Source organism: uncultured Thiodictyon sp. (genome assembly GCA_903837595.1).
Lineage (GTDB): Bacteria > Pseudomonadota > Gammaproteobacteria > Chromatiales > Chromatiaceae > Thiodictyon.
On record CAILVI010000095.1, the window covers coordinates 1 to 55381 of the forward strand.

Annotated in this window: 54 protein-coding genes, 1 other RNA gene and 1 pseudogene; 26 read left to right on the forward strand and 30 right to left on the reverse strand. The window is 64.8% G+C overall.

The window, feature by feature from the left end; translation table 11 throughout:
* Positions 1-202 precede the first annotated feature (202 nt).
* Entirely contained in the window at positions 203-1063 is an 861-nt protein-coding gene (locus QZY44_RS05105; protein WP_295443148.1) for a transglutaminase family protein, read from the forward strand.
* 54 nt (positions 1064-1117) lie between these two features.
* Positions 1118-2035: a DUF1186 domain-containing protein gene (locus QZY44_RS05110; protein ID WP_295443151.1), complete on the forward strand. Its 918-nt coding sequence runs from the start codon at positions 1118-1120 to the stop codon at positions 2033-2035.
* A gap of 728 nt (positions 2036-2763) precedes the next feature.
* Here QZY44_RS05110 and QZY44_RS05115 read toward each other — a convergent pair.
* The 4 genes from QZY44_RS05115 to QZY44_RS05130 all read right to left on the reverse strand — a co-directional run bounded on the left by QZY44_RS05115 (position 2764) and on the right by QZY44_RS05130 (position 8805).
* Positions 2764-3021 carry a hypothetical protein gene (locus QZY44_RS05115; RefSeq protein WP_295443153.1) on the reverse strand — a complete coding sequence of 86 codons (258 nt, stop codon included), beginning with the start codon at positions 3019-3021 and terminating at the stop codon, positions 2764-2766.
* Between the two features lie 3 nt (positions 3022-3024).
* Positions 3025-5550 carry an N-6 DNA methylase gene (locus tag QZY44_RS05120; RefSeq protein WP_295443156.1) on the reverse strand — a complete coding sequence of 842 codons (2526 nt, stop codon included), beginning with the start codon at positions 5548-5550 and terminating at the stop codon, positions 3025-3027.
* A gap of 167 nt (positions 5551-5717) precedes the next feature.
* Entirely contained in the window at positions 5718-8252 is a 2535-nt protein-coding gene (locus tag QZY44_RS05125; RefSeq protein ID WP_295443159.1) for a DEAD/DEAH box helicase family protein, read from the reverse strand.
* Positions 8253-8664: 412 nt separating this feature from the next.
* Positions 8665-8805: a hypothetical protein gene (locus tag QZY44_RS05130; RefSeq protein WP_295443162.1), complete on the reverse strand. Its 141-nt coding sequence runs from the start codon at positions 8803-8805 to the stop codon at positions 8665-8667.
* 51 nt (positions 8806-8856) lie between these two features.
* Here QZY44_RS05130 and QZY44_RS05135 point away from each other — a divergent pair, with 51 nt between their 5' ends.
* Positions 8857-9429 carry a Uma2 family endonuclease gene (locus tag QZY44_RS05135; protein ID WP_295443165.1) on the forward strand — a complete coding sequence of 191 codons (573 nt, stop codon included), beginning with the start codon at positions 8857-8859 and terminating at the stop codon, positions 9427-9429.
* Between the two features lie 78 nt (positions 9430-9507).
* Here QZY44_RS05135 and QZY44_RS05140 read toward each other — a convergent pair whose 3' ends face one another.
* Positions 9508-10179, reverse strand: coding sequence for a PspA/IM30 family protein (locus QZY44_RS05140; RefSeq protein ID WP_295443168.1), 672 nt, complete (start codon positions 10177-10179; stop codon positions 9508-9510).
* Between the two features lie 216 nt (positions 10180-10395).
* On the opposite strand from QZY44_RS05140, the gene QZY44_RS05145 reads away from it, so the two are divergent.
* From QZY44_RS05145 to QZY44_RS05160, 4 genes are all read left to right on the forward strand, one after another.
* On the forward strand, positions 10396-11622 hold the full coding sequence (locus QZY44_RS05145) for a pyridoxal phosphate-dependent aminotransferase (RefSeq protein ID WP_295443171.1): 1227 nt from the start codon (positions 10396-10398) through the stop codon (positions 11620-11622).
* Positions 11623-11684: 62 nt separating this feature from the next.
* The gene (locus QZY44_RS05150) at positions 11685-13202 is read left to right on the forward strand and encodes an AAA family ATPase (protein ID WP_295443174.1); all 1518 of its coding nucleotides are present in this window, start codon (positions 11685-11687) and stop codon (positions 13200-13202) included.
* Between the two features lie 230 nt (positions 13203-13432).
* Positions 13433-14368 (forward strand): DnaJ C-terminal domain-containing protein, encoded by a 936-nt coding sequence (locus QZY44_RS05155; RefSeq protein ID WP_295443177.1) that lies wholly within the window; start codon positions 13433-13435, stop codon positions 14366-14368.
* Positions 14369-14372: 4 nt separating this feature from the next.
* Positions 14373-14705 (forward strand): chaperone modulator CbpM, encoded by a 333-nt coding sequence (locus QZY44_RS05160; RefSeq protein ID WP_295443179.1) that lies wholly within the window; start codon positions 14373-14375, stop codon positions 14703-14705.
* 252 nt (positions 14706-14957) lie between these two features.
* On the opposite strand, the gene egtD is transcribed toward QZY44_RS05160, so the two are convergent.
* Together egtD and egtB are read right to left on the reverse strand one after the other, a co-directional pair.
* The gene (egtD, locus tag QZY44_RS05165) at positions 14958-15917 is read right to left on the reverse strand and encodes an L-histidine N(alpha)-methyltransferase (RefSeq protein ID WP_295443182.1); all 960 of its coding nucleotides are present in this window, start codon (positions 15915-15917) and stop codon (positions 14958-14960) included.
* A 15-nt stretch (positions 15918-15932) separates the two neighbouring features.
* A complete protein-coding gene (gene egtB / locus QZY44_RS05170) occupies positions 15933-17195 on the reverse strand; it encodes an ergothioneine biosynthesis protein EgtB (RefSeq protein WP_295443185.1) in 1263 nt (420 codons plus the stop codon).
* Positions 17196-17716: 521 nt separating this feature from the next.
* Here egtB and QZY44_RS05175 point away from each other — a divergent pair.
* From QZY44_RS05175 to QZY44_RS05185, 3 genes are all read left to right on the forward strand, one after another.
* On the forward strand, positions 17717-18118 hold the full coding sequence (locus QZY44_RS05175) for a hypothetical protein (RefSeq protein ID WP_295443188.1): 402 nt from the start codon (positions 17717-17719) through the stop codon (positions 18116-18118).
* Entirely contained in the window at positions 18094-18333 is a 240-nt protein-coding gene (locus QZY44_RS05180; RefSeq protein WP_295443191.1) for a hypothetical protein, read from the forward strand. The genes QZY44_RS05175 and QZY44_RS05180 overlap by 25 nt, the downstream gene beginning before the upstream one ends.
* Positions 18334-18400: 67 nt before the next feature.
* Complete coding sequence (locus QZY44_RS05185) at positions 18401-18826, forward strand: hypothetical protein (RefSeq protein WP_295443194.1); 426 nt, start codon at positions 18401-18403, stop codon at positions 18824-18826.
* Between the two features lie 49 nt (positions 18827-18875).
* Here the strand turns inward: QZY44_RS05185 and QZY44_RS05190 are convergent, their stop codons facing one another.
* Together QZY44_RS05190 and QZY44_RS05195 are read right to left on the reverse strand one after the other, a co-directional pair.
* Positions 18876-19577 (reverse strand): response regulator, encoded by a 702-nt coding sequence (locus tag QZY44_RS05190; RefSeq protein WP_295443197.1) that lies wholly within the window; start codon positions 19575-19577, stop codon positions 18876-18878.
* A gap of 9 nt (positions 19578-19586) precedes the next feature.
* A complete protein-coding gene (locus QZY44_RS05195) occupies positions 19587-21080 on the reverse strand; it encodes an ATP-binding protein (protein ID WP_295443200.1) in 1494 nt (497 codons plus the stop codon).
* Positions 21081-21349: 269 nt separating this feature from the next.
* Here QZY44_RS05195 and QZY44_RS05200 point away from each other — a divergent pair, with 269 nt between their 5' ends.
* Positions 21350-22435 (forward strand): cytochrome-c peroxidase, encoded by a 1086-nt coding sequence (locus QZY44_RS05200; RefSeq protein WP_295443203.1) that lies wholly within the window; start codon positions 21350-21352, stop codon positions 22433-22435.
* A gap of 108 nt (positions 22436-22543) precedes the next feature.
* Here the strand turns inward: QZY44_RS05200 and QZY44_RS05205 are convergent, their stop codons facing one another.
* Genes QZY44_RS05205 through QZY44_RS05220 form a run of 4 tightly spaced genes read right to left on the reverse strand, consistent with a single transcriptional unit; the run spans position 22544 to position 27263 of the window.
* Complete coding sequence (locus QZY44_RS05205; RefSeq protein ID WP_295443206.1) at positions 22544-24355, reverse strand: HD domain-containing phosphohydrolase; 1812 nt, start codon at positions 24353-24355, stop codon at positions 22544-22546.
* Positions 24352-24810, reverse strand: coding sequence for a response regulator (locus QZY44_RS05210; protein ID WP_295443208.1), 459 nt, complete (start codon positions 24808-24810; stop codon positions 24352-24354). Before QZY44_RS05210 ends, QZY44_RS05205 begins: the two co-directional genes overlap by 4 nt.
* Positions 24800-26254: an ATP-binding protein gene (locus QZY44_RS05215; RefSeq protein WP_295443211.1), complete on the reverse strand. Its 1455-nt coding sequence runs from the start codon at positions 26252-26254 to the stop codon at positions 24800-24802. Before QZY44_RS05215 ends, QZY44_RS05210 begins: the two co-directional genes overlap by 11 nt.
* A 10-nt stretch (positions 26255-26264) precedes the next feature.
* The gene (locus tag QZY44_RS05220; RefSeq protein ID WP_295443213.1) at positions 26265-27263 is read right to left on the reverse strand and encodes an NrtA/SsuA/CpmA family ABC transporter substrate-binding protein; all 999 of its coding nucleotides are present in this window, start codon (positions 27261-27263) and stop codon (positions 26265-26267) included.
* 34 nt (positions 27264-27297) lie between these two features.
* On the opposite strand from QZY44_RS05220, the gene QZY44_RS05225 reads away from it, so the two are divergent.
* From QZY44_RS05225 to QZY44_RS05235, 3 genes are read left to right on the forward strand one after another with little or no spacing between them, the layout of a single operon-like run.
* A complete protein-coding gene (locus tag QZY44_RS05225) occupies positions 27298-28188 on the forward strand; it encodes a porin PorA family protein (RefSeq protein WP_295443216.1) in 891 nt (296 codons plus the stop codon).
* Positions 28185-28925 (forward strand): hypothetical protein, encoded by a 741-nt coding sequence (locus tag QZY44_RS05230; RefSeq protein WP_295443219.1) that lies wholly within the window; start codon positions 28185-28187, stop codon positions 28923-28925. The genes QZY44_RS05225 and QZY44_RS05230 overlap by 4 nt, the downstream gene beginning before the upstream one ends.
* On the forward strand, positions 28882-30420 hold the full coding sequence (locus QZY44_RS05235; RefSeq protein ID WP_295443294.1) for a diguanylate cyclase: 1539 nt from the start codon (positions 28882-28884) through the stop codon (positions 30418-30420). The genes QZY44_RS05230 and QZY44_RS05235 overlap by 44 nt, the downstream gene beginning before the upstream one ends.
* Positions 30421-30524: 104 nt before the next feature.
* On the opposite strand, the gene QZY44_RS05240 is transcribed toward QZY44_RS05235, so the two are convergent.
* On the reverse strand, positions 30525-30755 hold the full coding sequence (locus tag QZY44_RS05240; protein WP_295443221.1) for a cysteine-rich CWC family protein: 231 nt from the start codon (positions 30753-30755) through the stop codon (positions 30525-30527).
* Between the two features lie 50 nt (positions 30756-30805).
* Positions 30806-32302 (reverse strand): phosphomannomutase, encoded by a 1497-nt coding sequence (locus tag QZY44_RS05245; RefSeq protein ID WP_295443224.1) that lies wholly within the window; start codon positions 32300-32302, stop codon positions 30806-30808.
* A gap of 264 nt (positions 32303-32566) precedes the next feature.
* Between QZY44_RS05245 and QZY44_RS05250 the strand changes: the two genes are divergently transcribed.
* The 3 genes from QZY44_RS05250 (at position 32567) to QZY44_RS05260 (ending at position 34045) form a co-directional block, all read left to right on the forward strand.
* Positions 32567-33220 (forward strand): hypothetical protein, encoded by a 654-nt coding sequence (locus QZY44_RS05250; RefSeq protein ID WP_295443227.1) that lies wholly within the window; start codon positions 32567-32569, stop codon positions 33218-33220.
* Positions 33221-33477: 257 nt separating this feature from the next.
* Positions 33478-33618, forward strand: coding sequence for a hypothetical protein (locus QZY44_RS05255; protein WP_295443230.1), 141 nt, complete (start codon positions 33478-33480; stop codon positions 33616-33618).
* Positions 33619-33706: 88 nt separating this feature from the next.
* Positions 33707-34045, forward strand: a complete 339-nt coding sequence (locus QZY44_RS05260) for a hypothetical protein (RefSeq protein WP_295443231.1) — start codon at positions 33707-33709, stop codon at positions 34043-34045.
* 95 nt (positions 34046-34140) lie between these two features.
* On the opposite strand, the gene QZY44_RS05265 is transcribed toward QZY44_RS05260, so the two are convergent.
* From QZY44_RS05265 to QZY44_RS05280, 4 genes are all read right to left on the reverse strand, one after another.
* Complete coding sequence (locus QZY44_RS05265) at positions 34141-35235, reverse strand: PA0069 family radical SAM protein (protein WP_295443233.1); 1095 nt, start codon at positions 35233-35235, stop codon at positions 34141-34143.
* 175 nt (positions 35236-35410) lie between these two features.
* Positions 35411-36487 carry a hypothetical protein gene (locus QZY44_RS05270; RefSeq protein ID WP_295443236.1) on the reverse strand — a complete coding sequence of 359 codons (1077 nt, stop codon included), beginning with the start codon at positions 36485-36487 and terminating at the stop codon, positions 35411-35413.
* Positions 36488-36497: 10 nt separating this feature from the next.
* Positions 36498-37538: a site-specific DNA-methyltransferase gene (locus QZY44_RS05275; RefSeq protein ID WP_295443239.1), complete on the reverse strand. Its 1041-nt coding sequence runs from the start codon at positions 37536-37538 to the stop codon at positions 36498-36500.
* Between the two features lie 511 nt (positions 37539-38049).
* Positions 38050-38331: an XRE family transcriptional regulator gene (locus QZY44_RS05280; protein ID WP_295443243.1), complete on the reverse strand. Its 282-nt coding sequence runs from the start codon at positions 38329-38331 to the stop codon at positions 38050-38052.
* Between the two features lie 491 nt (positions 38332-38822).
* On the opposite strand from QZY44_RS05280, the gene QZY44_RS05285 reads away from it, so the two are divergent.
* Genes QZY44_RS05285 through QZY44_RS05295 form a run of 3 tightly spaced genes read left to right on the forward strand, consistent with a single transcriptional unit; the run spans position 38823 to position 40850 of the window.
* Positions 38823-39446: a LemA family protein gene (locus tag QZY44_RS05285; RefSeq protein ID WP_295443246.1), complete on the forward strand. Its 624-nt coding sequence runs from the start codon at positions 38823-38825 to the stop codon at positions 39444-39446.
* A 2-nt stretch (positions 39447-39448) separates the two neighbouring features.
* Complete coding sequence (locus tag QZY44_RS05290; protein WP_295443249.1) at positions 39449-40345, forward strand: TPM domain-containing protein; 897 nt, start codon at positions 39449-39451, stop codon at positions 40343-40345.
* A gap of 7 nt (positions 40346-40352) precedes the next feature.
* Entirely contained in the window at positions 40353-40850 is a 498-nt protein-coding gene (locus tag QZY44_RS05295) for a TPM domain-containing protein (RefSeq protein ID WP_295443252.1), read from the forward strand.
* Between the two features lie 294 nt (positions 40851-41144).
* Here QZY44_RS05295 and yihA read toward each other — a convergent pair whose 3' ends face one another.
* The 11 genes and pseudogenes from yihA to QZY44_RS05350 all read right to left on the reverse strand — a co-directional run bounded on the left by yihA (position 41145) and on the right by QZY44_RS05350 (position 52656).
* Positions 41145-41777, reverse strand: coding sequence for a ribosome biogenesis GTP-binding protein YihA/YsxC (yihA, locus tag QZY44_RS05300; protein WP_295443255.1), 633 nt, complete (start codon positions 41775-41777; stop codon positions 41145-41147).
* Between the two features lie 33 nt (positions 41778-41810).
* Entirely contained in the window at positions 41811-42275 is a 465-nt protein-coding gene (locus tag QZY44_RS05305) for a bacteriohemerythrin (protein ID WP_295443258.1), read from the reverse strand.
* 164 nt (positions 42276-42439) lie between these two features.
* Entirely contained in the window at positions 42440-42904 is a 465-nt protein-coding gene (locus QZY44_RS05310) for a bacteriohemerythrin (RefSeq protein ID WP_295443261.1), read from the reverse strand.
* A 58-nt stretch (positions 42905-42962) separates the two neighbouring features.
* Positions 42963-43472 carry a cyclic pyranopterin monophosphate synthase MoaC gene (gene moaC, locus QZY44_RS05315; protein WP_295443264.1) on the reverse strand — a complete coding sequence of 170 codons (510 nt, stop codon included), beginning with the start codon at positions 43470-43472 and terminating at the stop codon, positions 42963-42965.
* Positions 43472-44020: an inorganic diphosphatase gene (ppa, locus tag QZY44_RS05320; protein ID WP_295443267.1), complete on the reverse strand. Its 549-nt coding sequence runs from the start codon at positions 44018-44020 to the stop codon at positions 43472-43474. The genes moaC and ppa overlap by 1 nt, the downstream gene beginning before the upstream one ends.
* 151 nt (positions 44021-44171) lie before the next feature.
* Complete coding sequence (locus QZY44_RS05325; RefSeq protein WP_295443270.1) at positions 44172-46181, reverse strand: sodium-translocating pyrophosphatase; 2010 nt, start codon at positions 46179-46181, stop codon at positions 44172-44174.
* Positions 46182-46513: 332 nt separating this feature from the next.
* Positions 46514-47767, reverse strand: a complete 1254-nt coding sequence (locus QZY44_RS05330) for a 6-phosphofructokinase (protein WP_295443272.1) — start codon at positions 47765-47767, stop codon at positions 46514-46516.
* Between the two features lie 370 nt (positions 47768-48137).
* The gene (locus QZY44_RS05335; protein WP_295443297.1) at positions 48138-49328 is read right to left on the reverse strand and encodes a UbiH/UbiF/VisC/COQ6 family ubiquinone biosynthesis hydroxylase; all 1191 of its coding nucleotides are present in this window, start codon (positions 49326-49328) and stop codon (positions 48138-48140) included.
* Positions 49329-49469: 141 nt separating this feature from the next.
* Positions 49470-50684 (reverse strand): annotated as a pseudogene (ubiH, locus tag QZY44_RS05340) (2-octaprenyl-6-methoxyphenyl hydroxylase); the annotation flags it as partial.
* Positions 50685-50743: 59 nt separating this feature from the next.
* Positions 50744-52051 carry an aminopeptidase P N-terminal domain-containing protein gene (locus QZY44_RS05345; protein ID WP_295443276.1) on the reverse strand — a complete coding sequence of 436 codons (1308 nt, stop codon included), beginning with the start codon at positions 52049-52051 and terminating at the stop codon, positions 50744-50746.
* Entirely contained in the window at positions 52048-52656 is a 609-nt protein-coding gene (locus tag QZY44_RS05350; RefSeq protein WP_295443279.1) for a UPF0149 family protein, read from the reverse strand. The genes QZY44_RS05345 and QZY44_RS05350 overlap by 4 nt, the downstream gene beginning before the upstream one ends.
* Before the next feature lie 96 nt (positions 52657-52752).
* On the opposite strand from QZY44_RS05350, the gene QZY44_RS05355 reads away from it, so the two are divergent.
* From QZY44_RS05355 to QZY44_RS05380, 6 genes are all read left to right on the forward strand, one after another.
* Positions 52753-52962 (forward strand): TIGR02449 family protein, encoded by a 210-nt coding sequence (locus tag QZY44_RS05355; RefSeq protein ID WP_295443281.1) that lies wholly within the window; start codon positions 52753-52755, stop codon positions 52960-52962.
* Entirely contained in the window at positions 52959-53288 is a 330-nt protein-coding gene (locus QZY44_RS05360) for a cell division protein ZapA (RefSeq protein ID WP_295443284.1), read from the forward strand. The genes QZY44_RS05355 and QZY44_RS05360 overlap by 4 nt, the downstream gene beginning before the upstream one ends.
* 13 nt (positions 53289-53301) lie before the next feature.
* A non-coding RNA gene (ssrS, locus tag QZY44_RS05365) (6S RNA) lies at positions 53302-53485 on the forward strand.
* Between the two features lie 76 nt (positions 53486-53561).
* The gene (locus QZY44_RS05370; RefSeq protein WP_295443287.1) at positions 53562-54206 is read left to right on the forward strand and encodes a 5-formyltetrahydrofolate cyclo-ligase; all 645 of its coding nucleotides are present in this window, start codon (positions 53562-53564) and stop codon (positions 54204-54206) included.
* A 160-nt stretch (positions 54207-54366) separates the two neighbouring features.
* Positions 54367-54579, forward strand: coding sequence for a type II toxin-antitoxin system HicA family toxin (locus tag QZY44_RS05375; protein WP_295443290.1), 213 nt, complete (start codon positions 54367-54369; stop codon positions 54577-54579).
* 12 nt (positions 54580-54591) lie between these two features.
* Positions 54592-55023: a type II toxin-antitoxin system HicB family antitoxin gene (locus tag QZY44_RS05380; protein WP_295443292.1), complete on the forward strand. Its 432-nt coding sequence runs from the start codon at positions 54592-54594 to the stop codon at positions 55021-55023.
* Positions 55024-55381: the final 358 nt, after the last annotated feature.

A 55381-nucleotide genomic window follows, 5' to 3' on the forward strand; every position in this document is an offset into this window, starting at 1 on the left:
AACAACAGGGCACAACCGGTCCCTCCAGTGTAGGCGAACGTCGCCGCGTTGTCGGCTCGGCATCCGCCTCGCCCGGCTGCGGAATTCGCCACCAGTGTCAGGAACGAACCCCAACGCAATGGCGCGGGCGTCGCATTGTTGGGGTTCGTTCCTCGCCCCAACCTACGGGTTTGCGTTTGATTCAACTGAAGAGCGATTCCCCATGCGGCGTATCAATATCAGCCACGTCACCGAGTACCGGTTCCCCACCCCGGTCTCGCTGCTACCCCATCGGTTGCTGTTGCGCCCGCGGGAGAACCACAACGTCAGGATTGAATCCTCACTCCTGGAGATCGTTCCAGCCCATACCGTGCAATGGAAACGCGACGTGTTGGACAATTCGGTGGCGCTGGTCAGTTTCACCGAGCCGGCCGATCGGCTGCACATCGCGAGCCGCGTGGTGATCCAGCACTACGAGGACAACCCCTTCGATTTCCTGCTGGACGACTCTGCCGTCACCCTCCCCTTTGACTATGCGCAGGAGGATGGGATCGAACTCGCACCCTTCCGGCAGGTGGTCTACCCGAGCGACCAGCCGGCCGTAGAGGACTGGCTGGACGGCCTGGGCCTGCGGGAGCCCATGGAGACCTTCGCGCTGTTGGACCAGATGAACCGCGCCATTGCCGGCGGGTTCCAGTATCAGATGCGGGAGGAGCCTGGCGTCCAGTCACCAGCACAGACGCTGGAGTACAACAGCGGTTCTTGTCGCGACTTTGCGGCCCTCTTCATGGAGGCATGCCGCCATCTGGGGCTGGCCAGCCGCTTCGTCAGCGGCTATCTGCACACCCCGGACAGCGACGCCGGCAACGCCGCCACCCATGCCTGGGGCGAGGTCTACCTGCCCGGGGCCGGGTGGAAGGGCTTCGACCCCACCAGCGGCGAGGTCGCCGGCAATCACCACATTGCGGCAGCCGTGGCACGCCACCCGGAGGCGGTGCCGCCGGTCGCGGGCAGCTACCTGGGCCGGCCCGATCAGCACCCAACGCTGAGCGTGGCGGTATGTGTCAGTGCGCTCCCGGCCTGAGTTTCAGTATCGCGACGACCGGCAGGACAACCGCTTCAACCCTCAGGAACCCACATGACCCCCAACGAGATTTTCGAGGCACTCGCCACCGCCGGCCCCGGCCGGTTCCCCCGGACGGCACTGATCGCGGCCGTTGAGCAGCGCGAGACGGTCACGCCCTTGTTGCTCGACGAACTGCGCCGGCAGCTCGACGCCGAGTTCGAGCCGGCCTTCGCGACCAAGGACTATTGGCGTCACATCTTCGCGCTCTACCTGCTGGCCTATTTCCGCGAGCCGGCGGCCTATCCGCTGTTCGTGCAGATGGGTACCTTGCCCGGCGAGACCTTGTTCGACGCCATCGGCGACACGGTGACCGAGGGCTACAAGGGCCAATTGGCTGCCGTGTGCCACGGCGACACGCGCGGCCTCGAGCGCCTGATCGAAGACCCCACGCTCAACGAGTACGTCCGAACCGCGGCCATCGGTGCGCTGGAGGTCCTCTTTGCCATCGGGGAGCTTGATCGCGACGCGCTGCAGGATCGCCTGGGCCGATTTGCGCGGCGCTGGCTGGACGAAGCGGAGGCCGGGGAAGCGCCCACAGACGCGACCGCTTGGGTCTGGGCTACCCTAGTCTGGCTCGCCGCCGCCATCGACGCGCAAGCGCTGGTCCCACTGGTCCGCCGAGCGTTCGAGCTCGAGCTGGTAGACACCTGGTTTGCCGGGGGTGCGGAGCGATTCGAGCAGGTCATGGCGGAGCACCGGAACCACCCACAACCTTACGAGCCATCGCACGGAGCCAGGCTGCCCGGACACCCGGCGGACGAGTTGGCGCGCTGGTACTGTTTTCAGACCCCGGTGGAGCCTAAGCCTACGAATCCCGACCGGCACCCGGTTGTCCGTCAGGTGCCGTTGCGGGCAGCCACGAAGGTGGGCCGCAACGACCCTTGTCCTTGCGGCAGTGGCAAGAAGTACAAGAAATGCTGCGGGGGCTGAGCGGCGCGAAATAGCCCCAGCCGCCAGCGCCAGCGTGGCGGATCGCCCTGCGGGCATCTGCCCGCCGGTCCTCTCGACAGATCAGGCCCGGTCGATGGCTTCGGAAAGCGAAATTCTATCGCGCCGTCGGTCTTGTCGGTGCCGCTCAGGATGGGCTTGGCCGTGGCCGGGTCGAAGCCTCATCGTTCGCGGTTAAACGGATGGTCGTCGCGGGGTGGAACCGGGCGCCGCGGTCGAGGCAATGGACTTGGCATGGTGTCCATCGAGACAGTCCCCGACACCCCTGCGCAACTCAATGATAGTCCGGGGATGCCGGCGCACTACCCCGGAATCTCCGCGAGTTCCCCGGGGCTGCTCCTGGATTCCCCTGGGACTCAACTTTGAAACCCTGGATAGTTCCGTGACTCCCCCGAGGGCGTCGCGGAGTCCCCCGAGGTATCGACGGACTCCCCTGGGGTCGGGGTTCGCCGAAGGATGATGCAAAATATTGTTTTATATTATTTTTCATGCTCTTCCGCGAGTCGTCCGCGGACTCCCCCGAGGACTCCGTCCCCTCCCTGCCAGACTCCGCGGAGTCCCCCGAGCATCAGCCGGCCACGGACCCGCGCTTCCCGGAGTCCCCGGAGGACGGCGGCAACTCCCCCGCCGGCGTCACTGAGTCCCCTGCGGCCTCTGCGGAAGGCCTATCCGACGCCGCCCGTGCCCTGCTCGCCTTCAAACAGAGTCGGCTACGCGACTGGTGGACATCCGAACATGGTTCCAAGCCCCGCAAACGTCCAATGTGGGCCGGTGGTGTAACCCACCAGCAATAACCCGCCGTACCCAGCCGCAGGCGGTTCCGTCATGTGTGATAGTGGCAATGGCGAGTACCTGCCGTGGGTGTAGTTGGTCTCGAAGGCGCCCCACAGGAACGCCATATATTGCTGCTCCTTCGGGCTCTTGAAGGAGAGTGGCAGATAGGCGCCCAGTTCCATGGCTTCTTCCATGGCTCACGCTTCCGTCGGGGCCGGCTCATCCTCCCCCCAGAGGCGGGCCAGCGTGGCCTGAATCTTCTTCTCGAAGCGGGTGATCAACTCGCGGTTGGCGTCGACCAGCGCCTGCTCGGCCTCGATCTCGGCCACGATGGCTTGCTGGACCGCAAGGGCTGGAAGCGGAAACTTTCGCACCTCCATTCCGCCCTTGGTCGCATGCATCATCGCAATTCCATTACCTTCAGACTTGATCGTCTCGGAATCCGCCGCCAGAAGGTGAAAAAGGAATCGCTTCTCGATTGCTTCGGTCGTTTCGATCTTCCAAATGTGATAGTGGTAAATGGCGCGTGGGCCTTCCCAGATCCGAGGCCCAAATGAAGCTGACCAAGCATATAGAAGGTCGCCTGCGTTGCAGTACTTGTCCGCCTCTAACTCCAAATCGGAGTAGTACCAGTTTCGGTTTGAAAAGAAGTTTCCAACACGCAGGACCGGAGTCGGTCCCTCGCTGAGAAGCTCGTCTTGTTTATAGGCACGGCCGTTTATGAGTCGCGCGACAGTGCGGAGCTCCACGAATGGCCAGTCGGGGCGGATCTGGATGTGGGGGCGGTAGTTGTCGAGAACGGCGCGGGCTCCGTCGATGACTTTCTGGTAGCACTCAATCTCCGCCACGATCTCCTTCTGCACCTCCAGCGGCGGCAGGGGGATCTGGAGCGACTCAACGTCTGTCTGATTGATACTCGGGTAGGCTCCCTTCCCAGCCATTCCAACCATCTGATCGACCGACCTGTCGTCACGCAACACAATGATGAGAAAGCCCGGAAGCAATCGATCAGGTTTGGCTCGCAGCACGGCGAAACCAGTTGACGCAACAGCCCTCTCGGGAACGTCGGTCAGCAGGGCGAAGGCTTTCAGATTTGGACGAACCGTAGACATCAGGACGTCGCCCTGTTTCACCGACCTGCGGGCGCGGCTTGGCGCTTCATCTGTCGCAGTCTTGTTCGGGCCGAGGAACTTGCCCGACTTGTTTTCAACGCAAGAGATGTCAATGTAGTTGAAGTGAGCGTTGGGATATAGCTCCGCAGGACTCGCGGTTTCAGGATTGATTTCGCAGACTTCGTTCAGCGTAACGTGAGGAAATTCAGACAGCGTCGCCGCCCCATCCCGATACCTCTCCCCGCTGAGGTTATAGTCACCATTCGCAGCGATCTTCTCTTTGGAGACGATCAGCCCGAGCCCCTCTGCGATCAAACTATTTAACATGGATGAAGAGGATGTACAGGATGAATCTTTCTTATCCTCTTCATCCTGTCCATCGATGTTAAACCACTCCTTTAGCGCCACTGCCACCCGCGGCAGATCGTTCTGGTCGATGGCACGGCGTTGGGCGCCGAGGCCGAAGCCGTCATTAGCTACCTTGAAGAAGGCAATGTGATGGGCGCGCCTCGCCAGCGACCGATCAAGGATCAGGATCGATGTCTTGACGCCGGAATAGGGATTGAACACCCCCGCCGGCAGTGAGACGACGGCGACCAGGAAGTTCTCTACCAGCATCTTGCGCAGTTGGATGTAGGCCGTCTGGCTCTGGAAGATGATGCCCTCCGGCACGATGATGCCGGCGCGGCCTTGGGGCGTCAGGTGCTCGGCCATGTAGTCCACGAACAGCACCTCGCTGCGCTTGCTCTGCACCGAGAAGCGTTTGTGCGGCTTGATACCGCCCTTCGGCGACATGAAGGGGGGGTTGGCGAGAATGACGTCGGCGTAATCGTTCCAGCGTTCCTGGCTGGTCAGGGTGTCGTATTCGAAGATGTGCGGGTCGGTGAAACCGTGCAGGTAAAGGTTGACCAGCGACAGACGCACCATATCGGGCGAGATGTCATAGCCCTTGAAGTTCTGCGCGAGCCGCCCGCGTTCGTCGGGAGTGAGGGTGCTGTTACCGTCCGCGTCGGTGTTCGCCTTGAGAATGTGCTTCCACGACGAGATCAGGAATCCGGCGGTGCCGCATGCGGGATCGAGTACGGTCTCGTTCTTCTTCGGGTCGAGGACGTCGACGATAAAATCGATGACGTGGCGCGGGGTGCGGAACTGCCCGGCGTCGCCCTGGCTGCCCAGCACCGAAAGCAGATATTCGAAGGCGTCGCCCAGGCGCTCGCTGTGGTCGTACTCGAATTCGTCGATGATCTTCAGGAACGCCCGCAGGGTCTCCGGGTCGCGATAGGGCAGGTAGGCGTTCTTGAAGATCTCGCGGAAGAGCGGCGGGATACCAGGGTTCTCCGGCATCTTGGCGATGGCCTCGGCGTAGAGATTCAGGGTCTCGTGGCCACCCAAACCGGAGCGCATGAGTTTGGCCCATCCGTAGCGGGCAAAATCACCAGCGAAGAACTTGCGGCGGCCACCCAGCTCCTCGGCCTCGGCGTCCATGTCGTCCATGAACTTGTAGATCAGCGCGATGGTGATCTGCTCGACCTGGCTCTTGGGGTCGGGCACCTTGCCCACGAGGATGTCGCGAGCGGTGTCGATGCGGCGTTTGGTATCGGTGTCAAGCATGGGGATCTTACATACATGGATGAAGAGGATGGACAGGATAAACTCTTTTCATCTTCATCCTGTTTATCCTGTGCATCCATGTTCAAAATCCTTACTTCGCGTGAAACGCCTGTACTCCAGCTTTGGGTTACCGAAGTTGATCAACAAACCGTTATCCATGTCGATTCTCACGCGGCAAACTGGTTCAAGGAGACGTAGTCCTTGATGTAATCGGGGATGAGCGCACGGTATTTGGGCGGCACGGCCTTGAAGTCGCGGGTCGAGAACATCGGGTTGGTCGCCAGGTCGGTGAATTGGCGGCTGTCGATGATGTCGCGGACACGGCCGCTGGTGGCATAGGCCTTGAAGAAGGTCTTGATGGCCGGAATGGCCGCTGCCTCATCGGGCTTGCGGTCGGCGACGAACTTGGCGAACTCCTCCTCCAGCAGTTCGTCCCTGGACTTGAAGCGGGGGATGAGACCAAAGACCTTCTCCAAGATCTCCCGCAGGGTCAGGCGGCGGTCGACGGCGGCGGCCTTACGCAGTTTGTCGAGGGTGTAGTATTCCTCTGGCTTGTCGAAGACCTCGCGGTTCACGTAGTCAATGACTTGGTCCCACTGGCCCGCTTCGACGGCGGCCACGATCGCGGGGTTCTCGCGGATGTTGTCCTCGAATTTCTCGAAGAACATGCGGTCGATCTTCATGCCCTCGGCGGTGATCTGCTCGACCCGGAGCGAGGCGATGATGTCACCGCCCAGGTGCTCATAGGTGCCGCCGACAGCGACTGGGCCAGTGCCGCCTTCACACCCCATGCCTTGGGGACGCGGGAGTTTCAGCACCTCGTCGTAATTGAACTCGGTCTCGAAATACTCGCAGTTGGCAAAGAAGTCAAAGAGCTTGAAGGCGGTCTTCTCGGGTTGCAACACGCCGTCTTTGACGCTCTCGTCGAAGAGTTGATCGAGAAAATTGTGCTTGCGCGTGCCGCGTCCCTTGATCTGAATGAAGTCAGTGGGCGAGAAGATGGGGCGGAACAGGCCGAGATTGAGGATGTCGGGACAATCGTAGCCCGTGGTCATCATACCGACGGTCACGCACACCCGTGCCTTACTGGATTTGTAAGCAGGTACGAAGTTACCCGAGCCAAGCAGGCTGTTGTTCGTGAAATTGATGGTGAACTGCTGGGCATCAGGAATCTGCGAAGTCACTTGGACGGCAAAGTCCGACTGGTACTTGCCGGGAAATAGGCGGTCTGCCATCTGATTGAGGATCTGGGTCAATTTGGCAGCGTGGTTCTGGCTGACCGCAAAGATGATCGACTTGCCGATTTCGCGACTGACCGGATCGCGCAAGGCATTCTCCAAGAAGGTCTTGCAGAAAAGCTGGTTGGTGGCGTCGGAGAAGAAGCGCTTTTCGAACTGACGCTGCTTATATGACTCTTGCTGGTCATCGCCCGTGTCGTCCGTAACGGAGACCACAAAGCCTTCTTCGGAAAGCAGCTCGGTGGTTATGTCGGTGCGGGCATCGACCACCGTCGGGTTGACCAGAAAGCCTTCTTTCACGCCGTCGAGCAGGGAGTAGCGATACGTCGGTTGGCTGTTTTCGCAGCCAAAGGTCCGATAGGTATCGAGCAGCAGGCGGCGCTCGGCTTCGCGCGGGTCGCGTGTGGTCGGATTGGTGCTGTCGAACCGTTTGAGGTAGTCGCGGGGGGTGGCGGTCAGGCCCAGTTTGTAGCCGATGAAATAGTCGAAGACGGCGCGGGCATTCCCCCCGATGGAGCGGTGCGCTTCGTCGGAGATCACCAGGTCGAAGTCGGTCGGCGAGAAGAGCCGCTGGTACTTGTTGTTGAAGAGGAGCGACTGTACCGTGGTGACAACGATCTCTGCGCGCCGCCAGTCGTCGCGGCTGTCCTTGTAGATGACGGTGTGAAAGTCGGCGGATAGCAGTGCCGAGAATGCCTTCTTGGCTTGATCCTCCAGTTCGAGCCGATCCACCAGAAAAAGTACCCGTTGGGCGTTGCCGGTGCGCAAGAAGAGCTTGATCACCGCGGCGGCAGTCAGCGTCTTGCCGGTGCCGGTCGCCATCTCGAACAGAAAGCGATCCAGGCCCTCGCTGACGGCTCGTTGCAGAACATGGACCGCTTTGAGCTGGTACAGCCGCAGGAAGCGGAGCTTATTGACTTTGATGTAGTCGGAGCGCTCCGACTCGTTGAGCCAGGCTGCCTCGGACCGATAGGTCGGGCGCTGCGTCAGCACGATGTAGTCCTCAGCCACCGGTTCATCAATGAGGCGCTGCGGGTTGGGCCTTACCTTCTGGTAACCAATGACAGAGTCGGGGGTGGGGAAGGACGTAATGACGTAAGGGTTGCCCCGTTCGAGGTCCCAAAAATAGTGCAGGTTGCCGTTGGAGAGGATGACAAACCGGCAGTTCAGAGACTTGGCGTATTTGCGGGTTTGCTCCTTGGCGCTCAGGGGATTCTTGTCCTCGGCCTTGGCCTCCAGAACGATCAGCGGGAACCCCAAGGGATTCAGCAGCAGAAAGTCGATAAAACCCTTGGTGGCCTTTTCGAAGTTGTCGCCAAGGGCGTCCAGGTCGGACGCCTTGATCGTCACGCAGGGTTCAAGGCGAATGTTGGCGGGCCGGCCACCTTCCGCAAAGAAGCGCCAGCCGGCGGCTTCAAGCAGCTTGTTGATTTTGATGCGCGCTGTTGCTTCCTTGGGGGGCACTGCGGTCCGTCTCCTTTGGTGGTTGTCGATGGGTGTGCTAGCCGAGGCGCGTCGGCGTTGAAACCACTCGCCTTGGGTGTGAGTCTCACCTGATCATAGACCTGTTGCAAGCCTTGCTGCCCAGCCTGGGGGACATAGTAATTTAAATCAGTGACATACCACGAAAGTAGCTCGTTGTTAGCTCCCCCGCACCCGATGGCCCAGCCCCGCTCAGGCCGATCCGCCAAAAACCTGCTTGGGAAGATAGTGGGAAAGTAGGGGACGTACCACGAAAAAAGCTCGCCATCTTCTCGTTCCCACGCTCCAGCGTGGGAATGCCATGCGGACGCTCCGCGTCCGCCTATGGCACTGCGGAAAGGCACTGCCAGATCTTTGCGGCAGGGGCAATCGGACTACGCTTCCTCCCCCATTCCTAGACCGTCTGCCCAACGTCCGCCAACTCCCGCTCGGCTTGCTTGCGCTCCTCACCGGCGGGCCCGACGCTTTCATGAACCCGCCGCTCGGCGATCTGAAAAGCGCACCGGCAGATGCTACCGGTCAAGTAGGTTGACATTGCCGCCCATCAGGGGCTAGCGTTCCAATGCAAACACATGAGGAGCCGACCATGAGTGCGTGTCCACAACCGCGGCCGACCTTGTACGAACAGCTTGAGGCCCTGCCCGAAGGACTCACCGGGGAGATCCTCAACGGCCAACTCTATGCCCAGCCGCGCCCCAGCGGCCCGCATGGTTTCACCGCGTCATCGCTGGGATATGACCTGATCGGGCCCTTCCAGCGGGGCCGGGACGGTCCCGGGGGCTGGTGGATCATCGACGAGCCGGAACTTCACTTCATCCACAACGCCGAGGTCGATGTCCCCGACCTGGCGGGCTGGCGCTGTAGCCGATTGCCGCTGATTCCCACTGATCATCGCTTTACCGTGGTGCCGGATTGGGTCTGTGAGGTCCTGTCGCCGTCCACGGAGAGTAAGGATCGCGACGTCAAGATGCCCATCTACGCCCAGTTCGGGGTCGCCTACGCCTGGCTGATCGATCCGCGTGCGCACACCCTGGAAGCCTACGCGCTGGATGGTGGGGCATGGCGCGAAATCGGGCGCTTCGCGGGCGGCGCGCGGGTCGCGGTCCCACCCTTCGAGGCGGCAACGATCAGTCTGGATGACCTCTGGGCACCGACTTAGCATCAAATGTAGGTGCGACTGAAGTCGCACCTACATCCTATTCGACGATGACGGGTATCAGGCTTGCCGGAAGTCGCCCTAGACCTTGACCTCCTGTCGCAACGCCGCCAATTCCGCCTCCACCTCGGCGTCCACCTCCATCTTAAGAAACTCCCGCTCACTCTCGCTGTACTCGCCGGAGAGTTCAGCGCGTGCCTCCATCCGCGCCTCCATCTCGCCGACCTTGTCCGCCATACGACCGAAGGTGTGATCGAGATCCAGTCCGACCTGGAACCGGTCGCGGACCTGATCCATCTGATCGAGCGCCTGCGAGGCCCGTTGCCGGGCGACCAGACTGCCCTTCTTGAGCCACGCCTCGGCGAGCTTCGCCTCCAGAGCGCGCAGTTGGGTCTTGATCCGCTCGCTGGTCCCCCGGGCCGACTCCCAGGATCGTTGCAGGTTGGCGACGATCCCGTCGTGCTCCTTCTTGCGCAGCAGGGCCTCGCGCGCCAGGGCCTCGTTGCCGGCGGCCAGCGCGCGGCGGGCGCGTTCATGGCATTCGCCGGCCTGGCGACGCTGGCTCTCGAGTTCCTTGGCCAATAGCTTCTCACTGGCGAGGGCATCGATCGCGCCCTCCCGGGCGCTGTTGATGTTCTCCTCCATCTCCCGGATGAGTTGCTTGATCATGCGTTCCGGGTCCTCGACCCGGTCCACCAGATCGTTGAGATTCGCGGCAATGACATCGCTGATACGCTTGAACATACTGGCCATGGAGCACCTCGAACGAGTGGGAACAGACAGGAAATGTCGAGACATTGACTTTAGTTCAGACGCATGGCCGCTGCCAACAGGCACCGGACGGGGCAGCCGCGACGCTCACGCGGGATTTGCAGGGCCGGGGCGGGATCGGGTACCTTGATCGGCTTACCACGCGCCCCAGGAGGCGGTCCGCCGGGCCGCCTCCCCACCAACAGAGAAGTACCTGCCATGCAACCCGTCCTGAAGTCCGCCAAACTGGCCAATGTCTGCTACGACATCCGCGGCCCGGTGATGGCCCGCGCCAGCCAGATGGAGGAGGAGGGCCACCATATCATCAAGCTGAACATCGGCAACCCGGCCGCCTTCGGCTTCGAGGCGCCGGACGAGATCGTGCGGGACGTCATCCACAACCTGCCCAACGCCTGCGGCTATGCCGAATCCAAGGGGGTCTTCGCCGCGCGCAAAGCAGTGATGCACTACACCCAGGAAAAGCAGATCCGCGGCGTCCAGGTGGGTGATATCTATATCGGCAACGGGGTCTCCGAGCTGATCGTGATGACCATGCAGGCGCTGCTCGACACCGGCGACGAGGTGCTGGTACCGGCGCCGGACTACCCACTGTGGACCGCCGCCGTGTCGCTGGCCGGCGGTGCCCCCTGCCACTATCTGTGTGACGAGGGTGCGGGCTGGCTGCCGGATCTGGACGACATCCGCGCCAAGATCACCCCGGCCACCCGCGCCATCGTGATCATCAACCCGAACAATCCGACCGGCGCACTCTACCCGGTGGACTTCCTGCTGGAGATCGTGGAGATCGCCCGCACCCACCAGTTGATCATCTACGCGGACGAGATCTACGACAAGGTCCTCTACGACGGCGCCACCCATACCTCCATCGCCTCGCTGGCGGACGACGTGCTGTTCGTGACCTTCAACGGGCTGTCCAAGAACTACCGCGCCTGCGGCTACCGCGCCGGTTGGGCGATCGTGTCCGGCGAGAAGCGCCACGCCCGCGACTATATCGAGGGGCTGGACATCCTCTCCTCCATGCGGCTGTGTGCCAACGTGCCGGCCCAATACGCCATCCAGACCGCGTTGGGCGGTTATCAGAGCATCGACGATCTGGTGGCGCCCCATGGACGCCTGTGTAAGCAGCGCGATCTGGCCTGGGAGATGCTGACCGCCATCCCCGGCGTTACCTGCCACAAGCCCCAGGCGGCCCTGTACCTGTTCCCCCGGCTGGACCCCAAGGTCTACCCCATCCTCAATGACCAGCAGTTCATCCTGGAACTGCTGTTGGATGCAAAGGTCCTGCTGGTGCAGGGCAGCGGCTTCAACTGGCCCCACCCGGACCATCTGCGCGTCGTCTTCCTGCCCAATACCGACGACCTGCAAGAGGCCATGGGACGGATCACCCGCTTCCTCGATGGTTACCGCAAGCGGCACGGCGGCTGATGCTGCCCCAAGGTCGAGCGGAGTTAGAATCGACCCACCCCAGACCGCGCGACCCATCGCCCATGCCCGACCTGCACGACCTCGAACTGCTGCTGCGCTCCGCGGCCCCGATCATCCTGATCGAGTCGGTCGAGGAGCCGCGGGTGGTGACACTGTTTGCGCAGCTCGCGCTGCGCCTGGCGCAGCCGGCCTATCGCTGGTCGGTCACCGATGGTCTGCGGCGCATCGAGTTCGACCCAGAGCCCGAGCAGCGCCTCACCGACCCCACCCAAGCCCTACGCTATCTGCGCGCCGGGGCGCAGACCGGGGTCTATCTGCTGCTCGACTTCCATCCGTATCTGGACAATCCGCTGCATGTGCGACTGCTCAAGGAGATCGCCCAGGGGTATGAGGAACACCAGCGGACCCTGGTCCTCGTGAGTTATGCGCTCGCCGTCCCGCCGGAGTTGCGGCACCTGTGCGTGCGGTGCAACCTGCACCTGCCGGATCGCAACCGCATCCTGGCACTGATCCGCGAGGAGGCCCACGCCTGGAAGCAGAGCGGCGCCGGCAGCGTGCATGCCGTGCGGGAGGCGATCGACCAGCTCGCCCAGAACCTGCTCGGTATCACCGAGTCCGACGCCCGCCGGCTGATCCGCAACGCCATCCGCAACGACGGGGCCATCACCGTGGAGGACGTGGCGGAGGTGAAGCGGGCCAAGTACGAGCTGTTGAGCCCCGGGGGCACGATCAGCTTCGAGTACGACACCCGCTCCTTTGCCGACGTGGCCGGGCTCGCCAACCTCAAGGCGTGGGTGGAACGGCGCCGCAAGCCCTTCCTCGACCCTGCCAGGACCAAAGATTACCCGCGCGGCATCCTGCTCTTGGGCGTGCAGGGCGGCGGCAAGAGCCTGGCCGCCAAGGCGGTGGCCGGGTGTTTTGGGGTGCCGCTCCTGCGCCTGGACTGCGGCGCGCTCTACGACAAATACATCGGTGAGACCGAGAAAAACCTGCGCCAGGCGCTGGCCAGCGCCGACCAGATGGCTCCCTGCTGCCTGTGGATCGACGAGATCGAAAAGGGCATCGCGATTGGCCCGGAGGACGAGGGGGTGGGGCGGCGGGTTCTGGGCACGCTGCTGACCTGGATGGCGGAGCGCAACACCCGGGTCTTTCTGGTGGCCACCGCCAATGACATCACCCGGCTGCCGCCTGAACTGGTCCGCAAGGGGCGGATCGACGAGCTATTCTTTGTCGACCTGCCGGACGCCGACGTCCGCGCCGAGGTCTTCGCGATCCACCTGCGCAACCGCGGGCTGGACCCGGCCGGCTTCGACCTCCCGCGCCTGGCGCAGGCAAGCGAGGGCTTCACCGGGGCCGGAATCGAGCAGGCAGTGGTCTCCGCCCTGTATGCAGTGGACGCAAGCGCCCAACCGTCCGGCCGGGCCACCCCGGACACCAACGCACTGCTCACCGAACTCGCGCGGACCCAGCCGCTGTCAGTGGTCATGGCCGAGCAGATCGAGGCACTGCGTGACTGGGCGCGGGAGCGCTGCGTGCCGGCCCACGGGCCCATGGCGTCGGCAGCGGCCGCGTTACCGTGAAAGTCGCGCCGGGAGCGCGCTCCACTTCCCCTCCCCTATTGGGGGAGGGGGAACGGCCAAGGCGCCCGCCACTTTCATCGTTCGGGGTGGTGCGGGCGCCATGGCCGTTAGCGGCGTATCATTGGGAGACGGGGGCGGGCCGGTGGAACCTGGACCTTGAATCCCCATATTGAACAACGATTCGAGCCCTGCTGTCGCTACCCCAGATATCCTGCTCCGAGACGCCGCCTATGGAATACAAGGACTACTACAAGACCCTGGGCCTGGCCCGGGATGCTACCCCGGACGACATCAAGCGCGCCTACCGCAAGCTGGCCCGCAAATTCCACCCGGACGTGAGCAAAGAACCGAACGCCGAGGCCCGCTTCAAGGAGATCAACGAGGCCCAGGAGGTCCTCAAGGACCCGGAGAAGCGCGCCGCCTATGACGCGCTCGGCAACAACTGGCGGGCCGGTCAGGACTTCCGCCCGCCCCCGGGCGGCCCGGGTGGGGCGCGTCAGGGGTTCAACTTCAGCCCGGACGAGGCGGCCGATTTCAGCGATTTCTTCTCAAGCCTGTTCAACCGTGGCGGCGGGGCCGGGGGCGGCGCGCCGCGCAAGCGCCGCGGCCAAGACCAGACGGTGCGTATCCAGATCGACCTGGAGGACGCCTTCCATGGCGCCACCCGCCAGCTGCGCCTGGAGGTCCCGGAGATGGGCGCGGACGGGCGCGCCATCAGTCACGAGCGCACCCTCAACGTGCGCATCCCGGCGGGGGTGACCCAGGGCCGACAGATCCGCTTGAGCGGCCAGGGCGGACCGGGTATACACGGCGGACCGGCCGGCGACCTGTATCTTGAGGTCGATCTCAAGCCCCACCGGCACTTCACCGCAGACGGGCGCGATGTACAGTTGCGACTGCCGATCGCCCCCTGGGAGGCCGCCCTGGGGGCGACCATCCCGGTGCCGACCCTGGGCGGGGCGGTGAATCTCAAGATCCCGGCCGGGTCTCAGACCGGCAAAAAGATGCGCCTGAAGGGGCGCGGGCTCCCGGGAGAGCCGGCGGGCGACGAGATGGTGGTCCTGGAGATCGTGGTACCGCCCGCCAAGACCGAGGAGGCGCGGCGGGTCTTTGAACACATGGCGGAGCAGTTACACTTCAACCCGCGAGCGGACCTGGGGGTCTGAGACCATGCTACAGAGCGAGACACGCATCGAAGGGATCGTCCTGGACGAAGGCCTGGTCGTTACCCTCGCGGAACTGACCCAACTGTGCGGCTCGAGCGGCCGCACCCTGCAACTCATGGTGGGCGAGGGCCTGCTGCGACCGCAGGCCGGGGCCGCGCCGGGGGAGTGGCGCTTCGACGGGGTGGCGGTGCAACGCGCCCGCCGGGCGCTAAGACTGCGCCACGACCTGGAACTCAACCTGTCCGGCACCGCCCTGGCGCTGGACCTGCTCGATGAGCTGGAGGCCCTGCGCAGACGCATCCACGCCCTGGAGCACCAGCTTGGGGGGCTGAGCTAGTACCCGGTTCCACCCGATGTTGCTTGTCGACCCCAACGGGGTCGAACATACCAGCCCAGGGCAACGCCCTGGGTATGAAGGTATATTTGAGGGAGCCTAGCCCTGAAAGGGCGTGACATAACGACGCAGGGCCGTATGTCACGCCCTTTCAGGGCTAGGCTGAACACGATGCTATCCCAGGGCGTTGCCCTGGGCTGATATGTCGTGCCCCTTCGGGGCTTGGCTGGTCGCAAGACACGATCGAACGCCCTACTAACCCTTGCGCGCTTTCAGCAGATGGACGCTGAAATAGTGCAGCGGATCGAGCCAGACCTTGTCGCTGTCCCAACCGGCTTCCCAGGCCAGCTCCTGGAACTCCTGCGGCGAATACTTATAGGAGTTTTCGGTGTGGATGGACTCCCCCGCCTTGAACTCGAATCGGCGGTCAGCGACTCGCACACACTGGTCGCGGCGGCTGACCAGGTGCATCTCGATACGCCCGCGTGGCTCGTTATAGAACGCATGGTGGCTGAAGCCGTCCAGCTGCACTTCAGCCGCGAGCTCTTGCCGAATCCGGCGCAGCAGGTTCAGATTGAACGCGGCCGTCACCCCGGCCGCGTCGTTATACGCGCGATTGAGTACCTCCACCGACTTCTTGGTATCGATACCGATCAGCAAACGTCCCTGGGCACCGGCCTTGTTGCGCAGGTCCGAGAGAAACCCGATCGCCTCCACCGGGGAGAAGTTGCCGAGGCTGGAGCCGGGATAAAAGAAGATGCGGCCAGCAACCGGTATCTCGTCCGGCAGCGTGAAAGGCTGGGTGTGATCGACGCAGACCGCGTGGATCGGCAGATGAGGATAATCGGCTGCCAGGCGCTGCGCCGAACTGCGCAGATGCTCAGCGGAGATGTCCATCGGCACATACATCGCGGCAGATGCACGATCGAGCAGAAACCGCACCTTACGGCCGCAGCCCGCCCCGGGTTCGATCAGGGTGCGGCCGTCGAGCGCCAGACTGCGCATGATGTCCGCGGCATGGGTTTCAAAGATGCTGCGCTCAACCGCCGGGACATAGTATTCAGGCTGCTCGCAGATCTGCGCAAATAACCGCGACCCCTCCTCGTCGTAGAAGAACTTCGGCGGCAGCTGTTTGGGTGACCCGGCGAACCCCGTCATGACACACTGGCGCAGGTCATCGGATTGCGGATGGTAGTCGTGAAATTGCAGGTTCATCATGCGACTCCCGGGTCACAGGTCCGCGGCCAGACGGATACCGCAGAAGGGCCAGCGCTCATGGGGATAGAAGAAATTGCGATAGCTGGCCCGCATATGATTCTGTGAAGTCGCACAGCTGCCGCCGCGCAGCACCATCTGATTGCACATGAACTTGCCGTTATATTCCCCGGCAGACCCCGCCAGCGGCCGGAAACCCGGATATGGCAGATAGGCCGATCCGGTCCAGGTCCACAGGTCGCCAAACCACTGCCCGTCGGGGGCGGCCGGCTGCGGGTGCAGGAATCCCTGATCGAAGAAATTGCCGCACAACGGCTTCTGCGCGAGCACGACCTCCAGTTCTGCCTCAGTGGGCAGACGCTGTCCGGCCCAGCGGGCGAAGGCCTCGGCCTCATAGTAGCTGACGTGACAGACCGGCGCGTGCAAGTCGAGCGCACGCCAACCGCCCAGCGTCATCTCCAGCCAGCCGTCCGCCTCGTCACGCTCCCAATACAGTGGGTGTCGCCAGTCATGGCGACGGCTGTGTGCCCAGCCATCGGACAGCCACAGACCCGCCTGGCCATAACCGCCGGCGGCGATGAATTCAAGGTATTCGGCATTGGTCACCAGACGATTGGCGACACGGTACGGCGGCAGATAGACGCGATGACGGGGGCACTCGTTGTCGTAGCCAAAGCCCGGGCCGGCATGACCGATCTCGTACAGATCGCCCGCCTGCTCATGCCATTGCACCGGGGCCGTCGCGGCGACCTGGCGGCGCGGCAGGTCGCCGCGATACACCGGCTTGAGCGGGTTGACCGAGAAATTGGCCTTGATGTCCATGCACAGCAACTCCTGATGCTGCTGCTCATGGTGGATGCCCAGTTCGATGAATGACAATACGTGGTCATCCGGGGTGCGCTCAAGCCGGTCGCACAGCGCCTCCATCGCGTGATCCACCGCGCGGCGGTAGCGATACACCTCCTCCACCGCCGGCCGCGCCAGATGACCACGCTGCTCTCTGGGATGGAATTTGCCGATCGACTCGTAATACGAATTGAACAGTCTGTCAAAACCAGGAAATTGCGTGCAATAGCCGTCGTGGTACGGTTTGAGCAGAAAGGTCTCGAAGAACCAGGTCACATGGGCCAGATGCCATTTCGGTGGACTGGCCTCGGGGCAGGACTGGGTCTGGTAGTCCTCGATCAGCAAGGGCGAGCACAGTGACTCGCTCACCTGCCGCGTGGCCAGATACCTCTGGCGTAGCGACCATTCAGCAGTTAGCGGGGTAGCAGCCATCGGACCTCTCGCTGATGATGGTGAAAAACACACCCAATCGTTCGCCAGAGTATCCGCCCCCACCAACCGTCAGTCAACGGGCTGAGCAAGCGAGACCGCGCCGAGATTTCGCCATGGCCCTCATGCCTCCTAATAGCTGACATGACAGACCGGGCGTGCAGACGGAAGGCCGCTCAGCGCCAGGATCAGGGGGGCGGACAGGCCGCGCGGGCGGTCGGGCATACCGCTTGCCAAGCGCAGGTATTATCGCCTATATTCACTATTTAAATACCCCCTCACCACCCCTGCGGAGCCGCTCAGATGCCCGGTTTACGCCTCATCGACCACGGCCCGTTCCCCGCCGCACCCACCAGCGGTCGTCCACCGTCCCCTCCATGGGGAAACAATCCCCTCGCGAGAGCGTAACCTGCCACGCGGATGATCCTGGCCCGGCCCGACCGGCCAATCCCGCGTAGACAGACCGCGCCCTTGAGTTCCCCCGCGTGTGCCTTCCCCACACGAATAGAATGAGGAGCGTCCCAATGAAGTCGGTTACCCTGTCCCGGTTGCGGTCGTTGACCCTGCTGGCCCTCGTGGCGTGGTGCGGCATCGCCCTCGCGGCGGATGCCCACGTCGGTGCGGCGGAGGCCGCGACGGCCGCCCCCATCCCCCTGGCGGAGCTCGGCCAGCGCGCCGATGCCCAGCAGCCCGCGCCGGCGCCGGTCCTGACCGGCGACCAGGCGACCCTCGCCGCCCCCCTCCAGGCCCTGCGGGGCGAGCTCGACCCGGCGGGCCTGACCGTTGAATCGACCTCGGCCAGCGAGGGCGGGGGCCGCTTCCGGCTGACGCCCACGCACCTCGGCAAAGGGGGGCGCCCGTGTCCCTGCCTGCCGGCACCGTCAGCCTGCGCGGGCCGGCCGTGGTCCTCGAGCGCGGGCCGCTGACGGAGATCCTGACCGCCTCCGGCGATGGACTGCGCCAGGACTTCGTGGTGGAGCAGGCACCCGCCGGGAAGGAGCCGCTGACCCTCACGCTGGCCCTGGAGGGCGCGACCGCCAGTGCCGCACCCGCGGGGGTCGCACTGACCCTGCCGGGCGGGCGCCAACTGAGCTACCACCGGCTACACATCACCGACGCCGCTGGCCAAGTGGGACGGTAGCGCCTGGTCGGCCCTCGGCAGCGGCCTGGGTAACGGCTCCGGGGCTCATTATGTCAACGCCCTGGCGGTGTCCGGCAGCGACCTCTATGTCGGCGGCTGGATCACCAGCGCCGGCGGCAACGCGGCCAACCGGATCGCCAAATGGAGCGGCAGCGCCTGGTCGGCCCTCGGCAGCGGCCTGGATAGCACTGTGAACGCGCTGGCGGTATCCGGCAGCGACCTCTATGTCGGTGGCAACTTCACCACCGCCGGCGGCAGCCCGGCCAATGACATCGCCAAATGGGACGGCAGCGCCTGGTCGGCCCTCGGCAGCGGCGTGAACAACGGGGTCAGCGCTCTGGCGGTGTTCGGCAGCCACCTCTATGTCGGCGGCGGCTTCATCACCGCCGGCGGCAAATTCTCCCCCTATGCCGCCGCTGTCAACCTCATCCCCAACAATTTGGACCTGTTACTGCCTAGTCGCGGAGGTTGGCGGGCGATTCTTGGGCAGTGATTCAATCCCAACACTGGATAAGCGAGCGCGCGCGGGGACCGCGCGCTCGCTAGCGATCCTCGTAGCGATAGCCGACCCCATAGACCGAATGCACCAGCTCCTGCTGCGGCAGCAGCTCTTGCAGCCGACGGCGCAGCTTCTTCACATGGCTGTCGATGGTGCGGTCTGAGACCACCCGGTGGTCCCGATAAATCCGCTCCATCAGCCGCTCGCGCGAGAAGATCCGACCCGGGGCCTGGTGCAGGGTCGCCAGCAGGGCGAATTCAACCGCGGTCAGCTCGATCTCCCGACCCGCGGCGCGCACCCGCAGGCGGTCCGGGTCCAGGGTCAGGGGGTCCGCGGCGACCGGGTCAGACGTGGTCCCGGCGCCGGGCGCCGCCCCGGAACTGCGTCGCAACACCGCCTTGACCCGCGCCACCAACTCCCGCGGACTGTAGGGCTTGCACACATAGTCATCGGCGCCCAGCCCCAACCCGAGCAGGCGATCGATCTCCTCCACCCGGGCGGTGGTCATGATGATCGGGACCTGACTCTCGGCACGGATCTCACTGCACAGGGTGAGCCCGTCCTTGCCGGGCAGCATCAGGTCCAGAATGATCAGGTCCGGCGCCTGGGCACGCACCCAGTCCAGAACCCCCAGCCCCTCAAAGCACAGGTGGACGGCGAAGCCCGCGGCCTTGAGATAGTCCGCCACCAGGGTGGCCAGACGCTCCTCGTCCTCGACGATCAGGATCAGCTGTGGGCTATTCATGGGCATCACTCAGGTAGGCAGCTCAATATGGATCCACAGTCCGCCGGCGGGGGCGGCGGCGGCACGGATAGCCCCCCCGTGGGCCTCGATCACGTTCTTGACGATGGCCAGCCCCAGGCCCGCCCCGCCGGTTTGGCGACTGCGCGACCCCTCCACCCGGTAGAGCCGATCGAAGAGCCGCGGCAGTGATTCGGGCGGGCAGCCGGGGGCGGTGTCCTGGAAATCGAGCGTGACCTGACCGGGCGCAGCGTCCAAACGGACGGTCAGCCCCCCGCCGGCATCGGTATATTTTAGGCTATTTCCCAGGAGGTTGCGGATGGCCTGGGAGAGGCGATCGAGGTCGGCGCTGAGGATCACCGGCCCCGGTGCCCGGTCGTCCAGTTCCAGGCGCAGTCCGGCGGCCACGAAACGGGGGCGGAAGGCGTCCAGGTCAGCCGCCAGCAGCTCGCGCAGATCGGTCTCGACCATGCGGTAGCTCAGTGCCCCCAGGTCGGTGACTGACAACTCGTGCAGGTCCCCCACCAGACGGCCCAGGCGCAGCACATCGGCGTGCAGCGCGTCCACACCGGCCCGGTTCAATGGCCGCACCCCGTCCTGCATGGCCTCCAGTTCCGCCCGCAGGAGTGAGATGGGGGTGCGCAACTCGTGGGCGATGTCAGCCACCCACCGGCGGCGCGCCTGTTCGTTACCCTCCAGGGTCGCGGCCAGTGCATTGAGGTTGCGCCCCAGGCGGGCGAGCTCGTCGCGGCCCTGCACCGTCACCCGGGCACTGAAGTCACCGGCGGCGAGCCGCCGCGTCGCCTCCTGGATGCGGCGCACCGGCCGTACCAACCAGCGCGACAGGGGGGAGGCCAGGGCGGCGGAGACCAGCAACATACCGAGCGCGATGATCCACAGCCGGCTGCCCTGGCGAGACTGGAACTCAATCTCCGGCAGGTCGGTCAGGGGCGGGCCGGGCAGGATGGCGAGGCTGCCGATCGGGTGCCCATCCAATTCCAGAGGGCGGCGCCTGGCCCCGGCCAGCCGATCCGACTGGCCATAGATGACGACCCCGGCGGCATCGAGCAGCATGAGGCGCAGCTCAATCGGGGGCGGCCGCTCGCGCTCGCGCAGGTGATCCAGGGCAGAGCGGGGCGGCCAGACCCCGGGCTCTGCCAGGGCGTGGCGCACCCAGGGCGGCGGGCGGTTGCGGCGGGGACCTTCGGCCGCCCCGCCAGGTCCCGGCTCGCGACCCAACACCGCGTCGCGCCCGAGCTCGTGCCCGATGAGGATCGCGACCCAGCGACGCGGGTCGGTGCGCAGCGCCTCCCAGCCGCCGTCCTGGGCATAGACCATGGTCAGCCGCTCAGCGATCTCCGCGATGCGTTCGCCCTCGCGGGCGTCCGCCAGCTCGATGAGCCCCTGTTGCAGCGACCAGCGCACGAAGGCATGGGTGCCGATCACCACCAGCAGGCAGGCCAGCAGCAGGGTCAGGAAGAGTTTGGCGCGGATGGACAGGGCCATGGGTCTGGCGGGCAGCCGCCGGGGTCAGTGTCAGGCGTGAACGGGTACCACAGAGGATGCACCCGTCGGGTGCAACAAAAATGGAAGGAACGGTCGACGGCGCCGCGTCCAGCCGCCGGCACCAACCCACTTCCCCCACGCAGGTATTGGCATTTACCTTTTCCCGACAAAGGACTAACCTGTGTGCGCCGACTTCGGCGACACCAAGCACCATCCCATCAACCATCACACGCCTCTTCGCATCACCTACTACCCTTTCGGGAGTCACCATGAAGCTGCGCCTCATCGCAATCGCTTGCTCCGCCATTCTGGTCAGTGGCCTCACCGCCGGCCCGGTCCTTGCCGCTGGTCCGGCCGCCGCGCCGGCCCCGACCGACGATGCCGCCCTGCGCGACAAGGCCAAGTCTGCCGGGCTTCAGGCCCTGCCCTACGGCGCCGGCAAGGTCACCAATAACCCGATGACCCACGAGAAGATCGACCTGGGTGCCATGCTGTTCTTCGAACCACGCCTGTCGGCCAGCGGCCTGATCAGCTGCGCCACCTGTCACAACTTGAGTATAGGCGGCGACGACAACCAATCGACCTCGGTCGGTCATGGCTGGCAGAAGGGCCCACGCAACGCCCCGACCGTCTTGAACGCCGTCTACAACACCGCCCAATTCTGGGACGGCCGTGCCGCGGACCTCAAGGCCCAGGCGAAGGGTCCGATCCAGGCCGGCCCGGAGATGAACAACAAGCCCGAGGCCGTGGTGGCGACCCTAAAGAGCATGCCGGAGTATGTGGAGCGCTTCCGTCGCGCCTTCCCCGGCGAGACCGATCCGGTCACCTTCGACAACATGGCCAAGGCGATCGAGGCCTTCGAGGCGACCCTGGTCACCCCGTCCGCGCCCTTCGACACCTGGCTGGAGGGCGACGACGCGGCCATGACCAGCGAGCAGAAGGAGGGATTGGCGCTCTTTATCGGCAAGGGCTGTACTGCCTGTCACACCGGGGTGAACGTCGGCGGCCAGGCCTATTTCCCCTTCGGTCTGATCAAGAAGCCGGGCGCCGACATCCTGCCCCTCGGCGACAAGGGCCGTTTTGCCGTGACCAAGACCGCGACCGATGAGTACGTCTTCCGCGCCGGCCCGCTGCGCAACATCGCACTGACCGCCCCCTACTTCCATTCCGGTCAGGTCTGGGACCTGGAGGAGGCGGTGGGCATCATGTCCAATGCCCAACTCGGCAAAGAGCTGTCGGGCCATGACGCCAAGCAGATCGCCATCTTCCTGACCGCGCTCACTGGCCAGCAGCCGCAGGTGATGGTTCCAATCCTGCCGGTCGAGACCAAGGACACACCCAAGCCCAAGCCCTGAGCGTTGCGCCGCCGTTTGTCGGGACTTTAGGTGTTGCCCGTCGCGGCCGGGGGGCCGCTCCTACCCGGGTAGGAGCGGCCCCCCGGCCGCGACGCATGTCACCAAAGCTCACCCCGGAAAGGCCGCCGGCTCGGGAAGCTGCATCCCGCTGACGCGGATCACCTGGACGCAGGCGTCAACAACCTGCTGGTCATACTGGGTGCCCTTGCCCCGCTCGATCTCCGCCAAGGCCACCTCCATACCCAAGGCGGCGCGGTAGGGCCGGTGCGAGGACATCGCCTCGACCACGTCGGCGACGGCCAGGATGCGCGACTCCAGCAGCATCGCCTCACCGCGCAGCCCATGGGGATAGCCCGAGCCGTCGATCCGCTCGTGGTGCTGGACGATCATCTCGGCCAGGGGCCAAGGGAATTCGATCCCGGCGACGATCTGGCCGCCGGTCAGTGCATGTTGCTGGATCAACTGATACTCAATGGGGGTCAGGCGGCTGGGCTTGGTCAGGATCTCCGCCGGCACCGCGATCTTGCCAATATCGTGGATCAGGCCCCCGAGATAAAGCCCTTCGATCATTGACTCGGACAGCCCCATGGCCCGGGCGATGGCCACCGCCAGGGTCGCCACCCGCAATTGATGACCGGAGGTATAGGGGTCACGGATCTCCACGGTCCGCGCGAGCGCGGCGACCGTACCCCGCATCGCCTGGCCCAACTGACTGAGGTAGCGATTGCGCTCCAGCGCGGTGCGCATGACATCGATACCGTGCCCCAGGTCCGCGGCTAGTTCCTGTAGGAGCGTCATCTCCTCGCCATCGAACCCGTCGAGGCTCGCCGCGACGACCGTCAGCGACCCCAGCATCTCGTGATCGTGAACCAGGGGGAGTTGAACCGCGGTCTGGGCGCTATCCCGCCCCCTTTCGCACCGGTCACGAAAGGCCGCCTCGTCCCCCCACCAGGCGACGGTGCGCTGCCCCGCGGGGCCGGCCGGGTCCGGATAGGCGATCCAGACCACCAGATAGTTACCCACCTCGACCAAGTCGTGGCAGATCGCCTGGAGCAACTCATCCTCGGCGCGTGCCCGCACCATGACCTGATTGCAGACCGAGATGGTCCGCAGGGTCCGATTCAGCCGACGGATGCGCGCCTCCCGCTCCACCCGCTCGGTGACGTCATCATAGACCGCCACCACCTCACCGCTGCCCAACCGATAAACGGCGTTCTCACGCCAGCCGCTGATTCGCTCATCCTGATAGCGCGCCGGCGCCAGCCGCTCGGCCACACCGGTGCGGGCGACCCGCTGCAGCGCATCAAGTAGACCGATGGCAGCGACCCCGGGAAAGACTGTCGCGACGTCGCGCCCCAGCAAATCCTGACGGGACACACCCTCAATGCGCTCCACCGCCCGGTTCAACGATTGGATGGTGAAGGTTGCGCCCGCTGCATCGGGCCGATAGATGACCACCCCGCTGCCGATGGTCTCGAACAACTGATGATAGCGATCCTCGCTCTCATGCAACGCGCCCTGCGCCCGCTCATGCTCAGTGATGGCCCGCCGCTCATCCAATGCGCGATTGACCGCCGCGGGCAAGCGCGCCAGGCGGTCTTTCAGGATGTAATCGGTGGCACCCGCCTTCATGCTCGCCACCGCCAGTTCCTCACCCATGGTACCGGAGACGAAGATGAAGGGAATGGTGGGCGCACGCTCGCGACAGATCGCTAGTGCCCGCATGCCGTCGAATCCGGGCAGGTGATAGTCGGCCAGGATCAGGTCCGGCCGGAACTCATCCAGGGCCGCGATCAGGGTGGGTTCCTTATCCACGCGCCGTGCAATGAAGACCAGGCCCGCCTTATGCAGTTCCCGTTCGTTCAGTTCCGCATCGGTGAGCGAATCCTCCAGCAACAGGAGGCGCAAGGGCTCAGTCATGATGGGGTCCCGATCCCTGGCGGAACCCGGTTGATCAGCATCCAGTACAGGCCGAGGTCCGCCACGGTCCGGGCAAACTCGTCGAAGGCCACCGGCTTGGACACAAAGCTGTTGACGCCGAACTGATAGGTGGCGACCAGGTCGCGTTCCTCCTTAGACGAGGTAAGTACAACGACCGGCAAGGCGCGCGTGGCCTCGCAGGCGCGGATCTGTTGCAGGACCTCGATGCCGTCCACCTTGGGCAGCCGCAAATCCAACAGGACGAGGCGGGGAACGCCATTGCCGCGTCCGGCCCAGGCGCCGCGATGAAAGAGAAAATCCAGCGCTGCGGCACCGTCCTTGATCCACTCCACCCGGTTGGCCAGATTGTGCTTACTCAGTGCGCGCAATGCCAGCTCGGCATCATTTGGATTGTCTTCCACCAACAGGATATCCACCGGCAAATCATTCGTCATTGGGGCCTCCCGGCAGGCTGAAGCAGAAGGTGGCGCCGGCACCCAGGCGCCCCTCCCCCGTCACCCGCCCACCGTGTTTTTCGATATAGCGTTTGACGATGGCCAGCCCCACCCCGGTGCCCTCGAATTCATCCATCCCGTGGAGGCGCTGGAACAGACCAAACAGTTTGCCGGCATAGGCCGGGTCGAAACCGGCGCCGTTGTCGGCGACACGATAGAAGATCGTCCCGGGGACTGTCTCACCCGCCTCCGGTCGCCCGCTAACCTCGATCACCGCGGGTTGGCGGTCCCGGCTGAATTTCAGCGCATTGCCCAGCAGGTTCTGCCAGACCTGACGCACCGCACCCGGGTCGCCCCAGGCGGGCGGCAACTCGGCCAGGTGCAGGTCCACCGCCCGTCCGGTCCGCTGCGGCTCCAACCCCTGCCAGACCTCCTGCACCAGCGCGTTCATATCGAGCTCAATCAGCCGCAAGGTCTGGCGACCGGCGCGCGACAGCGCCAGGATATCGTCGATCAGTTGCGCCATCCGGCGGGCATTGTCGCTGACTACGCCCAGCAGTCGCACCCCTTCCGCATCCAGCCGGGGGGCATAATCCTCGCGCAGGATCGCCGCGAAACCGTCGATCGCGCGCAACGGGGCGCGCAGGTCGTGCGACACCGAATAACTGAAGGCCTCCAGGTCCGCGTTGGCGGTCTCCAACTCGGCGGTGCGCCGGCTGAGTGCCGCGGTGCGTTCTTCCACCAGTGTCTTGGAGTCACGTAAGCGGCCGGTCATGGCGTTGAAGGCCGCGGCCAGCCGGCCGAGTTCGTCCCCGCTCTCGACCGTCACCTGATAGGCGAGGTTGCCGCCCTCCACCCGGTGCATCGCGGCCCCCAGCCGCTCCAGCCCGTGGATCAGGCGCCGACTGAGCCAGGTCAACAGGGTGACGCTGAGCAAGGTCAAGACCGTGAGCGCGACCAGCACCAGGTTATCGATCCGCCGCTGGATCTGTACCACCTCCAAGTGCTCGCGGCTGGCGAGCTGACGCGCCTTGAAACGCAGGTCCTGGACCTTGACCAGCAAGGCGCCCGCGAGCTGATCGCGGCTGACGGCCGTCCCTTGAAGCAAGAGTCTGAGTAGTCGCCCAAGGTCGCCCTGGCCTTGCCGGATGGATTCCAATAATGCCCGTTGTTCGGGGGCGGTGAACCGCGCAGCGGCCAGGCTCGCGGCCAGAATCGCCTGCTGTTTAGCCAATTGGCCGGCGACACGGGACCCGCCGTAGAGCAGGAACTCCTGAGTCAAGGCGTTCAACTCAGAGATAGTGCGGACGCTCAACTCGGCCTGCTCCGCCCGCGCCCGCGCCCGGTCCACACCCTGCCAGGACACCCAGAGTCCCGCGCCGATGACGAGCCCAAAGAGTGCGGGCAACCAGGCAGCAACGCGCAATTGCGTCTTGATGGACATGTTACAGGTCCTAATCGACGATCGAGACGGCCTGCGGCCTGACCGCCCGCAGGTCTTTGAGATCGATCAGCTGCATGAAGTCCGGCAGCGGGGGCCGCTCGGGCGCCGGCAGTAGACCGATCTGCCAGCGTGCCGCATTCTCCAGGATGAAGGGCAGCGGCTGGTCGAGCCTGACGCCGAACTCGTGCAGCGAGCGGACAAACTTGAAGTTCTCGGCCGGTTCCTCATAGACAGGCGCCAGCAGCCGCGCAGCCTCGTCCGGTGCCGCGGCCATCGACTGTTCCGCCCGGATAAGTGCGCGCAGGACCGCTTGGACCGGGCTGGCCGCCTGCTCAACCACGTCTTGGCGTGCCAACAACAGAAATGGGCTGACCACCAGACCGGGGAAGCTGAAGACCTGGGCACGCTCACCCAACGCTTTGGCCAGGTTGCGGATGTTTGGCTCCCAATGGGCGGCGGCATCGACCGAGCCAGCCAGCAGGGCCGGGCCGATCTCCTGGGGCTGCAGATAGACCTCGGTGACATCGCCGGCGGTCAGCCCCTGGGAGGCCAGGAACATATCCAGAAAATAGTGTGCCGAGGTCGCCCGCGCCACCGCGATCCGTCGGCCGCGCAGGTCCGCCGGGGCCGCAATGCCGCGGTCCCGGTAGGCGACGATGCCTTCGAATTGGCCGGAGGATGAGAGCGCCGCCAGGATGCGGAAGTCGGCGCGGTGCAGTGCCTGGAATACCACCGGGGGGACGGCGGCGGTCGACAGGGCACAGTCGCCGGCCAGCATCGCCGCCAGCGCCTGAAAGCCGCTCGGGAAGTGCCGCGTCTGCACCTCCAGACCTTCGACCTGATAGAAACCCTGGAGCTTCGCCAGCGGCACTAGGGCCGCGGCCTCGCTCCCGTGGCAGATCGTGATCGGGTCCACGCCTGCCGCCAGGCCTGGCGCCGCACTGATGGCCACGGCAAGCACCGCGCCCAAGGCCGTACGCATCGATCGCAGTAAAAACGCTATACTCATCGTGCTTGCCCTGTCGGGTCGGAAACCACTATTGATGATACACCAAAGCTTACTGATTGTCGGCAGCCTGCTGATCCTGCTGGCCGCCGGCTGGGAATTGGCACTGGCGCCGCGGTGGACCCAGCGTCTGCCGCCGGATTGGACTTGGCAGGCCAATTATATCGGCATCACCGCTGCACCGGACCCGGCCACCGGGCGGTTCCCGGCCGATAATCGCATTTCGACCTACCAGCGCTCCGTCGCTATCGCCTCCGCTACCGAGCGTCCACGCGTCGTCAAGATCAGGGATAGCTACATCATCCGTGACGTCGAGACGGGCGCCGTCGCCTATGAATACATCATAGATGCGATGGTCGACCCGGCGACCGGCGCCTATACGGCGCCGGCGCTGCAGGGCCAGGTACTGGTTTTCCCACGGCATGCCGAAAAGAAGACTTACCGGCTGCGCGCCAGCTATCTCAAAGGGGTCCCACTCGACTATCAGGGCGAAGAGAATATCGGCGGCCTGACGACCTATGTCTACGGTTACCAAGGCCGCGGAGAGTATACGCAATCCTATGCCGGCACAGAGCGCTATCCCGGCGCCCCACTCGCGGCCGGGCAGGAGGTGAAATGCGCCGGCGATCAATTCTACTTAAAGGTTTGGGTAGAGCCCCTGACCGGCGAAACGCTCAAGCTCGATGAGGGGTGCCCGTCAGGCGATTATGTTTATGACATCGCCACTGGCCGGCAACTCGCCCCGGTCGTGCGCTGGGCCGGAACCACGGCCGGTGACGACATATTGATCCGCGCCGACCAGATCCGCGCCGACCGTCGCCGACTGCTGTGGTTCGATCGCTATCTGCCGGCCGGCGCCGCCCTGATCGGACTGTTGGTGCTCGGTTGGGCCGGCGTCAGGCGCGCGGTGGTCGGAGCCCGCGGATGAAACGTCCCACGCGCTCGCTCACCGCCCGCATCCTATTCGGGCAGGCCATCGGTTTTATCATCGCCGTCGGTTTGGGCCTCATCATCCTCTATTTTGGCATCCGCGCGCAGATGTATAACGGCATTCGGACCTATGGTCTGGCGCCCTTGGAAATGCTGGTCCATTTGCTCAAGGAGGACACACACCTACTCAAGGAAGACCCGGCGCTCCTACGGTCGGGTGCGCCCGCCAGGGGCAAGGGTCTCAACCGCTCCATCGCCGAATTCGCCGCGAGCTTTCCCGATATCGCCCGTTTGAGCGTCGTGGATTATCGGCTGCGCGTCTTGGCCGATAGCAGCGGCGTGCCGCCGGGCAGTACCACCGATCAAAACGCATTGATAGAACTCATGCGCGGCAGGGATCGGGAGGCGACCTATTCTCTTTCTTATACATCCTTTGGTCAGCATTATCTCCGACTCTCCCAGGCCATTCATGGCGCCTATGATCCAGTGCGCGCATCGGACGTGATCGGCGCGGCATCCATCGACTTGTCGCTGTCAGCGGCAGAGCGGCACATCGACTCAAGCTTTATGCAGGCGGCCGGAGTACTCATCTTCCTTTTCATGTTGCAGATCGGCATGCAATATCTGCTCCTGCGCCGGCTCGCCTTGATCCCGATCCGCGCCCTCATGATGACGGTCCAACAGCTTGAGCGTGGCCGGCTCGATGCCCGCGCCGCAGGCGATGCCCCCCGGTGAACCCGGCGAACTGGGGCGGGCGTTCAATCGCATGGCGGACGAGATCGAGCGGACCAGCAAGGCGCTACGCGAGCACAGCCTGAAATTCGAGACGATCATTCAGTCCTCACCCTTGGCGATGATCCAACTGGACAGCCACAAGCAGGTCACGATCTGGAATCGCGCGGCCGAGCGCCTATTCGGTTGGAGCGAGGCCGAGGCCCTGGCGCACCCATTGCAAACCGTTCCACCGGAAAAACAGGCTGAACATTCGGCCATTCTGGTCGCGCTCGCACGGGGCGAAACGCTATCGAACCTGGCGACTCAGCGCTTGCGCAAAGACGGCAGCCTGGTGCATGTCAGTGCATCCATGTCGCCGATACGCGACATCACCGGCGCGATCACCGGATACACTGCCTTCATCGCCGATAATTCGCACATTAAGAAGGCCGAGGATGAACTCTTGGCGGCCAATGACAGGCTCTCGCTGTCAGTGGCAACGCTTGAACAAAGGACCGGCGAACTCACCCTCTTGGGTGAAATGGGCAATCTGCTGCAGGCCTGCACCACGCCGCCGGAAGCACATCACGTGATTGCCCAGGCCATCGCGAAGATCTTTCCCGGCATGGCGGGGGCACTGTATGAGATTCCACCCTCCCGCGATCGGATCGAGCCGGTCATCGGCTGGAATGACGGCGACACCAGAGCGGAGGCCTTTACCATGGATGAGTGCTGGGCCTTGCGGCGCGGATGTGCTCACCGCGTAGATGATTGCGCAACCGGCCTGATCTGCGGGCACGTCGCCGCCGCGGGAGATGCGGCGCGCCCCTATCTGTGCGTGCCGCTGATCGCGCAGGGCGAGGCGCTGGGCCTCCTGCACTTGCGGTGCGCGCCCGGCGCACCGGCCCTTAGCCAGGAAAACCAGCGACTGGCCGAAACGATCGCCGAACAGATCGCCATGGCACTGTCCAACCTGAAGCTGCGGGAGGCCTTGCGGCAGCAATCGATCCGCGATGCACTGACCGGGCTCTTCAACCGCCGCTATATGGACGCGACCCTGAGCCGCGAGATCGAACGCGCCAGACGCCACCAGGCGCCAGTGGCCGTGCTCATGCTGGATATCGACCTTTTCAAGCACTTCAACGACACCTACGGCCACCGCGCGGGCGATCTGTTATTAACCGCGCTGGGCCAATTTCTAAAGACGCAGATCCGTCTCGATGACATTGCCTGCCGCTATGGCGGCGAAGAGTTCACGCTCATCCTGCCCGGCGCCTCGCAGGAGTTGGCACAGCAACGCGCCGAGGAAGTGCGAGCCAACGTTCACGCGCTTGCGGTGGATTTCGCGGGGCAGCGGCTGGGGAGAGTCACCCTCTCATTGGGTGTCGCGGTCTTTCCGGTTCACGGCGCGAGCGGCCAGGCCGTACTGGACGCCGCCGATGCCGCGCTGTACCGCGCCAAGGAAAATGGGCGGGATCGCGTCGAGATAGCCGTGGACCCGGCGACGAGCGGCTGACGCAGCGGCGCATTCTCTCGCACCTCGCGGCGTCGCTGTCCGAGCTTAGTCAGCATCGCCGGAACCGAATCAACAGCGTCTGACCTTGCGCAGTACCGGCAATCCTATGCTTGCGCCTTGGGGGCATCCCCTGCCAGGTCCGCCCCGGCCGCCAGGGCGGTCAGGCAAGGCAGGCACAGGCAGTCCCGATACCGTCCGTTGATGGCCGACCGGGTCGCCGCGCAGAGTTCCACCCGGGCACAGTCGCAGTGTGCGGGGTCGTTTCGTCGACACTCAAACACCCGGCCGCAACGCGGGCAGACCTTGATCTCAGGTGCCGTGCCCAGGTCTGCCATGAGCCCCCCTCAGTCCAACTGCCGTGCATTGATTGACATGATGCGCGGGACTAGCCGCGTTCGCCCCGCCAACCCGCCAGGATACCCATGCAGATCGCGTTCATCTGCGCCGCCCGCGCCGGACTGTCCGCCTCCGTATAGGCACGCAGTTCCGGCGCGTTGCCGGAGGGGCGCAGGTGGGCGATCTCACCGCTCGCGAAGGTGATGCGCAGCCCGTCGGTGTCGTCGAGTCCGGCGACCGGCCCGAAGGCCGGAGCAAACACCGCCGCCACGGCGGCCAGATTGCCCGCCGCGTCATTGCCCGTCAGGGCGGCGAGCCGCGCCGCGCTCACTTGCGTGGGGAAGTCCTTGATGCGGTCACTGTAGGTAAAGCGCGCCGGCAGGTCGGCGGCCAGGGCCGCCACCGGCCGTCCCTGCGCGACCGCCGCCAGGAGGATGGTGACGGCCACCAGCACCGCATCACGGGTGGGCAGTGCGGCCAGGGTGCGCCCGGCGCGCTCGATCGGGGTCTGCAACAGGAAACCGCCGTTGGCCTCATATCCCGCCACCGGGGCCAGCCCGTGGGCGCTCAGTTGCGCCATCCCCTCGATCACGAAGGGCGAGCCGATGCGGGTGCGCAGGACCTGGGCGAAGGCCCCGCAGCGCTCCACCGCGGTGTTGCTGCTGACCGGCGTGACGAGCCCACGCACCCCAAGCGCACGGGCGCACAGGATGCCGGCGATGTCGCCGCGCAGCCACTCGCCGTCCGCGCCGGCGACCAGTGGACGGTCGCCGTCACCGTCGGCCGAGACCAGGGCATCGAATGCGCCGGTGGCCGCCCAGTCCCGGGCGAGGACGACATCCTCCGGGCGGATCGCCTCGGTATCGACCGGGATGAAGCGATCCGACCAGCCGAGCCGGGTCACCTGGGCACCCAGACCCTCCAAGACCACACGATAGACCTCCCGGGCGACGCTAGAGTGCTCATAGACACCGACGCGCAATCCGGCGAGACAACCGGCCGGGAAAAAGTCCAGATAGCGACGCACATAGGCGTCATAGGCCAGCGGTTCCTCCGGCGGCAGGGCATCAGGCTCACCGGCCGCGAGCATCCCGTCCGCATCGAACAGGCCCGCCGGGAGGCTGACCGTCTGGGCGCGGATGCCGGCCTCGTCGGCCTTCAGCACCTCCCCCGTCGGCAGGTTGAACTTGATGCCGTTGCGGTCATCGGGGATGTGACTGCCGGTCACCATCAATGAGGGGATGCCGTGGGCGATGCCGTAGGCGGCCACCGCGGGGCTGGGGATGCGGCCGAAGTTGCGTGGGCGGCAGCCCAGATCCAGGACGGCGCGGGCACAGGCGGCCAGAATGCGCCCGGTGCTGGGGCGCAGATCGCCGGCCAGGGCGACCTCGCATCCGGGCGTGGCGGCACCCGCGGCGAGCAGGTATTGCAGGAAGCCCGCCGTGTAGGCATGACAGACCCGGTCAGTCATCGCCACCGCCAGCCCGCGGGCACCACTGGTGCCGAACCCGACCCCGCTCTCGCTCATCAGATCGCCGATACGCATAAGGACCTCCGACTGGGGCGCGGCCAACCGCGCGTGGATAGCGCCGTCCGGCGACGGCGGCGCCAGTTTAACCCGTCAGCGGCCCGGCGCGGCACGGCGATACTGCCCCCTGGCGGGCGAGTCGGTTACATTGCACCAGCCGGCCCAGGCCCCGCGCAACGACGGTCACCCCGTCAGGATGCCTTGAATTAACAGACGCCTGAGGGCATCTTGCAGGGCTTGACGGGTCGTACCGATCCGACACCATCGACGAGGAGACAGAGCATGTTCGAGACCCCCAGGCCCCTGACATTCGCATCCGCCGGCGTACTCGCCCTGGCCTTGAGTCAGGGGATCGCCCTGGCGGCGGCGCCGGCCGCAGCCCCCGTACCCGCTGCGGCGCCGGTGGCGGCACCGGCCGCACCGACCGCGGCCAATCCCGGCGCCCCCGCCGGCGCCCCGGCCGCGGCGAGCACCATGGACCCGGCGCATTGCGACCACATGATGCAAATGACCCCGCAAGAGCGCCAGGCCGCGCGCGAAGCGCACTGGAAGGAGCACCGGGCACGGGCCGCCGAGCATGGTGTGGAACTGCCCGAGACCCCACCGTGGGTGGCTGCCGAGCAGCGGCGCAAGGCCGATCAGGAGCGGTTCGAGCAGTATCGTAAGACCGTCGAGGCCCTGACCCCGGAGCAACGGGAGGCCGCCCAGGCCCTGTTCGGACGCGGTGGTGCGCGCGCGCAGGGACCGGACTGGTCCATGCCGCCGATGCCCCCGCGCGGCGGCGGCTACGGCTACGGCCCCCAGGGCGGCTATCCGGGCTACGGCTATGGCCCCTACCAGGGCGGCCCCATGCCCTATGATGAAGGCGACATGTGGCAAGGGCCGTCCGCAGCTGCGGCACCACCCGCGTCGGCGCCCGCCCCGGTGGCCAAATAGCGGCTGGCCGCCGCGAACCCGCCCCTTGGTCATCATCCTGGTCACACCGTACCCCCGCGCTCGTGAACCGCGGGACAAGTGCGCGGGATAGCTCGCCTTAGACGATTTCCAAGAATCAGCAGACCGCCAAGTGTAGGTGCGACTTAAGTCGCACCTACAGCGCCTCACTTCCGCACTTGGCGATGAGCGTAGAGCAACACCGCATGCCGGCGCCCCCCGCAAGGGTTTGTCGGGATCTGGATTGCGCAAGATATTGCTTGATCATCGCCAAGGAGCAACGGCTCAAGCCGATGATTTCCCGCCCATCGCAAAGCACTGACATTCTGCACACCTGGCCCACCGACAAGCCCGGGTGCGCTGCCGCACAGACCCACTCCACCCGCTCCGACTATACGTGATGACGTAGGCAGAATGAACCAGTCACCCAGACGGCGAATGGTCAGCAGGGGCCAGCGGACGTCAATCACCAACTAGCGGAACAACAACATGAAGACGATCCTTACGGCCTTGTGTAGCGGGCTACTCATGATGACCATCATGACGAATGCAGGCGCGGCCACCTGTATCGATGACACCTGGGGCTCCGGATGTACCAAGCAACAGCGCGCAGCGGCTACCCAGCACCCGGCGCCAGTGGTGCAGCAGAAGGCGGCGAACCACCGGGGCAACGCATATAACCAGGGCAATAAGCAGGGCAATAAGCATTACTACAGGGATGGCCATGGCAACAAGCGCTACTTCAGCAATAATAATGGCAACAGGCGCTACTACACCAGTGGCAACAGGCAGTACTACTATCGCAACGGCGTACGCGTCTATCGCTGATTCAGCCAGCCAGACATCGGGTTGACGCCTGGCTGTAGCGACTGGTCAAGCGTGACCGTGGACCTGTGCCGCGGCGTCACCCAAGCGGCCCGACGTCAGCGGTCATCGAACAGGTCGAGCTGGATTCCGCCGGGCCGTGGCGCCCGGAATCGCCGCGTATCCAAGCCCCAACCGTGGTCCTGCGGGTCCATCCGCCCGGCAAGCCCCAGGCGGCGGGTGGTGAGACGAAAGCGCTGGGCCAGCAGGTCCGCGACCGGCCCGGCGCCGGTCATGCGCGCGCCGAAGCGCGCGTCAGTGAGCTGACCGTCGCGGCACTGACGAATCAGGCTCAGGACCTTTTCTGCACGCTGCGGATAGTGGGTGCGCAACCAATCATCGAACAGCCCCCCGAGTTCATTGGGCAGCCGGATCAGCGCAGTCCCGGCGCGGGTCGCCCCGGCCGCGGCGGCGCGCTCCAGAATGCGCTCCAGGTCGGCATCGGTGAGCCCCGGGATCACGGGGGCCACCAGCACCCCCACCGGTATCCCGGCCCCCGCCAGGGCGGCGATTACCTCCAGCCGACGCTGCGGTGCCGCGGCGCGGGGCTCCAGGCGCCGCGCGAGTTCCCGGTCCAGGGTGGTCACCGAGACCAGCACCGCGGCGAGCCGCTGCTCGGCCATGAGGGCCAGCAGGTCCAGGTCGCGCAGCACCAGCGCGGACTTGGTGGTGATAGCGACCGGGTGGCGGCAGTCGGCGAGCACCTCCAAGACTTGGCGGGTAAGTTTCAGACCGCGCTCGATGGGCTGATAGGGGTCGGTGTTGGCACCCAGCAGCAGGGTCGCCGGCCGATAGCGCCGCGCAGCCAGTTCCGCCTCCAATTGAGCAGCCACGTCCGGTTTATGGAAGAGCCGGGTCTCGAAGTCCAGCCCCGGCGAGAGCCCGAGCCAGGCGTGACTCGGCCGGGCATAACAATAGATGCAGCCGTGCTCGCAGCCCCGGTAGGGATTGACCGAGCGGTCGAAACACAGATCAGGCGACTGGTTGTAGCTGATGACGGTGCGGCTTGTGTCCACCTCCACCACCGTGCGCAGCGGCGGCGGTGCCTCGCCCGCAGGCCAGCCGTCGTCTTCCGACTCACGACGCCAGGCGGCGAAGCGGCTGTCCGGATTGGCGGTGGCACCGCGGGGTGGGAGGGGGATTTTAGGGGGCATAAGAGGTGGGGATCGATCGGTGGCTCTCAGACGAACCCTCATCGTCCTAGCCGGATAGCGAGGACCCTGCCCAGCGATGGTTAACTGAGGAGGGCGGAACCGCCCAGACAGTTCCACCCTAGGCGGTCTGGGCAATGGCGGCTCGCCCTGCGGGAATCTGTCCTATGGCCCTCAATCAAGAAAAAATCACTCTCTCCAGCCAAGTTGCCAGATCCATGAGTCGCCCGGTCTCGACATGGGTGCGTATTTGCTTCGCAGCCCCGCGGCCTGTTTCCCCATAGGCCGCCAACACTCCCTTGGGATTGATATGAACCACGTGTGTGAATAGCAATGCATTCTGCCGGCGGCGCTCGCAGGCGGCTTTGAGGCGTGCTGCGTCGAACTCGTTGGTAATCAGGGTGTAGGAGAAATTCTGCCCAGCCGATTCCAACCGCGCATAGGCTTCAAAGTCGCTCAGGAACTGTTCTTCACGATCCGCACGGATACTCCATTTGGCGCTAATCAGGTTTCGTTGTCTTGGGCCGATGATGGCGAGATCGACCTTTTTGATCTTTTCGTTCGGTGCCGGTGCGTGAAAACCGGGCAAGTCATGCAGCACAGCGCGGTTGCGAATCGCATGGTCAGTGGTGTCGGTCAGGCGGGAGACAACCGCCGCGATGACATCTTCGAATCCTTCGCCGACGAGATTTCGTCTCTCGTTCTCCTGGCTCAGGTGCGCATGAATGCGCCGGGTCAGTTTACGCAGCTCGTCGTCGGGCGGCCGCCGATCCATCCATGGGGCCAGCATCTCTCGGATGATTCCGACCAATTCGGGATCTTCGCCCGGTTCAGGGAAACCTCTGCCGACGTAGTGCGCGCGCTGCGTCTCATAGGCCGCGCTACGGGAGGTCACGGCCTGACTAGCGAGGTCGCCGATGGCTTCCCGAAATAGCCAGTCGATGGTGTCGCCCAGTTCGCCGGGCTCTAAATTGAGGGCGGTCGCCAACCAGTCGTGAAAGGCTAGGCTACGCTCATACCAGGCCCGACCAGGCTGGGCCTTGTCCGATTCATAACAATGGGCGAGTGCTGTAGTGCGATCGATCCACAGCAAAAGTCGGTAGACGTGGCGCCAGGCGTCTTGTGTCGTGATTGTGTCATTCGCATCGAAATATCGCTTCAGCAGACGCGCACGATTCTCCGCTCCGAACACCCGTTCGACCGTCTCACGCTCGGTGTCTGGTATGGGTGTTTCCTGTTGATCGGATGTGCTCATGGTCGACGTGTCAAAACTGAAGTGCCAAGTTAAGCCCGTCGAGCCGGTCGGATAGGGCATCCCTGGCCATGACGGAAGGTTCGATGAGAACGGCGTTCAGGCCTAGCTCAACCGCCACTTGCCCCGTGGTACCGCTACCGGCGAAGGGGTCCAGAATGGTATCGCCGGGTCTGGTGGTAGGAAGCAACATTTGTCTGACCAGCGACCGCGGCCACATCGCAACATGCCGATAGGGCGACGCCTCGGGATTGATTTGCCACAGGCCGTCAGGGCAGTCGTCACTGTCTGACATGACCTCGGCTGCGGTTTGCCATACCGATCCGCAATTTGCCCGATCCCCGCGTCGCACACTGGAGCGTGCAGGAATATCGATGGCTTTGCGATCGAAACGATAATCGGGCCGCTTGGAAAAGAGAAATAGAAATTCGTAGTTGCGGGATGGGCGATCAAGGGTCGGTTCGGGCATGGCATTACCGCGGGCCTGTTGGGTTTCGAGGTTGACCAGCGATTTTGCCCAGATGATGGTGCGCCGGCAGATCCACTGCGGCCCAGGGGGGGCGCCGACAAAGGCTCGGAACTCCGAATCGGTCATGGCAAGGTGAAAACGGAACGGCACCCCCATCTCGGACTTGTGTCCGATGTTGGGAACATAGTGCTTGAAAAACTCAGGCTGTTGACGCAACGATTCCGCATAGCCTTTTCCGCCCGCGGCAAAGCGGCCATTGGAACCATCGGGGGCGTTGGTGGTGCCCTTCTTACCTTGACGATTATTGTAGGTATCTGCCAGGTTGACCCAGAGGCAGCCATCGTCCTTCAGCACACGCCACACTTGGTCAAAGACGTGGAGCAAATGGCGCACAAATTCATTGGGATGGGATTCATGCCCAAGTTCGCCTTCCCAGCCGTCCGGCCAGGTGGCGATAGTCCCGTAGCGTCGAAGCAAGTAAAAGGGCGGGGATGTGAGTGCAACCTGAACTGAATCGTCGGGTAGGCTTCGGAGGCCGGTCAGTGCATCGGTTTCGCGTATCTGAACGGAATCGGCTTTGGTCATCGGATTTTCAAGCACTTGCAAGTCCTGCGGCGATCAGGCTAGCAGTATACTCCTGCCTACTCCGTTCTAGGGCGGCGCGTAACCCGACCGCCAGCCCCGAGCCCCAGCCGACGCTTTCCATGTAGATCCCGAACCAGACCGCGCGGGCGAGCATCACGGCGATAGCGAGAAACAAGCGCGCCCCAGCGCAGTTCTTGCGTCCCGGCCACCTGATGCCCAACCCGGTGAACGACAGTCTCCACCGCCACAGCAAGGTCCGCCTTGGCTGCTTCCGCGATCGCCTTAAACCTCGCCAAGGTGTCACGAGAAGCGCCCGCGCGATCTTAGCGGGGAACTGCTCATATCGTCCCTGATAGTGTTCCCGGGCTACAAAAACCGACCTCAGGGCATCGTTGTGCTTCAGGCCGGGGGCATCCCGCACCTTGTAAAGCCCCTGCGGTTCAGCGTCTTTTGGTTGTCTGGTCAGCAACTTCCACCTGACTCAAGCGTTCTCAGTCAATTCCATTCGTATTCAGAGTCCGGCACGCGCGGCCAGTGTAACCAGGGTTTCCAGGCTGAAATTCTGCCACTTTCCACACATCAACTCGGCTGCTCGCGCTATCCCAATATTCAAGCGGACAGCGGATTCCGCAGTCGACCAACCGCGCTCGCGCATCAGCTGCTCCAAGCGATTCATCAATTCGCTCCGCAATGCATAGACTTCTGCTTCATGAGGAGGGAATCCCAAGTCGACGAAGACGTTGCCAGACGAATCGATGATCCTGGTATCCTCGAGGCGGGAATCGCTAGCCATGATCGTCCAGCGAAAAACCGGCAAACAGTAGTGGTTTTATCTTCCCAGAATTATAGTCCCGGCCATGGCTGGCTGTCGATTCGCCTCAAGGTCGCTCCAGCAAGGCGCAAGGCGAGTCAGGAGCACTCATCCTCATCGCTATCTGGTCTGGGGGCGGGAGTCTGCGGCACTTGCGCCGCAGGACAAGACACCTTGTTTCTGCCGGTCGGTCGGCATCTTGACCTAAGCGCGATCGCCCTTGCCCGCGCCCCCCGGGGCGGCTAAGATCATTGGTATACCCGGGTGCGACCGCTGTCCAGGCCTTGCGCACCGGAGGTCGAGGCTTTAGCCGGTCCGGGGGCATGCGCCACTGACTTTCTCTTGGGTATGCCGGAAACCGCCACCGGCTAAAGCCTCGACCTCCGGTTGCAGACGGACCGGCTGGCCGGAACGATGCTCAAGGGCCAACGGACGCAAAGAGTCACTGCCGTTAACCGCAAGAGGAACAACCGATGCTGCGACGTTTATTTCTGGTTGTGTGTACATTACTGGCGTTGGCTTCTTTGCCCGGTTGCGGCTACAACCGGCTGCAATCACAGGACGAACAGATCAAGGCCGGCTGGTCGGAGGTGCTCAACCAATATCAAAGGCGCGCCGATCTGGTCCCCAATCTGGTGAATGTGGTGAAGGGCTATGCCGCGCATGAGAAAGAGGTGCTCACGCAAGTAACCAATGCGCGGGCGCAGGTCGGGCAGGTGCGGATGACGCCGGAGCTGATTAACGACCCGGCCGCGTTCAAAGAATTCCAGGCAGCGCAGGGCCAACTCAGCAGCGCCTTGTCGCGGCTGCTGGTGGTGGCTGAAAACTATCCGCAACTGAAGGCGGATGGCCTGTTCCGCGACCTGCAGGCGCAGCTTGAGGGGACCGAGAACCGCATTACGGTCGCCCGCAATCGCTATATCAAGGCGGTACAGGACTACAACACCACGGTGCGGCAGTTCCCGTCCAATCTCACCGCGCGACTGTTTGGCTATGAGGTGAAGCCCAACTTTACGGTGGAGAACGAAAGAGAAATCTCCCGCCCGCCACGGGTCGATTTCGGCACTCCGGTTCCGGCCCCGCTCCCGGCCCAGTAACGATGCGGCAACCCCGAGTCCTTGGTCGGTGGGGCGTCCTGCTCTGGTGGGTGCTCTTGTGGGCGCTCGGCGTGGCGCCGGTAAGGGCCGAGATCGCCGTGCCGCCGCTCACCGCGCGTTTGACGGACCTGACACAGACCCTCACGCCGCAACAGCAGCAATCGATCGAGCGCGATCTGGCCGATCTTGAAACACGCAAAGGCGCGCAGATCGGTGTGCTGATCGTGCCCAGCACCCAGCCCGAGACCATCGAACAATACGCGCGGCGCGTATTGGACCAGTGGAAACTGGGGCGCAAGGGAGTGGACGACGGCGCGCTACTGTTGGTGGCGAAAGACGACCACCGGTTGCGCATTGAAACCCAGTATGGCCTGGAAGGCGTGATCCCCGACGCTACGGCCAAGCGCATCATCGCCGAAGACATCACACCGGCCTTCAAACGCGGCGACTTCTATGGCGGCATTGCCGCCGGCCTGGGGCGCATGATCGGATTGGTGGACGGCGAGCCCCTACCGCCGGCACACGCGCCGAATCGCGACTTGGAAGCGATTGATGAGTATCTTGGCTTTCTGGTGTTTGGCGTGATCTTTGTCGGCGGTGTATTACGCATGATCCTCGGCTACTTCTTAGGCGCAACGGTGACCGCCGGGTTGGTCAGCGTGCTGCTCTGGCTCTTTGGTGCGTCATTGCTCGCTATCGCTGCCGCCGCGCTAATTTCTTTTGTATTCGTGCTGCTCTTCGGTGGTATCGGCGGCACACGCAGCCGCGGCGGCAAGGGCCGGCGGGGCAACAGCAGCTCGGGCTGGTGGGGCGGCACCGGCGGCGGTTGGAGCAGTAGCGGGGGCTTCAGCGGCGGTGGGGGCTCGGGCGGCGGGGGCGGTGCCTCCGGCAGCTGGTAAGGGCAAGATGATGCACAGATTCGTTCAACACCTTTTCTATTTTCCCTGGCGCTTGCGGCAATGCTTCCCCCGACCGGTGCTGGACGCCATTGAGCACGAAATCACCGTCGCGGAAGGCCACCATCGCGGCGAAATCCGCTTTGTCATCGAAGCCAACCTCGACTTGCTGCAACTCGTGCGCGGCACCACCGCACGCACCCGCGCGCTGGAACTATTCAGTGAGCTGCACGTATGGGATACCGAAGAAAACAGCGGGGTGTTGGTTTATCTCTTGCTAGCCGAACGACGGGTAGAGATCGTGGCCGACCGAGGCATCAACACCAAAGTCAGGCCGGAGTCTTGGGCAGACGTCTGCCGACACATGAGCCAAGCGTTTCAACGCGGTCAGTTCGAGACTGGCGCGCTCCAAGGCATTCGCGAAATCGATGCACAACTGACCGTGCATTTCCCGACCACCGGCGACCGCGCAAACGAACTGCCGAACCAACCGCTGGTGCTAGGCTGATCCGATATGCAGATGGTCCCACAGGCGCCCGGCCCAGGACTTTTCTTTGATCTTGGTCTTGACCCCGTGGTCGATGAAGAACTGTTGCCATGCGGCACAATGTACAGTTACAGCTACCCCGGAGGACTTCGCCACCACCCCCGCCGGCCTCTTCCGGTATCCGGTGGCCTCGGGGACGCGCGTGTCGGCACTGTCCCTGCCTCATTCGCAAGTAGAGTCGCACTCTCTCGCAACGTCTGCTAAACCGATCACAGATGGCAGCAGGACAAGGCCGGTATCCGCGTGCTGTGGTGATTACTCGTGGTGCATGACCCCAAGCCGTCCATCAAGCCACGCCTGCACCGGTTCCACCCCCGCCTGTTCCATGGCGGAAAAGGTCAGCACCTCGACCTTTCCATCCTGGTCCCCGGCCGCTTTCCCGGCGAGCCGGGCGGCCTCGCTTTCCACGGCCCGCACGGTGGCGATCAGGGCACCACGTTTGAGCTTGTCGGCCTTGGTGAGCAGCAGCAGGATCGGCAGGTTCGCCCGGCGGCCCCAGGCCAGCATCTGCCGGTCATAGTCGGCCAGGGGGTGGCGGCAGTCCATCACGATGACCAGCCCGGAGAGTGACTCGCGCCGCTCCAGATAGGTCGCCATGTGCGCCTGCCATTCCAACTTGATGGCCTCGGAGACCCGGGCATAGCCATAGCCAGGCAGGTCCACCAACCGACGCGCGTCGTCGAGGTTGAAGAAGATCAGCAGCTGGGTACGACCCGGGGTCTTACTGGTACGGGCGAGTGCTCGCTGGTGACAGATCGCATTGATCGCGCTGGACTTGCCGGCGTTTGAGCGGCCGGCAAAGGCGACCTCGTGCCCCTCATCAAGGGGCCCCTGGTCGATACGGGTGGCGGCGGTGAGGAAGCGCGCGCCCTGATAAAATGAATTCATCAATAGCCTGGGTTGATTAATGACATGAGTGCATCAGATAGGCAGACGATCGCGCAGGCGCCCGGCCCAGGACTTTTGCTTGAGCTTGGCCTTGACCCCAACATCAATCAAGCACTCGACATAGCGCTGATCGCTCGACATGATGTGCCCGGTGAGCCAGACCTTGAGGAAGTGCATCAGCTCGAAACCGATGGCGGTCTTGCCGGCATCCACCTTCTGCTGGAATTCCACCACGCGGAGCATCAATGCCTCGTGTTGGGCCTTGTGTTCTGCGTAGCCCGGATAACGCAGGAGACGCATGAGGTTCTCCTCCGCCGCGAAGTGGCTTTGGGTGTAATCGGCGAGCCGTTCAAGCACGCCGCCCACTACGCTGGTGCTATGTCGCGCCTGGATCGCCTCATGCATCTCGTTGACCAAGCCAAGCAACACTTTGTGCTGATTGTCGATCTCGTCGACCCCGACGCTCAAGGCGTCGGACCACTCGAAGAAGGTTGTCATCCGGACCTCTTTGGGGCCATGCGGCGCGGCGTGCCGACACCGGGCGGTTCGTGATAGGTTAAGGAAAGCCTGCCTGCGTCCCTGATTCTTTCCAATCCGGGGGACATGACCTGCAGCCGGTCTTCTCAAGCAGGCGAACGACTGTAATCAATGCCGTGAGTGCATTAGATAGGTAGACGATCGCGCAGGCGCCCGACCCAGGACTTCTGCGTGATCCTGGCCTTGGCCCCGGTGTCGATCAAGCATTCAACGTACTGCAGATCACTCCACATGATGTGATCGGTGAGCCAACTCTTGAGAAAGTGCATCAGCTCAAAACCGATGGTGGTCTTGCCGGCAGCCACCTTTTGCTGGAGTTCCAGCACGCCGCGGATCAGTTCCTCGTGTTCGGCCTTATGTGACTGATAGCCAGGGTAGTCGATGATACGCATCAGCCCCTCCTCGGCCGCGAAGTGGACCTTGGTGTAGTCGGCGAGCCGCGTGAGTATGTCGCCCACCACGGCGGCGCTTTGACGTGACTGGATCGCCTCGTGCATCTCGTTGACCATGCCAACCAGCAGCTTGTGCTGATTGTCGATCTCGTCGATCCCGACGCTCATGGCATCGGACCACTCGATGAACTGTCCCATCGTGACCTCTTGGGGCCATGCGGCGCGGCGCATACCAACACCGGCTGTTCGCGATTGGTTAAGAAACGCCTGCCTGGGTCTCTGCCTGGTCTGCGTCCGGGGAGCGCGACCAAGGGCCCGACTTGCCTCCGGTCTTCTCCAGCAGGCGAACGGTGGTGATGGTCATCCCGCGATCCGCCGCTTTACACATGTCATAGACCGTCAGGAGACTGACCTGAACGGCACACAGTGCCTCCATCTCGACCCCGGTCTGGCCAGTGGTCTCGACCGTTGCCCGGCAGTATACCGCCGATTCCGCCGCGCGGCTGTCAAGCACGACCTCCACCCGGGTCAACACCAGGGGATGGCACAGGGGCACGAGGTCCGCGGTCCGCTTGGCACCCATGATGCCGGCGATGCGCGCAATGCCGAGCACATCGCCCTTGCGGTGCCCGCTCTGCTCGATCAGGACCAGCGTCTTGGGGTCCATCCGGATCAGACCCTCGGCCACCGCGACGCGGCGGGTGGCGGGCTTGTCGCCCACATCCACCATGTGGGCCTCGCCCGCCGCGTTAAAGTGGGTCAGCATTAGAACGCCGGCTTCTCCGGGGCGTCCTCGAACATCTTCACACTCGCCAGGATCTCGGCCTTGGCCTCGTCGATGCCCTTCCAGCCGCCGACCCGAACCCACTTGCCCTGATCCAGGTCCTTGTAGTGCTCAAAGAAATGAGCAATCTGCTCGAGCAGGAAGATGGGCAGATCGCGGAAGCTCTCGACGTGGTGATAGCCCTTGAAGAGCTTGTCGATCGGCACTGCCAGGATCTTGGCGTCGTCGCCGGACTCGTCGGTCATGGTCAGCACGCCGACGGGGCGGCACTTGATAACCGAGCCCGGGATCAGCGGATAGGGGGCCAGCACCAGCACGTCCACCGGGTCACCGTCGAGCGACAGGGTGTGGGGGACATAGCCGTAGTTGCAGGGGTAGTGCATGGCGGTGGACATGAAGCGGTCCACGAACATGGCACCGGTCTCCTTGTCCATCTCATACTTGACCGGCTCCGCGTGCGACGGGATCTCGATGATGACATTGATCTCGTTCGGCACATTGGCGCCGCGGGATACCTTGGATAAATCCATGACTGGACCTCGTGTGGGTTCTAAAGGGGAAAAAGATGCCGAAAAATGGAAAGGACCCTTGCGGGTCCTTCTCCAGGCGCCTGATGCGCCGATTGTAGTCCAGGAGACCGCCGGAAATCCCAATTAACGGGGTATCCGGCGGACGCCAGGCTTAGTGCATCAAGGGCACGATCAACAGGGCCACGATGTTGATGATCTTGATCAACGGGTTGATGGCCGGGCCGGCGGTGTCCTTGTAGGGGTCGCCGACGGTGTCGCCGGTGACTGCCGCCTTGTGGGTCTCGGAGCCCTTGCCGCCGTAGTTGCCGTCCTCGATATATTTCTTGGCGTTGTCCCAGGCACCGCCACCGGCGGTCATGGAGATGGCCACGAAGAGACCGGTGACGATGGTACCGATCAGCATACCGCCCAGGGCGATGGGCCCGAGGATCAGGCCAACCAGGATCGGCAGGCCCACCGGCAGCAGGGACGGGATCAGCATCTCACGGATGGCATCCTTGGTGAGCATGTCCACGGCGCGGGAGTAATCCGGCTTCTGGGTGCCCTTCATGATGCCCGGCATCTCGCGGAACTGGCGACGGACCTCATTGACGATACCGCCGGCCGCACGTCCAACCGCCTCCATCGCCATGGCGCCGAACAGATAGGGCACCATACCGCCGATGAACAGGCCAATGATGACCATGTGGTTGTTCAGGCTGAAGTCCGGCGTACCGCCCAGCGCATGGGTGTAATCGGCGAACAGGACGAGGGCGGCGAGACCGGCAGAGCCAATGGCATAGCCCTTGGTGACGGCCTTGGTGGTGTTGCCCACCGCGTCCAGCGGATCGGTGATGCCGCGGATCTTCTCATCCATCTTGGCCATTTCGGCGATGCCGCCGGCGTTGTCCGTGATCGGACCATAGGCGTCCAGTGCGACGATGATGCCGGTCATGGAGAGCATGGCGGTGGCTGCAATGGCGATGCCATAGAGTCCGGCGAGCCAGAAGGAGACGAGGATGGCCAAGGAGATGACCAGCACCGGGGCGGCGGTCGCCTTCATGGACACGCCCAGGCCGGCGATGATGTTGGTGGCATGACCGGTCTGGGAGGCCGCGGCGATATGACGCACCGGGGCATACTCAGTGGCGGTGTAGTACTCGGTGATCACCACCAGGGCGGCGGTCAGGGCCAGGCCCACCAGGGAGGCCAGATACAGCGCGAAGTTCGCACCGGCAGTCGGGAGCGGGTGAACCATGAAGGTGATGGGCAGGAAGGCCACCGCAGCAATGCCGCCGGCCACGGCCAGGCCCTTATAGAGGGCGATCATGATCTTGGCATCGCCCTCATTCGCCTTGACGAAGAAGGTACCGACCACCGAGCCGACGATGGACACGCCGCCCAGGACCAGCGGGTAGATCACCGCGTCGGTGCTTTTCACGAGCAGCCAGCCAAGCAGCATGGTGGCGACGGTGGTCACCGCATAGGTCTCGAAGAGGTCAGCGGCCATACCGGCGCAGTCGCCCACGTTGTCGCCCACGTTATCGGCGATGACCGCCGGGTTGCGTGGGTCATCCTCGGGGATGCCGGCCTCGACCTTACCCACCAGGTCGGCGCCCACGTCGGCGCCCTTGGTGAAGATGCCGCCGCCCAACCGGGCAAAAATCGAGATCAAGGAGCCGCCGAAGCCCAGACCGACCAGCGCGTGCAGGATCTTGTCCTGATCACCGCCGACACCGCCCAGCATGGCGTAATAGCCGGCAACACCCAAGAGCCCCAGACCCACGACCAGCAGGCCGGTGATCGCACCACCGCGGAACGCCACCTGCAGTGCCGCATCCAGACCATTGTGGGCGGCCTGAGCGGTACGCACATTGGAGCGCACCGAGATGTACATACCGATGTAACCGGTGGCGCCGGAGAGCACGGCACCGATCACGAAGCCAAACGCGGTATTCCAACCCAGAAAGACCCAGATGAAAACGGCGAGGATGCCGCCGACGGCCGCAATCGTCGTGTACTGGCGATTGAGGTACGCCTGAGCGCCCTCTTGAATGGCGGCGGCGATTTCGCGCATGCGCGCGTTGCCGTCCGGCAATTTCAGAATCCACTGGACTGACCAGACGCCATATCCGATGGCCACCAGGGCGCATAAGATGGCGAAACTCGTACCAAATGACATGAAAGATTCCTCGATCGTTAAGACTCAGGTGGGTATAGGCGGCGACTCACGCGACGGCGGGGTGGCCGACGCCACCGCAAGTCGTAACCTGGTTCGAGACCGCAGGCGACTGCAAGCCCCGGTTCGCGGATCGACCCGTCCGGTACCCCCTGGCCATGCCGACAGTCGAACCCACCCAGGATAAGCGCAACGACAGCGCTGTCATAGCGGCCGTTGGACTGCAACCGGGTTGGATCGACTCACGGGTCTGGTCGAGGATCATAGCGGGCCTTGTGGTAAAGAAAGCCGGGCGCGAGGCGGGGGGCCGGGGTGCCCCCTCCCACACCGCCGCGTCAGAGTTTGAAGTCGCCGAGCTTCCGGGGAACCGGGGCGTTCTTCAGGGTGACGTAGCGGGGCAGGCCGTTTTCGTATGGTGGATAGTCCTCCCCTTGAATCAGCGGATACAGATATTCGCGGCACTTGTCCGTAATGCCGTAGCCGTCGGCGGTAATGAAGTCCGCCGGCATGAACTTCTCGACGTTCGCCACCTCGGACAATGGCGCATGGCCGATCTCCCAGACATAGGGAGACGAGGACTTGCGCACCACCGTGGGCATGATGGCGTTATGGCCGGCGATGGCGAGTTCCACCCCCGCCTTGCCCAGTGCATAGGCCTGTTCCACATCCGACTTGGACGCCAGGTGACGGGCGGCACGCTGGAGATAGTCCGCCACCGCCCAATGGAACTTGTAGCCGAAGGCGTCCTTGATCATGTTGGCGACCACCGGGGCAGCACCGCCGAGTTGGGCATGACCGAAGGCGTCGCGGGTCCCTTGCTCGGCCAGGAAACGCCCATCCGGGTAGTGGCAGCCCTCGGAGACGCACACGATGCCATAGCCGTGCGCCTCGACCTTGGCCTTGACCGCGGCCAGGAACTTTTCCTGATCGAATTCGACTTCCGGGAACAGGGTCAGGACCGGGATGCCCTGATCGGCCACCAGGGCACCGGCGGCGGCGATCCAGCCGGCGTGGCGCCCCATCACCTCGATCACGAAGATCTTGGTGGAGGTGGCACACATGGAGCGCACGTCGAAGGAGGCCTCGAGCGTCGAGGTGGCGATGTACTTGGCCACCGAGCCAAAGCCCGGGCAGTTGTCAGTAATCGGCAGGTCGTTGTCGACGGTCTTGGGCACATGGATGGCCTGGACCGGATAGCCCAGTGCCTCAGAGAGCTGAGAGACCTTGTAGCAGGTGTCGGCGGAGTCGCCGCCGCCGTTATAGAAGAAGTAACCGATGTTGTGGGCCTTGAAGACCTCGATCAGGCGGTCATACTCACGCTTGTTGGCCTCCAGGCTTTTCAGCTTATAGCGGCAGGAGCCGAAGGCACCGGAGGGGGTGTAGCGTAGCGCCGCAATGTTCTCGGCCGACTCCAGGTTGGTGTCGATCAGGTCCTCGGTCAGGGCGCCGATGATGCCGTTGCGCCCGGCATAGACATTGGCGATCTTGTCCGGGTGGGCGCGGGCGGTCTGGATGACGCCGCAGGCGGAGGCGTTGATCACCGACGTGACGCCACCGGACTGTGCATAGAAGGCATTCTTCGCGGTCATTGGTCTCCCCTCGTTCTTTCTGGTCTTGATTTGCTACTGTATCCCCGCCGTCGCAACCCACCGGCGATGATCTCGGGTGGTACTGCGCGCGGCGGGTCAGGGTCGGCGGACGGGGGCCGCGGCACGACCAACGGCGACCAGTCGAGCCCCCGAATCTCTGCGGCCTGTGTCCCCCCGGACGTCTGACGGTGGCTCGCACCACGGGCCGACGCCGCCGCGCGAGACGCGCCAGTCCCTGGCAACCCGCTAAGGCTACAGAAAATCCCCATGCGCTCCAAGTCCTAAAATCGCTGAACCGTTAATGCATGGAATAGGGTGTTGAATCGCTCGCCGGCACGGCACCGTCGAAACCTGGGTCACGGGGGACATATCAGGGCCGCGCCAGGGGCGGCAGACCCGCGTTCAGACCGAGTGCACGGTCCATCAACAGGCGCTTGACCGGTGCCAGGCGGTCGGTGAGTGCGAGCCCCAGGCTGCGCACCTGGACCACCGGCGCGAGCTCTGTGCCGAACAGCCGCTTGAGTACGTCCATGGCGGCGAGCATCGCCAGATTGTCGCCACGGCGGGCGCGCTCGTAGCGGCGCAGGGTCCAGAGGCTCGCGAAGTCACGGTGTCGCTCCCGGGCAAGGTCCAGGGCGGCGACCAACTGCGCGGCATCCAGGAACCCGAGGTTGACGCCTTGCCCCGCCAGCGGGTGGACGGCATGCGCGGCGTCGCCGATCAGGGCGAGCCCCGGCTCCACATAGCGTTGCGCGTGCTGCAGACGCAGGGACACCGCCGCGCGCGGGCCGGCCAGGCACAGCCGACCCAGCCGGGCCTCGGTGGCCTCGGTCAGCGCATCAGAAAACGCCGCGTCGTCCAGGGCCAGCAGTTCATCCGCCCGCGCCCCGCTGGCCGACCAGACGATGGAACAACGCCCGTCGGCCAGGGGCAACAGGGCCAGTGGCCCGGTGGGCAGGAAGCGCTGCCAGGCGGTCTCCTGGTGCCAGTCGGCCGGGGTGATGGTGGCGACGATCGCGCGCTGGTCATAGTCCCAGCCCTGGGTGGGGATCTGCGCCAGTTCCCTGATCAGTGAGTCCCGTCCGTCAGCGGCGACCAGGAGTCGCGCGCCTAGTGTGCGTCCGTCGGCCAACACCAGTCGGGGGCCGTCCGGGGTGCGCCGCAGCGCGGTGATGGTCGCCGGGCAGACGAGGGTGAGTTCCTGCGGTGACTCCAGCCGCTCCCACAGGGCCAGCTGGATCACCCGGTTCTCGACGATGTGGCCCAGGTCGGGCTCGCCCAGGTCCGCCGCGTCGAAGTGGATGCTGCCCCCACCCAACGCGTCCCAGACCCGCATCTGCCGGTAGGGACTGGCCCCCAATTCCGCGATACGCCCCCAGACACCAAGCCGCTGGAGCAGGCGCTGACTGGCGCGGGATAGGGCCGAGACCCGCAGATCGACATCACCGGCCGGCCAGGTGCGCCGGGGCGCACGCGCCTCCACCAGCGCGATCCGTAGCCCCTGGCCGGCGCAGGCCAGGGCAAAAGCGGCACCGACCATGCCGCCGCCGACCACGATCACATCGAAGTCCTGGGGCGGGTCAGTGTGGGGGACCCGAGGGGCCGGGGCTGCTGAGTCTAGCGGCGCGGGCGCCGGGATCGGCGCCGGGGTCGGCCCCAGGGGCAGCCCCCGGGCCAGGCGCGGCGTGCGTCCGGACTGTCCCATGAAACGACGGGCCACCAACCGACGGACGGGGGGCAGCAGGTCCAGCCCCACCAGGCCGGCGTTGCGCGCCAGCCGCAGTGGCGCCCAGGACGGGACAAAGAGCCGCGCGAGCGTATCGGTGAGGACGGCCGTTGACTGTTGGTCACGCCCGCGCCACCGCTGGTAGGCGGCGAGCACCGGCGGAGCACCCGGGTCCGCGCCCTCGGCCGCGGCTTGGGCCAGTACGTCCGCCAGCGCGGCCACGTCGCGCAACCCCAGGTTGAACCCCTGGCCGGAGACCGGGTGGAGCGTGTGGGCGGCGTTGCCGATCAGCACCAGGCGCGGGTGGACGGTCTGGCGGGTGAGCAGGAGCCGCAAAGGATAGGCCCGCCGGGGCGCCGCCTGGCCCAACCGCCCGAGCCGATACCCGAAGCGCTCCTGCAGCCGGACCAGGAAGGCGTCGTCCGGCAACGCCAGTAGCCCCGCCGTCTCCTCCTCCCGGCAGGTCCAGACCACGGACCAGCGCCCGGCAGTCATCGGCAGCATGGCGAGCGGCCCGGTGTCAGTGAAGCGCTCGAAGGCCCAGCCCAAACGGGGGCGGTCCGGGGTCACGGTGGTGATCAGCGCGTCCTGACCGTAAGGGCGTTCCTCGACGGCAATCCCCTGGGCCCGCCGGACCGCCGAGTCGCCCCCGTCCGCGGCCACCACCAGGCGGGTGCGCAGCGTGCGCAACCCGTCGCGGCCCTCGATCTGAAGTGAGACCGAGTCCGCCTCTACTCGCAGGCCGACCAGGCGGGCCGGGCACAGTAGTTCCACCCCCGGGGCCGCGGCCAGGGCCGGGCGGATGGCCGCCCCCAGCGCCCGGGCGGCGACCACGTAGCCCAGCGCCGGCAGCGCCAGCTCCGCCGGGTCGAGCCGGGTGAAGCCACCGGCGCCGCGCTCGCCGATATGGATCTTGCGGATCGGTTCCGCCTCCGGGGCGATAGCGCCCCACAGGCCGCTCGCCTCCAGGATGCGGCGGCTGCCCCAGGACAGAGCCAGCACCCGCTCGTCGTAGCTCGGTTGGAGCGCAGCATCCGCCGCCACCGCCTCCACCAGGGCAATCCGCAACCCGGTCTGCGCCAGGGCGCAGGCCAGCGAGCCGCCGATGGCGCCGCCGCCGACCACAACCAGATCGTAAGTGCAGTCGTCAGTCGTCAGTGGCTGGTCGGTAGCGTCTGGATAGCGATTCATGAATCCGTCCGTCAGTCAAAAACTTGGCGTGCTTGGCGCCTTGGCGTGAGACATTGGGGCTAACGACTGCCCATCAGTGCCTCGATCGCGTCCGGGTCGGTCGGCACGGCGGCGGAGAGGACCTCGTTGCCGCCGGCGGTAATCAGCACGTCGTCCTCGATGCGGATACCGATCAGCCGATAGGCCTCCGGGACCGCGTCGGTGGCCGGCATGTAGAGCCCCGGCTCCACCGTCAGGACCATCCCAGGCGTGAGAAGCCGCCACTCACCGTGCCGCTTGTAGTGGCCCACGTCGTGCACATCCATGCCGAGCCAGTGGCCGGTGCGGTGCATGTAGTAGGCCTTGTAGGCCTCGTCCTTGATCAGCTGGGCCGACTTACCTTCGAGGATACCGAGTCGGATCAGCCCCTTGGTCAGGACCTTGAGTGCCGCCTCGTGGGGTTCGTTCCAGCGGTTACCGGGGCGTGCCTTGGCAATGGCCGCCCGCTGGGCGGCCAGGACCAGCTGGTACAACTCACGTTGGGGCGCACTAAAGCGGCCGTTGACCGGGAAAGTGCGGGTGATGTCGGAGGCATAGCCGTGCCACTCGCAACCGGCGTCCACCAGCACCAGGTCGCCGTCCTTCAGCGGCGCGTCGTTCTCGACATAGTGCAGGACGCAGGCGTGGGCGCCGCCGGCAACGATGGGCGGATACGCCTGAACACGCGCCCCCCGGGCGGCGCAGTGATGGATGAATTCGGTCTCCAGGTCGGCCTCGCCCAGCCCGGGGCGACAGCGCTGCATGAGGCGGCAATGACCCGCGGCGGAGAGGCGCGCCGCCTGGCGCATGAGCTTCACTTCCGCCGCGCTCTTCTTGAGCCGCTGCTCGTGCAGGACCGCCTCGAGGGTGACAAAGGTCTCAGGGGCCACCGCGCCCGTGCGGACATTGGCCCGCACCTGCTTGACCCAGCCGAAGACGCGGGCATCGAAGGCCGGATCGGCGCCGATGGGGAAGAGAACCGGGGTGCGCCCGTCCAGGAGCCCCGGCATGCGGCTATCGAGCTCGCTCAATGGGTGGGCCTGGTCGGCCTGGTAGGTCGCGACGGCACCCTCAACCCCGGCGCGGTAGCCGTCCCACTGCTCGCGCTCCGGATCGCGGGGGCGGCAGAACAGGACGAACTCGCCCTCCTTGCGCCCGGGGGCAAAGACGGCCACGGCGTCGGGTTCCGGGAACCCGGTGAGATAGGTGAAGTCGCTCGCCTGGCGGAAGGGATAATGGACATCGCGGTTGCGGATCACCTCGCGGGCCCCCGGCAGGATGGCAATCCCGTCAGGCCCGATCGCCTTGAGCAGTGCCCGGCGGCGGCGGCGCAGGTCCGTGACGCTCATCGGGCGGCCGCGCGGGCGGCCACCCGCTCCTCGTAGATCAGCATGCCGGCCACCCAGACGAACTCGGTCAACTCGGTGAGGGCGACCTCGTTTTCCTCGTCATCCGGCAAGGCGTCCAGGTCCATGCGGGTGATGTTCTCGAAGTCCCGCAAGACCTCCCGCGCCTGCGCGGACAGGTCGCGCTCCTTGAACCCGATGACACCCAGTGAAAACAAAAACCCGCGCACCCAGTCGTAGAGCGCGGTGGCGCGCTCGGCGAGCACGCGGTCGTCGTCGGGAAGCAGCAACGCGAAGCCGAGCGCCGGGCCGGCGATCCGCTCCTGCGTCTGGCGGGCGAAGGCGCCGAGGTCAGCGCGCGCCGACCCCACCTGCGCCTCGGGCGCGTCGGGCGCCTCAGGGTCCGGGGTCGGGGCCGGCAGCGGCAACACCTGGTCCAGCCAGGCGCGCTCCGGGTCTGGGGCTCCGCCGCAGATCAGGCCGCAGAGCATGCCGTGGGCCTCGCTGGGGCTCGGGGCGAGGGCGCTCGACTCAAGCAGGCGCCCAATCTGGTCGTATTCGATGTCCGTGGTAGTCTCCGTGGCGGCGGACGCGCGCTGCGACCACACTCGGTTCGGCGTGCCATGTTAGCACGCCCTCGACTGGATTGACCCTGCCCGCCGCCCCTTCTATAGTGCGGTAAATTCACACGGAGACCCGTCATCTTGGCCAGTTTCGACATCGATCAGTTCGAACGTGGGGTAGAGCGCCTGCTGCAGCTCTGCCAACGGCTGCATGAGGAAAACGCCTCACTGCGCACCCGCCAGGAGGCCCTGGTCGCCGAACGCGCCGACCTGATCGAGAAAAACGAACAGGCGCGCAGCCGCGTCGAGGCCATGCTGTCGCGCCTGCGTGCAATGGAGGAGAGTCTATGAGCGACGAACCCGTTGGTGTCAACATCCGGGTCCTGGACAAGGACTACCGCATCGCCTGCCCGGCCGCCGAGCAGGACGACCTGCTGGCGTCGGCCCGCCTGCTCGACGGGCGCATGCGCGAGATCCGCCAGACCGGACGGGTGATCGGCACCGACCGCATTGCGGTGCTGGCGGCGCTCAATATCGCCGCGGAGTTGTTGCAACTGCAGCGTAGCCAGGGTGGCGAGGACCCGCGGGTTACCCGGCGGCTTGGCCGGCTCCAGGAGCGGGTAGCCGCGGCCGTGTCCGGCGCACCGGCCCTGGACTCGTCGGCGGAAAAGGTATAGCCTCTTACTCAGACACCCCCTGAAGTGTTCGACCGCGAACTGGGTATTTTCTTGAGCCTATTTCGTACCCGGGGGACATGACCAAGAGGCTGTTGTGCAAGTCCGCCCGAGCGGAAAGCCTGAAGCCGACGCGACTGTCCCCACTTGAACCCCGAGGTTCAAGAACAAAGGTTTGCGACGGCACACACGGGGGGTGTCACCTCATTTTAGATTGCTGATTGGCTGGGGTTTCCAGCCAGTTGATTTCGGCCTTTCGAGCCTCTGGCGGCGACGATGCTACCCTCCCCTGCCGCCACCGATCCGCCCCCGCAAGCACCGCGACTTCCGACCTCACTCAAGGCCTTGCGGCGCCAACTGCGCGCGGCACGACGGCGACTGTCTCCCCGCGATCAACGGCTGCATGCCGCCGCCCTGGCCCGGGTGCTGGGGCGAACCCTGACGTTTCGGCGCGCCCGCCGCATCGCCGCCTACTGGCCGGCCGACGGCGAACTGGACCCGCGCCCACTGCTCACACACACCCACCACCGCGCCCGCCGCGACTTCCTGCCCGTGCTGCGCCCGGGGCGGCAACGCCGTCTGTGGTTCGCCCGCCAGACGCCCGGCGCCCCGCTCAAGGCCAATCGGCTGGGCATCCCCGAGCCCAAACGCAGGCACCCCACCCCACCCTGGGCCCTGGACCTGATCCTGGTCCCCCTGGTCGGCTTCGACGCCGACTGCAACCGTCTCGGCATGGGCGGCGGTTATTACGACCGCACCCTGAGTTACCTACGGAGCCGCACCCACTGGCACCGGCCCCGCCTGATCGGCATCGCCCACGAATGCCAGCGCGTGGCGCGGCTGACGCCCAGGCCATGGGACGTACCGCTGGATGCGGCGGCGACCGAGCGGCGAGTCTATCGGCGGGGTAGTAGGGTCTAGCAGGGGACCGGCCAGTTTCCACGAACTGGCCGCACCCTTACCGCCGGCCTTGGCCCCCCAGTTTCCCTCCGCCCTGCACGACATCTGCGCGCGCACCAACGGACAGGCGTTGGTAGACCAAGGCTTGATGCCCGGACAACATTGTCCGATACTGCGATACATGACCGGTTCTGAGTTTATCCACCGCGTGCAACGCTACGCCAAGACGCACGGCTTGGCCTACCGCGTGGACAACAAACGCGGCAAGGGCAGTCATGTCACCCTTTACCTGGGGACGACGCTCACCATCGTGCGCAATCCAAAGGACGAGCTGAAAACCGGAACCCTCCATGCGATGCTCAAGCAGCTTGGCCTAACCCTGACCGATCTTTAGGGAGACGCCCCGATGAACTTCGTTTACCCAGTGACCTTGACGCCGGACGCCGATGGCGGGTTCGTGGTGACCTTTCGCGATTGGCCAGAGGCCATCACCCAGGGCGAGACCCGCAACCAAGCGATGGAGGAGGCTGCCGACTGCCTGGAAGAGGCCGTTGCCGCACGCATCGATGACCGTGCGGAGATTCCGTTGCCATCGCCTCTGCAGGCCGGCGAGGCACCGGTGGCGGTGCCCATCGCCACCGCACTCAAAGCGGCGCTGTACTTGGGAGTGCGCGAGGCGGGCATCGGCACCAGCGAACTGGCACGGCGCTTAGGCGTCCATGAGAAGGAGGCACGACGCCTGCTCGACCCCCGCCACGGGAGCAAAGCGGCCGCGCTGGAGCGGGCCTTGGCTGCCGTGGGTCGGCGGTTGGCCGTCGAGATACAAGCGGCAGCATAGGCCCTGATGACCCGCTGGCCCGTGGGATTCGGTGATGAAGAAGCCGCATCTTCCGAGCGGCTGGTCATCGGTGCGGTTCGCTCCCGCTCACCGCACCCTAAGCGCTATTCCCGTAACACCCCTACGACTTGAGTATACTGTCCCCGGAGCTCTGCACAAATCCCCCCTGAGGGGTCGGCAACTATCCTGACACCCAGGGCTTCGGCTTCTGAAGGAGATAGCAAAGCCTCAACCAGAACCGCGTGTTACGTCCCCCAGACTGTCCGCCAGAAACCGACATTATACCTAAGCGATAGCGATTTTCGGCTTTTTATTTCCGATAATCTGGAAATTCTCAGCCAGCAGCGTTCTCAGTGGC

What these genes read in the sequence shown, in the direction of transcription:
- QZY44_RS05105 (WP_295443148.1), top strand. Translation starts at nt 203, where the DNA reads ATGCGGCGTATCAATATCAGCCACGTCACCGAGTACCGGTTCCCCACC.
- QZY44_RS05110 (WP_295443151.1), top strand. Translation starts at nt 1,118, where the DNA reads ATGACCCCCAACGAGATTTTCGAGGCACTCGCCACCGCCGGCCCCGGC.
- QZY44_RS05115 (WP_295443153.1), bottom strand. Translation starts at nt 3,021, where the DNA reads ATGGAAGAAGCCATGGAACTGGGCGCCTATCTGCCACTCTCCTTCAAG.
- QZY44_RS05120 (WP_295443156.1), bottom strand. Translation starts at nt 5,550, where the DNA reads ATGCTTGACACCGATACCAAACGCCGCATCGACACCGCTCGCGACATC.
- QZY44_RS05130 (WP_295443162.1), bottom strand. Translation starts at nt 8,805, where the DNA reads ATGTCAACCTACTTGACCGGTAGCATCTGCCGGTGCGCTTTTCAGATC.
- QZY44_RS05135 (WP_295443165.1), top strand. Translation starts at nt 8,857, where the DNA reads ATGAGTGCGTGTCCACAACCGCGGCCGACCTTGTACGAACAGCTTGAG.
- QZY44_RS05140 (WP_295443168.1), bottom strand. Translation starts at nt 10,179, where the DNA reads ATGGCCAGTATGTTCAAGCGTATCAGCGATGTCATTGCCGCGAATCTC.
- QZY44_RS05145 (WP_295443171.1), top strand. Translation starts at nt 10,396, where the DNA reads ATGCAACCCGTCCTGAAGTCCGCCAAACTGGCCAATGTCTGCTACGAC.
- QZY44_RS05150 (WP_295443174.1), top strand. Translation starts at nt 11,685, where the DNA reads ATGCCCGACCTGCACGACCTCGAACTGCTGCTGCGCTCCGCGGCCCCG.
- QZY44_RS05155 (WP_295443177.1), top strand. Translation starts at nt 13,433, where the DNA reads ATGGAATACAAGGACTACTACAAGACCCTGGGCCTGGCCCGGGATGCT.
- QZY44_RS05160 (WP_295443179.1), top strand. Translation starts at nt 14,373, where the DNA reads ATGCTACAGAGCGAGACACGCATCGAAGGGATCGTCCTGGACGAAGGC.
- egtD (WP_295443182.1), bottom strand. Translation starts at nt 15,917, where the DNA reads ATGAACCTGCAATTTCACGACTACCATCCGCAATCCGATGACCTGCGC.
- egtB (WP_295443185.1), bottom strand. Translation starts at nt 17,195, where the DNA reads ATGGCTGCTACCCCGCTAACTGCTGAATGGTCGCTACGCCAGAGGTAT.
- QZY44_RS05175 (WP_295443188.1), top strand. Translation starts at nt 17,717, where the DNA reads ATGAAGTCGGTTACCCTGTCCCGGTTGCGGTCGTTGACCCTGCTGGCC.
- QZY44_RS05190 (WP_295443197.1), bottom strand. Translation starts at nt 19,577, where the DNA reads ATGAATAGCCCACAGCTGATCCTGATCGTCGAGGACGAGGAGCGTCTG.
- QZY44_RS05195 (WP_295443200.1), bottom strand. Translation starts at nt 21,080, where the DNA reads ATGGCCCTGTCCATCCGCGCCAAACTCTTCCTGACCCTGCTGCTGGCC.
- QZY44_RS05200 (WP_295443203.1), top strand. Translation starts at nt 21,350, where the DNA reads ATGAAGCTGCGCCTCATCGCAATCGCTTGCTCCGCCATTCTGGTCAGT.
- QZY44_RS05205 (WP_295443206.1), bottom strand. Translation starts at nt 24,355, where the DNA reads ATGACTGAGCCCTTGCGCCTCCTGTTGCTGGAGGATTCGCTCACCGAT.
- QZY44_RS05210 (WP_295443208.1), bottom strand. Translation starts at nt 24,810, where the DNA reads ATGACGAATGATTTGCCGGTGGATATCCTGTTGGTGGAAGACAATCCA.
- QZY44_RS05215 (WP_295443211.1), bottom strand. Translation starts at nt 26,254, where the DNA reads ATGTCCATCAAGACGCAATTGCGCGTTGCTGCCTGGTTGCCCGCACTC.
- QZY44_RS05220 (WP_295443213.1), bottom strand. Translation starts at nt 27,263, where the DNA reads ATGAGTATAGCGTTTTTACTGCGATCGATGCGTACGGCCTTGGGCGCG.
- QZY44_RS05225 (WP_295443216.1), top strand. Translation starts at nt 27,298, where the DNA reads ATGATACACCAAAGCTTACTGATTGTCGGCAGCCTGCTGATCCTGCTG.
- QZY44_RS05230 (WP_295443219.1), top strand. Translation starts at nt 28,185, where the DNA reads ATGAAACGTCCCACGCGCTCGCTCACCGCCCGCATCCTATTCGGGCAG.
- QZY44_RS05240 (WP_295443221.1), bottom strand. Translation starts at nt 30,755, where the DNA reads ATGGCAGACCTGGGCACGGCACCTGAGATCAAGGTCTGCCCGCGTTGC.
- QZY44_RS05245 (WP_295443224.1), bottom strand. Translation starts at nt 32,302, where the DNA reads ATGCGTATCGGCGATCTGATGAGCGAGAGCGGGGTCGGGTTCGGCACC.
- QZY44_RS05250 (WP_295443227.1), top strand. Translation starts at nt 32,567, where the DNA reads ATGTTCGAGACCCCCAGGCCCCTGACATTCGCATCCGCCGGCGTACTC.
- QZY44_RS05260 (WP_295443231.1), top strand. Translation starts at nt 33,707, where the DNA reads ATGAAGACGATCCTTACGGCCTTGTGTAGCGGGCTACTCATGATGACC.
- QZY44_RS05265 (WP_295443233.1), bottom strand. Translation starts at nt 35,235, where the DNA reads ATGCCCCCTAAAATCCCCCTCCCACCCCGCGGTGCCACCGCCAATCCG.
- QZY44_RS05270 (WP_295443236.1), bottom strand. Translation starts at nt 36,487, where the DNA reads ATGAGCACATCCGATCAACAGGAAACACCCATACCAGACACCGAGCGT.
- QZY44_RS05275 (WP_295443239.1), bottom strand. Translation starts at nt 37,538, where the DNA reads ATGACCAAAGCCGATTCCGTTCAGATACGCGAAACCGATGCACTGACC.
- QZY44_RS05280 (WP_295443243.1), bottom strand. Translation starts at nt 38,331, where the DNA reads ATGGCTAGCGATTCCCGCCTCGAGGATACCAGGATCATCGATTCGTCT.
- QZY44_RS05285 (WP_295443246.1), top strand. Translation starts at nt 38,823, where the DNA reads ATGCTGCGACGTTTATTTCTGGTTGTGTGTACATTACTGGCGTTGGCT.
- QZY44_RS05290 (WP_295443249.1), top strand. Translation starts at nt 39,449, where the DNA reads ATGCGGCAACCCCGAGTCCTTGGTCGGTGGGGCGTCCTGCTCTGGTGG.
- QZY44_RS05295 (WP_295443252.1), top strand. Translation starts at nt 40,353, where the DNA reads ATGATGCACAGATTCGTTCAACACCTTTTCTATTTTCCCTGGCGCTTG.
- yihA (WP_295443255.1), bottom strand. Translation starts at nt 41,777, where the DNA reads ATGAATTCATTTTATCAGGGCGCGCGCTTCCTCACCGCCGCCACCCGT.
- QZY44_RS05305 (WP_295443258.1), bottom strand. Translation starts at nt 42,275, where the DNA reads ATGACAACCTTCTTCGAGTGGTCCGACGCCTTGAGCGTCGGGGTCGAC.
- QZY44_RS05310 (WP_295443261.1), bottom strand. Translation starts at nt 42,904, where the DNA reads ATGGGACAGTTCATCGAGTGGTCCGATGCCATGAGCGTCGGGATCGAC.
- moaC (WP_295443264.1), bottom strand. Translation starts at nt 43,472, where the DNA reads ATGCTGACCCACTTTAACGCGGCGGGCGAGGCCCACATGGTGGATGTG.
- ppa (WP_295443267.1), bottom strand. Translation starts at nt 44,020, where the DNA reads ATGGATTTATCCAAGGTATCCCGCGGCGCCAATGTGCCGAACGAGATC.
- QZY44_RS05325 (WP_295443270.1), bottom strand. Translation starts at nt 46,181, where the DNA reads ATGTCATTTGGTACGAGTTTCGCCATCTTATGCGCCCTGGTGGCCATC.
- QZY44_RS05330 (WP_295443272.1), bottom strand. Translation starts at nt 47,767, where the DNA reads ATGACCGCGAAGAATGCCTTCTATGCACAGTCCGGTGGCGTCACGTCG.
- QZY44_RS05345 (WP_295443276.1), bottom strand. Translation starts at nt 52,051, where the DNA reads ATGAGCGTCACGGACCTGCGCCGCCGCCGCCGGGCACTGCTCAAGGCG.
- QZY44_RS05360 (WP_295443284.1), top strand. Translation starts at nt 52,959, where the DNA reads ATGAGCGACGAACCCGTTGGTGTCAACATCCGGGTCCTGGACAAGGAC.
- QZY44_RS05370 (WP_295443287.1), top strand. Translation starts at nt 53,562, where the DNA reads ATGCTACCCTCCCCTGCCGCCACCGATCCGCCCCCGCAAGCACCGCGA.
- QZY44_RS05375 (WP_295443290.1), top strand. Translation starts at nt 54,367, where the DNA reads ATGACCGGTTCTGAGTTTATCCACCGCGTGCAACGCTACGCCAAGACG.
- QZY44_RS05380 (WP_295443292.1), top strand. Translation starts at nt 54,592, where the DNA reads ATGAACTTCGTTTACCCAGTGACCTTGACGCCGGACGCCGATGGCGGG.